This is a genomic window from Olivibacter sp. XZL3 (assembly GCF_004368405.1).
In the GTDB taxonomy this organism is placed as follows: domain Bacteria; phylum Bacteroidota; class Bacteroidia; order Sphingobacteriales; family Sphingobacteriaceae; genus Olivibacter.
Map to the genome: position 1 here is coordinate 173,015 of NZ_SBJH01000010.1, position 57,671 is coordinate 230,685.

Annotated in this window: 44 protein-coding genes and 1 tRNA gene (2 of these 45 running past the window's edge); 32 read left to right on the forward strand and 13 right to left on the reverse strand. The window is 44.3% G+C overall.

Features of this window, described 5'->3' with window-relative positions; all coding sequences use genetic code 11:
• The 4 genes from EPX21_RS04470 to EPX21_RS04485 form a co-directional block, all read left to right on the forward strand.
• Positions 1-746, forward strand: the 3' portion of a protein-coding gene (locus EPX21_RS04470) for a FecR family protein (protein ID WP_134088468.1). Its footprint begins 265 nt before the window's first position; the window shows 746 of its 1,011 coding nt (coding positions 266-1,011); its start codon lies off the left edge, out of view; its stop codon occupies positions 744-746.
• A 216-nt stretch (positions 747-962) separates the two neighbouring features.
• Positions 963-4,232, forward strand: coding sequence for a TonB-dependent receptor (locus EPX21_RS04475; protein WP_240768504.1), 3,270 nt, complete (start codon positions 963-965; stop codon positions 4,230-4,232).
• A gap of 9 nt (positions 4,233-4,241) precedes the next feature.
• Positions 4,242-5,825 (forward strand): RagB/SusD family nutrient uptake outer membrane protein, encoded by a 1,584-nt coding sequence (locus EPX21_RS04480; protein WP_240768508.1) that lies wholly within the window; start codon positions 4,242-4,244, stop codon positions 5,823-5,825.
• The gene (locus tag EPX21_RS04485) at positions 5,826-7,718 is read left to right on the forward strand and encodes a beta-galactosidase family protein (protein ID WP_134088470.1); all 1,893 of its coding nucleotides are present in this window, start codon (positions 5,826-5,828) and stop codon (positions 7,716-7,718) included.
• Positions 7,719-7,807: 89 nt separating this feature from the next.
• On the opposite strand, the gene EPX21_RS04490 is transcribed toward EPX21_RS04485, so the two are convergent.
• Both EPX21_RS04490 and EPX21_RS04495 read right to left on the reverse strand, forming a co-directional pair.
• Complete coding sequence (locus EPX21_RS04490) at positions 7,808-8,674, reverse strand: mechanosensitive ion channel family protein (RefSeq protein ID WP_134088471.1); 867 nt, start codon at positions 8,672-8,674, stop codon at positions 7,808-7,810.
• Between the two features lie 371 nt (positions 8,675-9,045).
• Positions 9,046-9,408 (reverse strand): hypothetical protein, encoded by a 363-nt coding sequence (locus tag EPX21_RS04495; protein WP_134088472.1) that lies wholly within the window; start codon positions 9,406-9,408, stop codon positions 9,046-9,048.
• Positions 9,409-9,650: 242 nt separating this feature from the next.
• On the opposite strand from EPX21_RS04495, the gene EPX21_RS04500 reads away from it, so the two are divergent.
• From EPX21_RS04500 to EPX21_RS04520, 5 genes are all read left to right on the forward strand, one after another.
• Positions 9,651-10,970, forward strand: a complete 1,320-nt coding sequence (locus EPX21_RS04500) for a M23 family metallopeptidase (RefSeq protein WP_134088473.1) — start codon at positions 9,651-9,653, stop codon at positions 10,968-10,970.
• A gap of 109 nt (positions 10,971-11,079) precedes the next feature.
• On the forward strand, positions 11,080-11,268 hold the full coding sequence (locus EPX21_RS04505) for a hypothetical protein (RefSeq protein ID WP_134088474.1): 189 nt from the start codon (positions 11,080-11,082) through the stop codon (positions 11,266-11,268).
• Between the two features lie 6 nt (positions 11,269-11,274).
• Complete coding sequence (locus EPX21_RS04510) at positions 11,275-11,475, forward strand: hypothetical protein (protein WP_134088475.1); 201 nt, start codon at positions 11,275-11,277, stop codon at positions 11,473-11,475.
• Between the two features lie 124 nt (positions 11,476-11,599).
• Positions 11,600-12,316, forward strand: a complete 717-nt coding sequence (locus tag EPX21_RS04515; protein WP_134088476.1) for a 3-ketoacyl-ACP reductase — start codon at positions 11,600-11,602, stop codon at positions 12,314-12,316.
• 190 nt (positions 12,317-12,506) lie between these two features.
• Complete coding sequence (locus EPX21_RS04520; protein WP_134088477.1) at positions 12,507-12,965, forward strand: MaoC family dehydratase; 459 nt, start codon at positions 12,507-12,509, stop codon at positions 12,963-12,965.
• 159 nt (positions 12,966-13,124) lie between these two features.
• Here EPX21_RS04520 and EPX21_RS04525 read toward each other — a convergent pair whose 3' ends face one another.
• Complete coding sequence (locus tag EPX21_RS04525; RefSeq protein WP_134088478.1) at positions 13,125-14,324, reverse strand: GTP-binding protein; 1,200 nt, start codon at positions 14,322-14,324, stop codon at positions 13,125-13,127.
• Entirely contained in the window at positions 14,321-14,530 is a 210-nt protein-coding gene (locus tag EPX21_RS04530; protein WP_134088479.1) for a hypothetical protein, read from the reverse strand. Before EPX21_RS04530 ends, EPX21_RS04525 begins: the two co-directional genes overlap by 4 nt.
• An 86-nt stretch (positions 14,531-14,616) precedes the next feature.
• Between EPX21_RS04530 and EPX21_RS04535 the strand changes: the two genes are divergently transcribed.
• The 6 genes from EPX21_RS04535 (at position 14,617) to EPX21_RS04560 (ending at position 19,963) form a co-directional block, all read left to right on the forward strand.
• Positions 14,617-15,039 carry a MerC domain-containing protein gene (locus EPX21_RS04535; protein ID WP_134088480.1) on the forward strand — a complete coding sequence of 141 codons (423 nt, stop codon included), beginning with the start codon at positions 14,617-14,619 and terminating at the stop codon, positions 15,037-15,039.
• Positions 15,032-15,670 carry an ABC transporter ATP-binding protein gene (locus EPX21_RS04540; RefSeq protein ID WP_134088481.1) on the forward strand — a complete coding sequence of 213 codons (639 nt, stop codon included), beginning with the start codon at positions 15,032-15,034 and terminating at the stop codon, positions 15,668-15,670. Before EPX21_RS04535 ends, EPX21_RS04540 begins: the two co-directional genes overlap by 8 nt.
• Positions 15,671-15,673: 3 nt before the next feature.
• Positions 15,674-16,924, forward strand: a complete 1,251-nt coding sequence (locus tag EPX21_RS04545; protein ID WP_134088482.1) for an FtsX-like permease family protein — start codon at positions 15,674-15,676, stop codon at positions 16,922-16,924.
• Between the two features lie 3 nt (positions 16,925-16,927).
• Positions 16,928-17,392 carry a hypothetical protein gene (locus EPX21_RS04550; RefSeq protein WP_134088483.1) on the forward strand — a complete coding sequence of 155 codons (465 nt, stop codon included), beginning with the start codon at positions 16,928-16,930 and terminating at the stop codon, positions 17,390-17,392.
• 113 nt (positions 17,393-17,505) lie between these two features.
• Positions 17,506-18,387 (forward strand): DUF808 domain-containing protein, encoded by an 882-nt coding sequence (locus tag EPX21_RS04555; protein WP_134088484.1) that lies wholly within the window; start codon positions 17,506-17,508, stop codon positions 18,385-18,387.
• Positions 18,388-18,445: 58 nt separating this feature from the next.
• Positions 18,446-19,963: a glycoside hydrolase family 43 protein gene (locus EPX21_RS04560; protein WP_134088485.1), complete on the forward strand. Its 1,518-nt coding sequence runs from the start codon at positions 18,446-18,448 to the stop codon at positions 19,961-19,963.
• Between the two features lie 24 nt (positions 19,964-19,987).
• Here the strand turns inward: EPX21_RS04560 and EPX21_RS04565 are convergent, their stop codons facing one another.
• Positions 19,988-21,730: an ABC transporter ATP-binding protein gene (locus EPX21_RS04565; protein ID WP_134088486.1), complete on the reverse strand. Its 1,743-nt coding sequence runs from the start codon at positions 21,728-21,730 to the stop codon at positions 19,988-19,990.
• A 164-nt stretch (positions 21,731-21,894) separates the two neighbouring features.
• Here EPX21_RS04565 and EPX21_RS04570 point away from each other — a divergent pair, with 164 nt between their 5' ends.
• A complete protein-coding gene (locus EPX21_RS04570; RefSeq protein ID WP_134088487.1) occupies positions 21,895-22,365 on the forward strand; it encodes a low affinity iron permease family protein in 471 nt (156 codons plus the stop codon).
• A gap of 87 nt (positions 22,366-22,452) precedes the next feature.
• Here the strand turns inward: EPX21_RS04570 and EPX21_RS04575 are convergent, their stop codons facing one another.
• Positions 22,453-24,168 (reverse strand): ABC transporter permease, encoded by a 1,716-nt coding sequence (locus EPX21_RS04575; protein ID WP_206105994.1) that lies wholly within the window; start codon positions 24,166-24,168, stop codon positions 22,453-22,455.
• A gap of 242 nt (positions 24,169-24,410) precedes the next feature.
• Between EPX21_RS04575 and EPX21_RS22590 the strand changes: the two genes are divergently transcribed.
• A tRNA-Cys gene (locus EPX21_RS22590) sits at positions 24,411-24,481 on the forward strand.
• A 113-nt stretch (positions 24,482-24,594) separates the two neighbouring features.
• Here the strand turns inward: EPX21_RS22590 and EPX21_RS04580 are convergent.
• Complete coding sequence (locus EPX21_RS04580) at positions 24,595-26,025, reverse strand: RtcB family protein (protein ID WP_134088489.1); 1,431 nt, start codon at positions 26,023-26,025, stop codon at positions 24,595-24,597.
• 219 nt (positions 26,026-26,244) lie between these two features.
• Between EPX21_RS04580 and EPX21_RS04585 the strand changes: the two genes are divergently transcribed.
• Entirely contained in the window at positions 26,245-27,894 is a 1,650-nt protein-coding gene (locus EPX21_RS04585; protein ID WP_134088490.1) for an alpha/beta hydrolase-fold protein, read from the forward strand.
• Positions 27,895-28,108: 214 nt separating this feature from the next.
• A complete protein-coding gene (locus EPX21_RS04590; RefSeq protein ID WP_134088491.1) occupies positions 28,109-30,502 on the forward strand; it encodes an ABC transporter permease in 2,394 nt (797 codons plus the stop codon).
• Positions 30,503-30,630: 128 nt separating this feature from the next.
• Here the strand turns inward: EPX21_RS04590 and EPX21_RS04595 are convergent, their stop codons facing one another.
• The 3 genes from EPX21_RS04595 to EPX21_RS04605 all read right to left on the reverse strand — a co-directional run bounded on the left by EPX21_RS04595 (position 30,631) and on the right by EPX21_RS04605 (position 33,857).
• Positions 30,631-31,080: an SRPBCC family protein gene (locus EPX21_RS04595; RefSeq protein ID WP_134088492.1), complete on the reverse strand. Its 450-nt coding sequence runs from the start codon at positions 31,078-31,080 to the stop codon at positions 30,631-30,633.
• Positions 31,081-31,291: 211 nt separating this feature from the next.
• On the reverse strand, positions 31,292-32,455 hold the full coding sequence (locus EPX21_RS04600) for an AGE family epimerase/isomerase (RefSeq protein WP_134088493.1): 1,164 nt from the start codon (positions 32,453-32,455) through the stop codon (positions 31,292-31,294).
• Between the two features lie 4 nt (positions 32,456-32,459).
• Entirely contained in the window at positions 32,460-33,857 is a 1,398-nt protein-coding gene (locus tag EPX21_RS04605; protein WP_134088494.1) for an MFS transporter, read from the reverse strand.
• A 413-nt stretch (positions 33,858-34,270) separates the two neighbouring features.
• Between EPX21_RS04605 and EPX21_RS04610 the strand changes: the two genes are divergently transcribed.
• Genes EPX21_RS04610 through EPX21_RS04620 form a run of 3 tightly spaced genes read left to right on the forward strand, consistent with a single transcriptional unit; the run spans position 34,271 to position 40,058 of the window.
• A complete protein-coding gene (locus tag EPX21_RS04610; protein ID WP_134088495.1) occupies positions 34,271-37,501 on the forward strand; it encodes a TonB-dependent receptor in 3,231 nt (1,076 codons plus the stop codon).
• A gap of 11 nt (positions 37,502-37,512) precedes the next feature.
• Positions 37,513-39,204: a RagB/SusD family nutrient uptake outer membrane protein gene (locus EPX21_RS04615; protein WP_134088496.1), complete on the forward strand. Its 1,692-nt coding sequence runs from the start codon at positions 37,513-37,515 to the stop codon at positions 39,202-39,204.
• A gap of 17 nt (positions 39,205-39,221) precedes the next feature.
• Complete coding sequence (locus tag EPX21_RS04620) at positions 39,222-40,058, forward strand: hypothetical protein (RefSeq protein ID WP_134088497.1); 837 nt, start codon at positions 39,222-39,224, stop codon at positions 40,056-40,058.
• Positions 40,059-40,114: 56 nt separating this feature from the next.
• On the opposite strand, the gene EPX21_RS04625 is transcribed toward EPX21_RS04620, so the two are convergent.
• Complete coding sequence (locus EPX21_RS04625) at positions 40,115-40,996, reverse strand: AraC family transcriptional regulator (protein WP_134088498.1); 882 nt, start codon at positions 40,994-40,996, stop codon at positions 40,115-40,117.
• 160 nt (positions 40,997-41,156) lie between these two features.
• On the opposite strand from EPX21_RS04625, the gene EPX21_RS04630 reads away from it, so the two are divergent.
• Together EPX21_RS04630 and EPX21_RS04635 are read left to right on the forward strand one after the other, a co-directional pair.
• Positions 41,157-41,675 (forward strand): DUF6624 domain-containing protein, encoded by a 519-nt coding sequence (locus EPX21_RS04630; RefSeq protein ID WP_134088499.1) that lies wholly within the window; start codon positions 41,157-41,159, stop codon positions 41,673-41,675.
• A gap of 377 nt (positions 41,676-42,052) precedes the next feature.
• Positions 42,053-44,545, forward strand: a complete 2,493-nt coding sequence (locus EPX21_RS04635) for a glutaminase family protein (RefSeq protein WP_134088500.1) — start codon at positions 42,053-42,055, stop codon at positions 44,543-44,545.
• Between the two features lie 613 nt (positions 44,546-45,158).
• Here the strand turns inward: EPX21_RS04635 and EPX21_RS04645 are convergent.
• A complete protein-coding gene (locus EPX21_RS04645; protein ID WP_134088502.1) occupies positions 45,159-45,551 on the reverse strand; it encodes a (deoxy)nucleoside triphosphate pyrophosphohydrolase in 393 nt (130 codons plus the stop codon).
• A gap of 172 nt (positions 45,552-45,723) precedes the next feature.
• Between EPX21_RS04645 and EPX21_RS04650 the strand changes: the two genes are divergently transcribed.
• Together EPX21_RS04650 and EPX21_RS04655 are read left to right on the forward strand one after the other, a co-directional pair.
• On the forward strand, positions 45,724-46,863 hold the full coding sequence (locus EPX21_RS04650; protein ID WP_134088503.1) for an acyltransferase: 1,140 nt from the start codon (positions 45,724-45,726) through the stop codon (positions 46,861-46,863).
• A 70-nt stretch (positions 46,864-46,933) separates the two neighbouring features.
• Positions 46,934-47,185 carry a hypothetical protein gene (locus EPX21_RS04655; RefSeq protein ID WP_134088504.1) on the forward strand — a complete coding sequence of 84 codons (252 nt, stop codon included), beginning with the start codon at positions 46,934-46,936 and terminating at the stop codon, positions 47,183-47,185.
• A 686-nt stretch (positions 47,186-47,871) separates the two neighbouring features.
• On the opposite strand, the gene EPX21_RS23200 is transcribed toward EPX21_RS04655, so the two are convergent.
• Entirely contained in the window at positions 47,872-47,994 is a 123-nt protein-coding gene (locus EPX21_RS23200; RefSeq protein WP_255502003.1) for a hypothetical protein, read from the reverse strand.
• 1,072 nt (positions 47,995-49,066) lie between these two features.
• Here EPX21_RS23200 and EPX21_RS04660 point away from each other — a divergent pair.
• The 6 genes from EPX21_RS04660 to EPX21_RS04685 all read left to right on the forward strand — a co-directional run.
• Positions 49,067-49,651: an RNA polymerase sigma factor gene (locus tag EPX21_RS04660; RefSeq protein ID WP_134088505.1), complete on the forward strand. Its 585-nt coding sequence runs from the start codon at positions 49,067-49,069 to the stop codon at positions 49,649-49,651.
• Positions 49,652-49,738: 87 nt separating this feature from the next.
• On the forward strand, positions 49,739-50,884 hold the full coding sequence (locus EPX21_RS04665; protein WP_134088506.1) for a FecR family protein: 1,146 nt from the start codon (positions 49,739-49,741) through the stop codon (positions 50,882-50,884).
• A gap of 291 nt (positions 50,885-51,175) precedes the next feature.
• Positions 51,176-54,589, forward strand: a complete 3,414-nt coding sequence (locus tag EPX21_RS04670) for a TonB-dependent receptor (protein WP_134088507.1) — start codon at positions 51,176-51,178, stop codon at positions 54,587-54,589.
• A 28-nt stretch (positions 54,590-54,617) separates the two neighbouring features.
• Positions 54,618-56,186 (forward strand): RagB/SusD family nutrient uptake outer membrane protein, encoded by a 1,569-nt coding sequence (locus EPX21_RS04675; RefSeq protein ID WP_134088508.1) that lies wholly within the window; start codon positions 54,618-54,620, stop codon positions 56,184-56,186.
• Between the two features lie 10 nt (positions 56,187-56,196).
• Positions 56,197-56,922: a DUF1080 domain-containing protein gene (locus tag EPX21_RS04680; RefSeq protein ID WP_134088509.1), complete on the forward strand. Its 726-nt coding sequence runs from the start codon at positions 56,197-56,199 to the stop codon at positions 56,920-56,922.
• A 22-nt stretch (positions 56,923-56,944) separates the two neighbouring features.
• Positions 56,945-57,671: the 5' portion of a Gfo/Idh/MocA family protein gene (locus tag EPX21_RS04685; RefSeq protein WP_134088510.1), read on the forward strand. Its footprint extends 641 nt past the window's final position; only the first 727 of its 1,368 coding nucleotides appear in the window; the start codon lies at positions 56,945-56,947; the stop codon falls past the right edge of the window.

Sequence of the window (57,671 nt, forward strand, 5' to 3'; positions counted from 1 at the left end):
CTATCGCCTTGCTGCTAGTTTCCTCGTTATTTTTCTTCTTCTTTTTTGAGCGCCCCTTCAACCAGGAATTGATGACCGAACGCCAAAAGCGTGACATCACTTTGGAAGACGGCACCCAAGTCGTGTTAAACGCAGCGAGTAAGTTGGTTTATCCTGAAACATTTGGCGCTGACAAACGGGAGGTCTCCTTGGTTGGCGAAGCTTTTTTTAATGTTGCAAAAGACAGAAATCGGCCATTTGTCATCCATACCGAACATGCAGACCTGAAAGTGTTAGGCACCTCGTTCAATTTGCGTGCTTATCCAGATGAACACAAAACGGAAACGAGTTTAATAGAAGGCGCTGTAGAAGTGTCTTCGAAGAACAAGCGACACAAAGCAGTCCGGTTGCAGCCGTCGGAGAAGCTTATTATATACACTGAACCGGAGGAGCGAAGGCATAGCACGCAGGTCGCGTCGGTGGAGCGTTCGAAAATCTCTTTTTTTCATCCTAGAGACTCCGTTTCCGTGGAAACGAGTTGGTTGGAAGACAAATTAGCGTTTAAAGATACTCCTTTTGGCGAGCTGGCATTAGCACTGGAAAGAAAGTATGGGGTGGAGGTCGACTTTGAAAGCGATAAAGCCCGGGCGCTGCGCTTCAATGCTGTTTTCGAAAACGAAGATATCCGTCAGGTTATGACGGCACTGAAATTGGCCGCGCCTTTTAAATACCGCATAATAGCCAATAGAATAACGATATATGACTAATTTTAACTAAACGCCTAACCATGTATATAAAGACCCATCCCACTTAAAAAAGTGAAAGCTGCCCAGCAGCCTCCACTTAATGTACAATTGAATCAAAATCCCGCTAGCTTTTTGGCGAAAGCTAGTTTTAACTTAATTCTTAGTAAAATTATGATTTTTTTTCCGCACCCCAGAGGTGTTATTAGAAAACGTAAGCTTTCTCAAGTACTAATAACCATGAAGCTCACCATAATCCTGCTCCTATTATTTCAATTTCAGGCTTTTTCGGAGATGAAAGCACAGAGTAAGGTATCCTTGAAACTTAAGTCGGCCAGCATTGCTGATTTATTGGCCGAACTGGAAACAAAGACCGATTTTCGGTTTGTTTTCAACCAAAATGCTGTTTTTGCCAAAAATGATGTGAATGTAACGGCCGAACAGGAGTCGGTAGTGAAAATATTGGATCGGGTGCTGGCCAAAAAGGGCATTTCTTATACCTTACTGGAGGACAATTTGATTGTGATTAATGATCCAACATTACAAAAAATGGTGACTGGTGTAGTAGTAGACGAAACCGGCGACCCATTGCCTGGGGTAAGCGTGCGGGTTAAAGGGGTGAATCGTGGCGCGGTGACGGATGCTAATGGACGCTACCAAGTAGAAATCGCTAACGGTGAAGTTTTGGTGTTTACTTATATCGGCTACGAAAATGCAGAACTGACCTATACGGGACAGGCGGAGTTGCGAACAGGCCTGAAACTAGCAGCCGAGGGTTTAGATGAGGTGGTAGTAGTGGGCTATGGAACGCAAAAGAAAGTGAACCTGACAGGATCGGTAGCAACCATTAAGCAAGAAGACATCAACAGGCAACCGGTAGGACAAGCTTCGCAAGCTTTGCAGGGATTATCCGCTGGTTTAACGGTCACTACCAACAGCGGGCAGCCAGGCCGGGATCAGGGAGCTTTGCGTATTCGCGGTTTAGGAACTTTAAACGATAACAGTCCACTGGTGCTGATAGATGGTGTGCGTTATGATAACAGTATCAGCTTAAACGATATTGATGCAAATGACATTGAGTCGGTATCGGTGCTAAAAGATGCGGCTGCGGCCTCTATCTATGGTGTGCGTGCAGCAAATGGTGTGATCCTGGTTACCACCAAAAGGGGAGCCGCAAACACACCTCAAATTAATTATGGAAATTATTTTGGTTGGCAGGAGGCCATACGGACACCGGACTTTGTAGGTGCACAAGATTATATGAACTTGGTTAACTTAATGTATACTAATTCAGGAGGTGCGGCACAGTTTACGCAAGAGCGGATCAATGCCTATAATGACCCCAATAGAGATCCAATTGCTTATCCAGATAATAATTGGTATAAAGATGTTCTATCTGGCTCGGGCTTCCAGCAGCAGCATAATATATCATTGAGTGGAGGCTCCGAGAAAACAAAGTACCGCTTTTCGGGCAATTATTTTGATCAGGCCGGTTTGGTAAAGAACATGAATTTTGACCGCCTTACCTTACGCTTGAATACTGACTTCCAGATTTCTGAGAAGCTCGACTTCACGGCGGATCTCTCGGCACGTATTGCCAATAGGAATGAACCACAAGCTCCTAGCGGCGATTCACCTTGGTTTCAGTTTGGTCAGGCTTATCTCGTTACCCCTATCCAATCCAGTAAAGATGCTGATGGAAATTGGAGAGCTTTACGTGGCGAGAACAATATGTTACGCCTACAGGAAGAAGGTGGTCTTTACAGTTTAAAAGATCAGCTGTATTCAAGCAATCTTCGCCTGAATTATCGTCCCGTCGAAGGGATGACCTTAAGCGCCGTTGCTTCGAACAATATGCAAACCATGTATAATAGCCAGCATACGAAGCAGTTTACTTACGTCAATCTGGATGCACCTATCGGTCGGAACGATATCCGTAAAATATATACGGGTTACCGCAACGAAAATTATCAGGCTTTAGCAAACTATGAGAAGACCTTCAATAAGCATTATGTTAAAGTATTGGGCGGAGCTTCCTACCTCAATCAATATACCGATAATTTAAGCGGGATGCGCCTCAATTTACCGAATGGTAATTTAAGCCAGATTGATGCTGGTGCCGCCGATGGGCAGGTAGCTGAAGGAAGTGCAGAACAATATACCTTGATTTCTTATTTTGGACGGATTAACTATACGTTTAACGATAAATATCTTTTTGAAGCCAATATCCGCCGGGATGGTTCTTCCCGCTTTTCAGATGGGCAACGTTGGGGATGGTTTCCTTCGGCTTCAGCGGGTTGGCGCATATCGGAGGAAGATTTCATGAAAAATGTTTCCTTTGTGCAGGATCTGAAGTTGAGGGCCTCTTATGGGGTATTGGGAAATGATGCGCTCGCTGGCGGAGCCTTAGGAGATAACATTGATGGCAATTATCCTTATCAGTCCAATTATTTTTTAAATAGCTACCCCATTGGTGGCGTGCTCTACCAAACTGCGGGCTTGCGGAACTATCCGAATAGTGGCCTGACTTGGGAAACAACCAATATTGCCAACTTTGGATTGGACTTTACACTGGTTAAGAAATTGAATGTGACCTTTGATTATTTCGATAAACGAACAAAGGACATTCTGTTCAATCTCCCGATCCCTTCGTCTGTTGGGCTGGAGCCGACGGTACAAAATGCCGTTTCAGTAAAAAATACCGGATGGGAGTTAGCGCTTAATTATCAGGATCAAATTGGGGATGAATTTAAATATACCGTTGGATTGAACGTCTCTGATGTACGGAATGAAATTACCGACCTGAAAGGTGCCGATCAGGTGACGATCAACAGTAATAATGTCGCTATCGGAAATTTTGTAGGACAACCAATCAATGCTTTCTATGGCTATCAGGTGGCCGGGATCTATCAAACAGCCGAACAAGTTGCGCAAAGTGCGGTGATCTCTTCTGCTGTTGGCCCGGGCGATTTAATGTACCAGGATTTAAATAATGATGGGGTATTTGATAACGTGAATGACTTTGCGTACTTGGGAAGCAATATCCCACGCTATAATTACGGCATCAATTTAGGGGCATCGTATAAAAATTTCGACTTCAGTGCTTTTCTACAAGGGGTAGGAAAGGTGGATGTAAACACCTTGAACATCGAAAAGGCGCGGGAAAACCTCGACGGGAATATACGCAGCAATTGGCTGGATAGCTGGACACCGGAAAATACCGATGCGGCTTTTCCGCGTCTGATTACTTCGGCCGTCAACTACCAACCCTCGTCTTTCTGGATCAAAAGTGGAGCTTATCTCCGTCTTAAAAATGTGTCTGTGGGTTATCGTTTACCGAAATCGCTGTTAGCAAAAACGTTTATTAACAATTTGCGGATTTTTGCTACCGGCCAGAATCTATTGACTTTTTCTTCTTTACCAAAAGATGTTGACCCGGAGGCCCCGAACGATATTCGCTATTATCCGCAGGTACGTACCCTCACTTTTGGTTTAAATGCTAACTTTTAACACCCCGCTATGATCATGATACATAAAAGCTATAAAATATTAACAGCCGCCATTTTATTATGCATGGCCGGTTGTTCCAAAGATTTAGATAGACAGCCCCTGGATAGCCTCGGTAACACTACTTATTGGTCATCCCAACAAGATGCCGAACGTACAGTAACCGAAATTTATCGTTATCTAGGTTCTAACGAACGGTTTTTTATCTCTTGTGCTACCGATGATAGTTATTCTTGGAGTAACTGGCCGGTAGATATTCAATTTGTGGCCAATGGTAGCGCAACACCCGGCACGGGTACTTTTGGCAATTTTTGGAAAAATTTGTATCAGCAGGTGGCGAGAGCCAACGATGTGACGGATAATATCGACCGTGTTCCAGACCTTGATCCTGCTGTGAAGGCCCGTCTTTTGGGAGAAGCTCGATTCTTGAGAGCTTATGCTTATCAACAGCTTACAGGCTTATTTGGCGATGTGCCTCTCATTACACATATCCAAGCGTCTGATGAATTTAACATTGCTAAAACGCCCAGAGAGGAGATTGTGCAATATATATTGGATGAGCTCAGTGCAATTAGTAGTGATCTGCCGGAAACCTACGCCGCAAGCGAGTATGGACGTATTACCAAAGGCGCGGCATTAGCTTTAAAAGCAAGGGTAGAGCTTTATAATGAGCGCTGGCAGGAAGCAGCCGTTACGGCTAAACAAGTGATGGACTTAGGGGTGTATCAAATCGATAATAATTACCTGAGTTTATTTAATGGTGATAATAAGCAAAGTAAAGAGATCATTGTTTCTGCACAGTACTTACCAAATGTCTACCCCAATCCCAATGCAACCTGGATTGGAGCGCCCAGCCTGGCGGGATGGGGGCAGATTGTTCCTTTAAGATCCCTAGTTGACGCGTATGAATGTGTGGATGGATTACCGATTGACGAATCTCCATTATACGATGCGAATAGGCCTTTCGAAAATCGGGACCCCCGTTTAAAATTAAGTATTGTTGTGCCCGGTACGCAGGTAAATAACAGTGTGATTGATATTACCAGAGCCGGATCGCCTGATGCACTGGGACAATCGAATGCTTCTTTTTCTGGCTATTATTACAAAAAATATGTGCCTACCACCATAAGTGGAGGATGGGAAACAAGTTCTGCGGCTGATGTCATGATCTTGCGTTATGCGGAGGTGTTGTTAACGTATGCGGAGGCGAAGGTTGAGAGTGGGCAAATTGACCAGTCGGTATATGACGCGATCAATCAGGTACGGCAGCGCAATGGCGTAAATATGCCTGCTGCTACTACAGCAAATCATCCAGATCAAGGTTCCTTAAGGGAACTCATTAGACGTGAACGCCATGTGGAATTTCCGGTGGAGGATAATCGCTTATTTGATATTCGCAGGTGGCGGATTGCCGAAGAAGTGATGCCTGGACGTGCGCAGGGAATCTTTAATAATTTTGATAGCAGCCGTGACGATTATAATAACTACGTCTTGGTAGAGACGAGAAATTTCAACCCTTCCCGGGATTATTTATGGCCCATACCGGCCAACGAAATTTCGTTGAATAACAGTATTACACAAAACGCGGGCTGGTAAGTGAATAAATTTAAGTTAATATGTTTGACGGGGCTCTTAGTGGGCTCCGTCTGCACGATAAGAGCGCAGGAAAAAAAAGGACATTCGTTTAAGATTGAAAATGGTCATTTTCAATACGACAATAAACCCCTGCAAATCCATGCGGGCGAAATGCACTATGCCCGCATTCCACATCAATATTGGCGGCACCGACTGCAAATGCTGAAAGCATTGGGATTGAATACCGTAGCAACTTACGTTTTTTGGAACTTTCACGAACCGGAAGAGGGTAAATGGAACTTTGAAGGCGACCACGATCTGGCCACTTTTATTCGAACAGCGCAGGAAGAGGGACTGATGGTCATTCTTCGTCCGGGACCTTATGCCTGTGCGGAATGGGAATTTGGAGGATATCCCTGGTGGCTGCAAAACGTACCAAACTTAGAAATCAGAAGGGATAATCCGGCATTTTTAGCTTATACCCAAAAGTACCTCAATCGCCTCGGTCAGGAAGTAGGCAACTTGCAAATAAGCAAAGGCGGACCGATTGTTATGGTACAGGCAGAAAACGAGTTTGGCTCTTACGTCAGCCAAAGGCAAGATATCCCCTTGGAAGAACATAAATCTTACAATGCCAAAATCAAAAAGCAACTCGAAGAGGCCGGTTTTGAAGTGCCTTTATTTACTTCGGACGGTACCTGGCTTTTTGAAGGCGGTGCAACGGCCGGCGCATTGCCAGCAGCAAACGGAGAAAATAATGTCGAGAGCTTAAAAAAAGCAGTTGACCAGTATCACGGCGGTCAAGGCCCTTATATGGTGGCGGAGTTTTATCCGGGTTGGTTAAGCCACTGGGCTGAGCCTTTTCCGAAGGTGGCGGCTTCCAAAGTCGCGCAGCAAACGGAGACCTATCTGAAAGATAAGGTGTCCTTCAATTTTTATATGGTGCATGGTGGTACAAATTTTGGCTTTACCAGTGGAGCCAACTATAACAAGCAACATGATATACAACCCGATCTGACCAGCTATGATTACGATGCGCCAATCAGTGAAGCCGGTTGGGCTACGCCAAAATATGATTCGATCCGCAATGTGATGCTGAAGTATGTAGATTATAAAGTACCTGCGGTGCCTAAGCCCATGCCTGTAATTGAAATTCCTTCCATTACGCTTGATAAGGTAGTCGACGTGTTGGGATTTGCGGAACAACTGGGAGGAAACGAAGATGAACAGCCGCTTACATTTGAACAGCTAGGACATCCATACGGCTATGTGGTCTATAGCCGGCGATTTAATCAGCCAATCAACGGGAAGCTCTCGTTAAAAGGTTTACGCGACTATGCATGTGTATATGTTGATGGCGAGTTTGTGGGTGAGTTAAACCGCTATTTCAAACACTACGACTTAGAGATCGATATTCCTTTTAATTCGACCTTACAAATAGTCGTAGAGAATATGGGAAGGATCAATTACGGAGCTGAAATTGTCCATAATAACAAAGGGATTATCAGTCCCGTCACAATTAACGACATACCAATTACAGGGAACTGGCTAAGTACGCCCTTGCCATTGAGCGAGACAATAGAGCCGACGAAGTTGTTGGGATTGGGGCAAGCCATCGATAATAAGCAGGCACAGCAAAACATGCCGGTATTGTACGAAGGCAGTTTTGAGCTTTCAGAAGTAGGGGATACCTTTCTTGACATGGAAAGCTGGGGTAAAGGAATCGTTTTTGTTAACGGACGGAACATAGGTCGTTACTGGAAGTTGGGGCCGCAACAAACCCTGTACATTCCCGGTGCGTTTTTAAAGAAGGGGAAAAACTCCCTTGTGATATTTGAGCAGCTCAATCAACAGCCACAGAAGAGTGTTCGGACAGTGAAGGTTCCGGTGCTGGATAAATTGGCCTTACAGTAGTTTTTGCTTTTTAGATTCCCAATTGTCTCCATAGACGCTGTTGTAAATAGCGTCTATGGAGATATATCTTGGGGCGATACCTGTCGCGTTTAGGATTCTTTATTATTGGTAATCAAATGAACATCTCGTTGCGGAAAAGGTATCTCTATACCGGCAGTATCCAAAGCCTCCTTACAATCTATAATAAGTTGCTCATGCATCGTCCAAAAATTTTCATTGGAGGTGGTAACCCTTATCGACAAATTAACTGCGCTATCACCGAGTTCCGTCACCACAACTTGAGGAGCTGGTTCTGTAAACGCAAATTCGTTGTTTTTGATTACATTCATCAATATTTCTTTCGCTTGTTTTAAATTACTTCCATAGGCAATACCAATATCAAACCAGGTCCTACGTGTTCCGAGTTGTGTATAATTGGTGATGCTGTTGTTGGACAACTCGCCATTGGGTACAACGATTAATTGATTTTGTGGAGTATTTAGTCGCGTGTTGAAAATATCAATGATCATGACTGTTCCGGAAACCCCGTTTGCTGTCGATATAAAATCCCCTACGCGAAATGGCTTTAGCGTTAATATGAGTACGCCACCCGCAAAATTAGCGAGTGAGCCCTGTAAGGCAAGGCCGATTGCTAAACCGGCTGCACCGATGATGGCCACAAAGGTGGACGTTTGAACGCCGAGCTGGGTTACAACGACAATGAACAACATAATTTTTAATACCCAATTGATCAGGCTACCCAAGAACCGTCTGATAGAAAGGTCGATTTTCTGTTTTTCAAACAGCTTGTCAATAAAACGACTCAGTAATTTTATAATCCATAAGCCAATTAGCAGAATTAAAATGGCCGATACGATGGCCGAAATAAAACGGGGTGCGTAGGCTAATACGGAGTCAATAAATTTGTCCCAGTGTTCTTGGATTTTACCGACATTTTCGACTGATAAATCTTGCATGATTACGATTTTGTATAGTTAAACATCTGTTCGATGCTTTAAAAGTATAGGCATATTCTGTAAAACCCAAATAAAAAGCGAAAAAATTGTGCTGATAAGTAAAAAAGAGGAATAATACATATACTTAAAAACGGTATTTTAAGCAAGGTATTTTACTTTCAAGCAATATAAATGCAGCTGATGCCCTTTGCCTTCGGGATATTACGTCGGTCGTGGTTGGCGATTTGAGAAGACATTACAAATTACCCAATTCTTATCGTACTGCAAAAGATTTACGGTGGCGAAGATTTGAAGACGTGCCTGCGCTTTAAACGCAAAAGAGGCAGCGATTGCTACCTCTTTGTTTGCTATAATATAAAGATCTATATAGCTTATATTACCATTCGATTTTGTTTTATAGACAAAGCCTCATTGTATTGCTCCAATAAAGATATATACTTGTCTTTCCAGAAGGAAAGCTCTTCAATATGATCTGCAGCCGCTGAAAAATGCTGTTTTTTCTTTTCAAATTCTCGTTGAAAATCTTCTGAGGAAAAAAGTTCCGGAAATTCATTGGAAAAATCGTGGCGAAGTGCTACGCCTATTTTAAAAATGATTTCGGGTTTAAACTTTGCTTGGGCAAACCAGTTATAGATCGATCTTCGGTTTACCTTCATCATGCGGCTAAGCTCACTGATGCTGTAGCCATTTCTTCTGATTGCTCTTTCAATAATTTCTCCGTAATGCTTGTTCATGTGTAGTATCTGTTTTTTATTATCCCAAAGATCGAGAAAACAAGGAAGGAATCAACAAGCGTTCTACCTGACTTTATACAGGAAATATCCTGTTTTTGTGATAAGGGGCATTAAATTTCCCATGAGCGCTGTATTGCACTGTTCTTGAACCGTTCGTTAATTGCCCACTGTGAGTGAAAAACGTGAAGCAGCAAACCGGCATAGGGCTTCCAACATTTTAATATCTATGCTGTTTTCTCCATATGACTAAAGTAAAAAAGAGTATTTTTTGGCTATGTTGCTTGCCGGGCTTCCTTTTAATCTTCGACGCCTGTAAAAGCCCAGTAACACTTTTTAAAGGTCAATATGCGCACCAACGTTATGTTCAACAGTTAAAAAACGCGGGTCTGGAAAATACGCTGTTATATCGATCGTGGATTTCGGAAGCTGAAAACAGTTTGAAAAACCCACAGGAGGTCAGTGTACCTTACCAGGAGCACGGTTATTTTCAGGCCGATCGTCCAACAGCGATGGCGTTTGTTTTTGAAGCCAAAGAGGGCGAGCGTCTAGAAGTTTCTGTAACTCCAATTGGGTTAGACAGCTCACAACTTTTTATCGATTTATTTCAGCAAGCGGTGGATAGTCTTCAGGACGCAGAGCATGTCACTTCGGCAGATACAAATGCTTATAGTTTGCTCTACGAAGTAGAGGAAACGGCGAACTACGTATTGCGTATACAGCCAGAACTCTTAACAACCGTTTCTTATGAGTTGAAGCTTACCGCGGAAGGTTCCTTGTCTTTTCCCGTAGCGGCTTCACCCAATATGCACATCGGCAGCTTCTATGGGGCCGACCGTGACGCGGGGGCCCGCAAGCACGAAGGGGTGGATATTTTTGCCCAACGCCTTACACCGGCTATTGCAGCCGCAACCGGGAGGATAACAAGAGTCGGCACGAACAATTTGGGCGGAAATGTGATTTGGCTACGTCCACATGGTAAACCTTATAATCTTTATTATGCGCATCTGGATACGCAGTTGGTTCAGTCGGGCAGCGAGGTGAAGATAGGCGATACCCTCGGTTTAGTCGGAAATACGGGTAACGCGCGCACTACACCTCCCCATCTGCACTTCGGTATATACAGCTCATCAGGCGTGGTGGATCCGCTACCTTTTTTAAGGCCCAATAAGTCTACCCCGCCGCGAATCGCATCCCGTAAGGACCGCATAGGCGACACACTTCGCTTGCGCCAGCCCAAAAATTACGTTTCCATCGGTAAGTTTGCCGACAGGCCGAGCGGAGATGAGCCCGTGATAATAGAAGCCGCTATGCAAAACAATTACCGCGTATTGTTTCCGGATAAACGTAAAGGTCTCATCCCACAGAATGAGCTTAGTTCCTTGTCGAATGCCGTGCGGACGGTTAAACTGAAATCCGATCAGCCGGTATATAAACAACCTGATGTATTGGCTGCGAGGTTGGGCGTCGTCTCGAAAGGAACCTTGGCCAGGGTGCTGGCAACCTATCGGAAGTTTTATTTAATCGAGGCAAAAACGCCCGGATGGATCCTACAGGAAATGTAATACAATTGGGCTCGACTCGTCTGCACAGCATGCGTTCGAAGATGAAAACGCTATAAGAGCGAAAACACTTAACTGACTTATCTGTTAACTCTATAAAAACGAAAGAGAAATGGAAGAGAATAAGCCAAATAGTTCAAAAACCGAAATGGAAACCGATTACAGCGCCCACGAAGAAAATCCAGGACCCCCTAAGGCGGCGATTGAAGAAAAGGATGATAAAAAAGTCGGATTCACAATACATTGGGCTATTATTGTAGCGATAATTGCCTTGGTAATTGCCTATTTTTTCTTTATGTAGTTCGGTTTGAGTCGTATCCATTTGCTGGATCAATTTGACATGGATGGATCACATCGGTTGATCTCCCTTATGAGCAGTCCACATGGGTATGGTTTAGCCATTAAGAACCTTTATGGCGCTTTCATCTCCCGCGGTGACCGTATGTCCGATTATGAAGGTTTTGCTTTTCCGTCCGATCTTGATTTATTCAATGTTCACACTAGCTAATTACCGAAGTTTGCCGTCTATAAAAATCAGAAAGTGCAGCGCGGTGTTGATTGAATAAATCAAGGCTTCGGTTATAGTATAAGAATATTATAAATTTGCACGGAGAAACATTATCAACGATCATATGACTAATTTAAAAGGAAAGACCGCTATCATTACCGGAGGTGGACGAGGGCTCGGAAGAGCCATGGCCTTAACGCTGGCGCATGAAGGCGTCAATATCGGTATTACTGGACGAAATGAGGAAAACTTAAAGAAGACGGTAGAGGAGATTAAGAAAGCTGGCGTTAGTGCTGCTTATAGCGTTTTTTCTGTTGAAGACGAAAATGATGTAAAAGAGGGCCTCGCTTCGCTGGTTCAGCAGCTTGGGGCTGTGCATATTTTGATTAACAATGCAGGAATAGGCGACTTCGGAAGTATAGAAGAGATGCCCTCAAAGGTTTGGGAACAGGTTATTAAAACCAATCTCTTCGGTGTTTACTATGCAGCAAAAGCGATCTATCCTTTTTTGAAGAGTAATGGAGAAGGCGATATCGTCAATGTCGCATCTACAGCCGGTTTAAAAGGAGGGGGCAATATGTCGGCATATGCAGCATCCAAAGCTGCGGTTATTTCCCTTTCGCAATCAATGATGGCCGAATGGAGAAAACACAATATTCGTGTAATTACTTTGACTCCGAGCACGATTGCTTCTGATATGAGTATACAGGGCGGGTTGACCGATGGCAATCCTGAGAAGGTGCTTCAGCCGGAAGATTTCGCAGAATGGGTGCGAGACATTTTGAAGATGAATAGGCGCGCGATGATTGCCAATGGCTCCATTTTTTCGACGAATCCCTAGGCGCTTCGTTCTTTTATAAATCAACGTACAGGTCTGCCTGTATAGGTAGTTGCACGAAGCTCATAAGTAAACGAAATATCGATAAGTCGCCTTCGGGCGATTGGGTTGTATATCGACCTGTTAAACGTCGCTTAATTAACCATTTAGATTTGAATAAGACGCGTATAGCGGCTGATCAATAAAAATATATATGTTAGTAATAAATAATTTTGAGGAATACAAGGCGCATGAAGGAAGCGAACTAGGTGCATCCACTTGGCATAAAATAGACCAGGAACAGATCAACAAATTTGCGGATGCAACCTTAGATCATCAATGGATACATGTAGATCGGGAAAAGGCCGAAAAAGAGGGGCCGTTTAAAGCTACCATCGCACACGGTTATCTAACGCTATCTTTAATCCCCTATTTGTGGAAGCAAATTGCGGATGTGCGGAATATTAAAATGGAAATAAATTACGGGATAGAAAATCTCAGGTTCGGTCAACCTGTTTTGGTAGATAGTGAGGTACAGCTGAAGGCTAAATTAAAATCAGCGGTAAATTTAAGAGGTGTTACCAAAGTTGTTATTGAAGCCACCTTGGTTATCAAAGACCAGCCAAAGCCTGTATATACCGGCGACGTGGTGTTTTTATATCATTTTATATAAGCTTATTACAGGGTAGCCTAACGCTTATCTCATGAGGTCATTGCGCTTGCGAGCCAGCACATCTTTGAGCCGCTGGGGTACTACCCATAAGAAATAGCGCTAAAAACTATTGAAAAGGGCGCCGGAAAAATATCGGCGCCCAATCACCAACCAACTCAACTAAATATTTTCTGGAAAGGCATCTTCCCAGTGCTTATGTTCCCAGTGTTCCGATTCTTCATCAGTTAACAGACAGGTTTCCAGTTCGCGGAGACATTCGTCCTTGTTTAGGTGCTGTCCAATGAATACCAATTCATTTTGCCGGTCGCCCCACTTCCCGCTCCATCTGCTTTCGATTTCTTCCTTAAACTCGTGATAGGAAGGATACCTGATGCGGTCTTTATAAGGCATGCTACACCACCATGAACCGGCAGGTTCGATTCGTAAACTGCCTCCGGCTTGACTGAAGCTTATTGCAAAATCCGGTCGGGAGGGTATCCAAAAGAGCCCTTTTGCCCGTATTATCGAACTCGGGTAGCGGTCGTTCAGGTAGTTGAGCCAACGAACCGGATGAAAAGGACGCTGCGATTTGAATACAAATGAGGAAATTCCGTATTCCTCCGTCTCGGGCACATGTTCATTGGCAAGTTCCTGCTGCCATCCTGCCATAGAAGAAGCCGCATCAAAATCGAACATCCCCGTATTGAGAATGGCCGACGGCGGCACCGTTCCAAAACTGGAACGTAAAATAGATGCTTGCGGATTGAGTTTTCGGATAGCCGCTTCCAAGGTGCCGACAGTCGATTCCGCAACGAGATCCGTTTTATTGAGCACAATGACATTTGCAAATTCCAATTGGTCCGTTAGTAAATTGACAATAGTCCGGTTATCGTGTGCGTCGTCGGTAAGTGCTCGATCAAGAAGTGTTTCATTTGTGCCAAAATCCTTAAAGAAATTGAAGCAGTCTACAACGGTCACCATGGTATCGATGTAGCTAAAGGAGCTTAGATCAATGTCTTGCTGCTCATCGACGTAACTCCAGGTCTGCGCCACGGGAATAGGTTCGGAGATGCCGGTGCTTTCAATCAGTAGGTAATCAAAGCGATTTTCCTTTGCAAGTTTTTCGACTTCAACTATCAGATCTTTCCTGAGCGTGCAACAAATGCAGCCATTGCTCATTTCTACCAACTTTTCCTCCGTTCTCGAGAGCACGTTTTCGCGGCCCACCGTCTGCGCATCAATGTTTATCTCGCTCATGTCGTTAACTATTACAGCCACTTTGAGGTTATCCTTGTTATGCAGAATGTGGTTTAAAAGCGTCGTTTTACCAGCTCCTAAAAAGCCGCTCAGTACCGTTACGGGAAGTTTTCTTAATGTCATATATCATTTGCATTTACAATCCGTTCAAACCATGATCGTATTCTCCTATAATGATCTATTCCGTATAAACGAATAAATTCGATCGTCTCTGGGTGCTGCGCTTGCCGATAGACCGCTAATCTCGACTGCGCGAAATCTTTCGTAAGCGCTAGCTTACACTTCTTTGTAATACAGTCATGCCAGCTTTCAAAATCTTGTGGTATCATTTTGTTGCAATTGAGTTGCAAACATAAATAACTATTTGTTAATTTGCAACTCAATTGCATTTGTATATTAAAATAAAAGACGAGCTATGAAAGTTAGTTTATTAGGAAAAATGGACCGGGTGGGGTTTACCGCATCAGCGCTATGTGCTATTCATTGTGCATTAATGCCTTTTTTGATCACGTTGTTACCCTTAGTGGGCCTTGAGTTTCTTTCCAGTCTATGGGTAGAAATCTGTGTAATCGCCTTGTCGGTGCTAATCGGGATAAGCTCGCTTATACCATCCTATCTGAGGTATCATCGAAAGCTGTCGCCTGTTTTGATGTTTATTGCCGGACTCATCTTGATTTTTGGTGCCCATTTTTTGGGCTTTCATGAACAGGAATTCATCCTAGTGCCTATCGGAGGGTTTACCATTGCAGGAGCGCACTTCTTGAATTGGAAGCTAAACCGGCCTTTTCATGAAGATGCCTGTGTTACGCATCATGAAAAAAATAAGTTAAATGAATAGATCAATCATCTCCCTTGAGGGAATCGAAGTCAATTATAATGATGGCGTCAGGCTTGCCTTTGCTGAATTAAAGGTGGAAGAGGGAGCGCATTGTTTAATTCTTGGTAATTCTGGCAGCGGAAAAACTACTTTACTTCACGTAATGTGTGGTTTGCTCACGCCGTCAAGCGGCAGGGTGCTATTACGCGGCGTTGATATTTATAAGCTTTCAGCAAGAGAAATAGACCATTTCCGTGGGCAGAATATTGGCTTCGTCTTCCAACAAAATCATCTTATAAAGAGTTTAACCGTTCTTGAAAACCTCAAACTGGCTAGATGGCTCGCTGGAGTAAGGGACGATTATGGTGAGCTTCAAGACATCTTGAAGCGATTGAACATGGCCGATAAATCATCCAGCTATCCCTTTCAGTTAAGTCAGGGCCAACTGCAGCGGGTAGCTATTGCGCGGGCACTGGTAAACAGACCTTTGTTTGTAGTGGCCGATGAGCCTACCTCAGCCTTGGATGATCAGCATACAGAAATAGTGACAGAACTGTTGTCAGAGCAAGCGGAGGCCTATGGTGCCACATTGATTATTGCCACACACGATAAACGGATCATGGACAAATTTTCAAGTACCTATCAATTATAGCAGATGAAGATATTATATGTTTCCTACAGGAGTATCGTTTATAATTGTTCATCTTCTGCCTTAGGCATCTTGCTGTCCTCACTCGGAACAGCTATTTTTTGTCTGACATTATTACTGTCTTCACAACTGAATCAGCACCTTTCACTTAATAGCCGGAATATAGACCTTGTCGTCGGCGCAAAAGGAAGTCCGCTGCAGCTGATACTGAATAGTATCTATTATGTTGATTATCCTACAGGAAATATTCTGCTGCAGGACGCGCAGGAAGTTGCCAAGCACCCCTTGGTTAAATTCGCTGTACCACTATTGCTTGGCGACAACTATCAAGGCTTTCGGATTATAGGAACTGATTCCAACTTCCTTCATTTTTATCATGCAAGCTTCTCTTCTGGCAGATGGATCGCGCGCGACTTTGAATCGGTTGTGGGATATCAGGTGGCGCGAGATAAACACTTGAAGTTAGGCGATAAAATAGTTGGGGCACACGGCTTAGCAAGCAACGAGGATCTGCATGCCGATCATCCATATACTGTTGTCGGAATTCTGGAAAAGAATAACAGTGTGACGGACCGGCTCGTCTTAACCAATATGTCAAGTGTTTGGCACATGCATGGGCACGAACATGAAGGTAAGCGGCATCATCATGAAAGCGAGGAGGAAGAACATGAAGCAGGTGAAGACGGGCACAGGCTTCATGATTTATTGACAGTTGCAGGCGGGGGAAAGGAAATCACCAGTATGTTGATCCGATATAAAAATCCGACCGCTGTGGCTATGTTTCCTAGAATGGTCAATCAAACGACGAACATGCAAGCGGCTTCACCTGCTATCGAGAGCGCCCGTTTGTTTTCGATAATGGGGCTGGGGCTCGATGCCCTCCATATTTTGGCTGTGGTGTTGATGCTAATGGCAGCGGTGAGCGTATTCCTCAGTCTGTTTAATTCGTTTAAAAGTCGCAGGTACGAATTGGCAATTATGCGGACAATGGGCGCGTCTAGACGCACATTATTTAAGTTAATGATGATGGAGGGGGTCCTGATAACCATTATAGGTTCGATATTGGGAATCCTGATTGCACATACTACAGCTTTGGTCATCTCTACGAAAGGCGGGGCGGCCTTTATCGAAGCTTGGCATTTTGGTTTAACAGAGGTTACGGTTGTTCTTGTCGGATTATTGCTTGGTTTTACGGCTGCCCTGATACCGGCAATAAAAGCATATGCAACGCCGATTTCCCGTACTTTATCCGAATAAATTATGCTGTTTTACAGAATTTTTGGTGTCATATTGATGGTTTTCGTAAGCCTTACCGCGCGGGCTCAGTTCTTACCCGATCATAAACCGATGATGAACGACGTATGGGAAGCCTTTGATCAGCTTATGTATAAAGTGACCACGGAGGACGATGGCACCACGGTTTACACACCCCATTTTCCGAAGATATTAAAAGATTTAGATAATACGGTGGTCACACTACCGGGTTATATGGTTCCTTTTGAGCTAGGGCGTGATCATCATATGTTCATGCTTTCCGTTCTACCGGTTATGCAATGTATGTTTTGTGGACAGAATGGAATTCCTCCTTTAGTTCAGGTTACTATGAAAAGCGGAAAAGTCAGATTTTCAAACGATCCCTTTAAAATCAGAGGAAAAGTTCATTTGAACACGAATCTGGAGAAGGGAGCGGAAATACAGCTCGTGGATGCGGAAATTATCAAATAAATCGCAATTAAGTCCGTTTATTTAAGCCTTAATAATTTTCTCATTGGCTGAATGTGAATGCGCAAAATTGAATTTAATTTCTATTTTTACGGAGGTGTAAATAAAATGAAAATATGGCTTCAGGTTTTTTTGCAATTCTGGATGATATAGCTTCTTTGATGGATGACGTCGCCGTTACCAGTAAACTGGCGGCGCGTAAAACCGCAGGCATCTTGGGCGACGATTTAGCCGTTAATGCAGAAAAGGCAACGGGCTTTCTCGCAACACGAGAGCTGCCGATATTATGGGCCATCACCAAGGGCTCTTTCGTTAACAAGCTGATTATCGTTCCTATCGCACTGATCCTGAATATCTTCTTTCCGATCGCCATAAAAGTCATCTTGATTTTAGGTGGGCTTTATTTGGCTTATGAAGGAGCTGAAAAAATTGTTGAGTACTTTTTTCATCGAAAAAAGCCGGGCCATCAGGTGATTGAAGAGCGTGAAGAGGAAAACGGCGATATCGAAAAGGATCGGATTAAATCGGCCATTACAACGGATTTCATCCTTTCGATAGAAATTGTAATCATCGCTCTAGGAACTGTTTTAGACCAAAGTTTAACGCTACAGATTATAACAGTTTCAATTGTGGCCATTTTAGCCACGGTGGGAGTTTACGGTATTGTTGCACTCATTGTCAGGATGGACGATATCGGTTATCGACTGATTAAGCGTTCAAATGACAGAGGGTGGCTATCAAAACTTGGTCACGGACTGATTAACGCGCTGCCATTGGTTATTAAGTTTCTCAGTATTATCGGCACCATCGCCCTTATCCTGGTGGCGGGGGGAATCTTTGTTCATAACATCGACTATTTACACCATATATTGCCGCAGTTGCCTGCTATCATTAAGGAGCTTACCGTCGGTTTAGTAGCCGGATTAGTGGTATTGGCAATTTTCTCTGGTGGCAAAAAGCTGTTTTCATCCGCTTCCCATGGCGAAGCAAATCACTAACCAAAGCTGGTCCGTTTCAATATAAAGTTGAAGCCATGCATAGTAATAGACGCTAATTATGATAACGAAAATGAATTTGCATAGTATAAAGCTGTTTTTTCTGGTATACCTCGGGATGTGTCGGGCCCTTTCGGCCCAACAAACAAAAGCCGTTATTGCTGGTGATTTTGCCGATCCTTCTATTATTCGAAAAGAGGATAGCTATTATGCCATTGGTACATCGAGTGAATGGGCTCCTCATTTCCCCATTTTTAAGGCAACGGACCTGAACGACTGGCAGCAAGTAGGCTTTTTATTTGAAGAAACTCCTGCGTGGACAAAGGGGTCATTTTGGGCTCCAGAGTATTATTTTCATAACGGAACCTATTACGTTTATTACACAGCACGCAGAAAAAGCGACGGCGTTTCTTGCATCGGGGTCGCCACTTCAAAATTTCCTGATCATGGATTTAAAGATCACGGCATTTTAATCGAATATGGAAGTGAAGCCATCGACGCCTTTGTTTTTAACGATGACGGTCAGCTCTATATCAGCTGGAAGGCTTACGGTTTAGACAAAAGGCCCATAGAAATCTTAGGAAGTAAACTCGCTGCTGATGGACTTTCCCTAGCGGGCGCGCCCTTTACCATGCTGAGGGATGATCAGGGGATAGGGATCGAGGGACAAAGTATCCTGAAGAAGGATGGTTATTATTATTTGTTCTATTCTGGCGGTGCTTGCTGTGGATTGGAGTGCACTTACCATGTGAGCGTAGCGCGCGCTAGTACGATTACAGGGCCATATGAAAATTTCGATCAAAATCCCATTCTTAGCGAAGCAGGCGGATGGAAGTGCCCGGGGCACGGAACCTTTGTAGAAGACAAAGAGGGAAAGACCTTTTATATGTACCATGCTTACAGCAAAAAGAGCCACGTATTTACAGGACGAGAAGGCCAAATAGCCGAATTAAGATGGAAGGATGGATGGCCGGTTTTTGCGAGTGCTATTCCCGCTAAAGCGGACTATTCAAATATTCATGTAGATTTTGCAAAAAGCGAAGACCAAGCCTATTGGCAGTGGGACTTCCGATACATGCAGCCGCGAGTTCACCGGCAAGCAGGAGAACTGAAACTTTCCGGAAAATATGATGCAGCCTCCAATGCCGGTATTGCCTTAACCTTAAGGCCGTACAGCGCGTCCTATCAGATCAGCACATCCGTTCTAAATAATAATAAAGCCGAAAAAGGCCTGATTATTTATGGAGATGAAAAGTCATCAATCGGCGTTTCCGCTCAAGGTGAAAACGCAGTGTTCTGGGTAATGAAGGATGGAAAGAAGCAGGTACTTGCTCAGCAACACCTGTTACAAAAGGATCTTCCTGTTTACCTTAAGATGCAGATGTTTCCTAATTTTACCTGTAAAGCCTATTGGAAACAAAGCGGTGACTGGAAGGAGTTGGTGGCGGACAGTGCGGGCTATGCGATTAGTTTTTTACCTCCGTGGGATCGCAGTCCGCGACCCGGTTTGCATTTTAAAGGACCGGAAACAAGCAATGCGAGCTTTCAATTCTTTGATCTCACATATTTAAAAGAATAAAGATTAGCGGAAGAAGCTGCCTCTTTACCGACGCTCGCCAACCTGTTGGCGCCACATAGAGTAATAGAGTCCTTTTTTTTCTAATAAATCCTTATGAGATCCGATTTCGACGATCTTGCCTTTTTCCAGCACATAAATCTGGTCGGCATGCATAATCGTCGACAAGCGGTGAGCAATTAAAATTGTCATGCGTTCTTGACTGCCGGAGACATCCCTTATGGTGTTGGTTATTTCTTCTTCGGTCAATGAATCGAGCGCAGAAGTAGCTTCATCAAAAATTAGCAAACGAGGTTGGCGTAGCAAGGCTCTGGCAATCGAGATGCGTTGTTTTTCTCCTCCAGAAAGTTTCATTCCGTTTTCGCCTAAGACCGTATTTATTCCTTGCGGCGCTTTCGCTACAAGTGCCGTTGCCGATGCTTGATGTAAGGCTGTGTGGATTTCTTCCTCCGTTGCGCTGGGCTGCACAAACAGAAGGTTGTCTTTGATCGAGCCGGCATACAACTGCGTATCCTGCGTTACAAAACCGATCTGTCTCCTCAAAGGGTTATATCGTACCTGTGTAGAGGCCGTATCGTTGAAGTAGATGTTTCCGCTTACCGGTATATAAAGCCCCACAAGCAGTTTGACAAGCGTGGACTTGCCTGAGCCGGAAGGGCCGACAAAAGCGATAGTTTGACCGGTTTGAACAGCAAATGATATATGGTCAATGGCATTGTGTTCACTGGTACGGTGTTTAAACACCACATTCTCAAAACGCAGTGTGGTAAGTTCCCGGATTTCGACAGCGTTTTCGGGTCGCTTTTCTATCGGTTTCTTCATCAGCCGGTCGAATGTATTGAGGGAAGCATCTGCTTCGCGGTAGAGTATAATTAAATTCCCTAATTCCTGCAGCGGCGTAAAAATAGCGGTGGAGATGAATTGCATAGCAATCAATTCGCCGGTCGTTAACACTTTGCGGAAAATGAGCCAGAGCAGGATGAACAGCACCGATTGCTTCAGGAGGTTCAGCAAGTTCCCTTGCAAAAAAGAAAGCGAGCTCACCTTTTTTGCTTTCAACATTTCCAGATTGAAAATCCGCAAGGTTTGCTCGTTAAGCCGCCTCACTTCAGAGAAAGTCAGGCCCAAGCTCTTAACCAATTCAATATTACGAAGACTTTCGGTTATCACCCCCGCCTGTTGATCGGTTTGCCGATTGATGGAGCGCTGGATCTTTTTAATTCGCTTCGACACCAGCCCGGTTAATGAGCCTAAAAGCAACACCCCTACAAAAAAGACGGGCACTAGCATCCAATTTTTATTTAGGCTGTACCACAGCAAAAATCCAACCCCAACGAGTGAAGCGAACAGCACATTTATAAACGCGTTAATAAAACGTTCCGCGTCCGTTTTTACTTTTTGCAACACGGAGAGCGTCGTACCGCTCCTGCTCTCTTCAAATTCCTGGAAAGAGAGCCGCAGCGTTTGCTTCAAACCGTCATTGAAAATTTGCATGCCAAATCGGGCAACAGCCTTACGGGTCAGGTATTCCTGAGCAGATTTACAGAGCTTGGCAATAATCGCAATCACCAATGCCAAGGATAGCCAAAGAAGAACTTCTTCAATCAATTCATTTTCACTTAAGTTGTTTTTGTTTGTGGCATACTGGTCTATCACTTTTCCAAATATTACGGGATCTAAGAGGTTGAGCAATTGGGCGAATGCTGCTAACAAGAGTGATATAATAACCAGCTGCCGATGCGGTTTGAGGTATTTCAAAAGTATCTTCATATAAGAGGACCTACCTGGGTTTTTACTAAGCAATACATTTTTTATGAGAATATGTTTTCGGCCGACCTTTGTTCTGTAGGTGAAAGCCTTCTATTCCGTAAAGTCAATCCTAAACACTTTGGCCTGATGCTTGTTATGAGAGAAAGAACGGAATAACTATCCTCATGAGTAATTTTAGCAAAAAATTTGAGCATGTCGCCAACAAGTTCACGCAATGGAGTGGATCTTCGTGGGCTTTTGGAATCGCCTTTGGGCTTATAATCGGATGGGCTATCTCTGGACCGGTATTTGGCTTTTCCGATACATGGCAGCTTGTGATAAATACCGGTACAACCATAGTCACTTTCCTAATGGTTTTTCTTATACAGAAAACGCAAAATAAGGACTCGAAGGCCATCCACCTCAAATTAAACGAACTGGTTGCGGCCAGCTATAAAGCAAGTAACCGCTTGGTTGATGTTGAGGATCTCACTGAAGAAGAGCTCGACACATTGCATAAATATTATCAGCTTATTGCCGACAGAGCGGAGACGGAAAAGGATATCCATAAATCTCATTCCATTGAAGCGGCCGAACGCTTGCATAAATATAAGGCCAGTAAGGAAGCAACAGATCCATCGGAATCTACGTCTTAAATATTGCCTCTAAGGCTTTGACTTCATGATGCCGCACGGTAATTTAAGTTGATCTTTAATTTTTCAGGCGAAGCCAGCTTCGACGCATCATTCACTCCGCAAGCTTTCTATAGGACTGTCCAATGCCGCCTTAACTGCCTGGAAGCTTATGGTAATTAGGGCAATGAATATGGCCAATGCCCCCGCCGAAACAAACATCCACCATGAAAGGTTAATGTGGTATGCGAAATTATTTAGCCAAATACTCATTATCCACCATCCAATCGGAATTGCTAATAATAAGGCAAGGAATACGAGCTTGAGAAAGCCTACAGAAAGCAAATAGGCTACATTGGCTACCGACGCTCCCAAAACTTTTCGAACACCAATTTCCTTTACTCGGGATGTAACCGAAAACACGGTTAAACCAAATAATCCCAAACAGGATATGAAGGTAGCAAGTACAGCAAAACAGGTGGCGATGCGGCTCACCGTTTGCTCGCTCTGGTACAATTTTGAGAACTCCCAGTCAGAAAACTGATAAGTAAAAGGCACCGCCGGATTCATTCGTTGATGTATAGTCTTAAGCCCCTGTAATGCCTTTTCTATTTTTTGGGGAGCTAGGCGAATGAGAACCGTTCCCCAACCCCAATCGTCATCGAGTCGTATAATAAGCGGTTCAATGACTTGATGCATGGAATTAAAATGAAAATCTTTTAACACGCCAATAACATGCCCTTCGCGTCCGTTCCAGTTTAGCATTTGTCCAATGGGCTGTTTAAGTCCCATCGCCTTTACCGCAGTTTCATTGATTAGAAAGGCCGCGGTGTCTGTACCGAAAACAGCGGAAAAGTCACGCCCTTCTTCGAGCTGGAGACGCATAGTCTTGATGAAATCATAGCCCACTATAGCGTCGGTAAACGATAAGGTGGTTTCTTCCGATTTGCCCGGCATAGCCAAGATTGTAAACAAACGAACATACGCTATACGCCCTCCACTGGGGTAGCCATTTTTGAAAACGCTGTACAGGTATTTATCGGTATAAGCCAATAAACCGAGCTCGTGTTCAATTCCGTTTTCGCGACTAATGTACTGATAAAGAAAATCCTGTATTTTGGATTCCAATAGGTATAAATCAGCCCCCTTTTTTAGTAGGATAAAGGTTGCCGGCGAAGCACTTCCCCAAGTTGAGGCCCATTTATTTTTAGCGATGAAAGGTTTCCAAGCTCTTAGAAAATCAAACTGCTGCGACGAGTTGGCCGGAATATCTTCAAAAACCGCTGTAACCTCTAAATCTTCCTCTGCTTCCAATCGTATCGTTTGTCCGATGGCCTCTTCCGGGCTACCGAAAAAATAGGTCGCCATTCGTCGAGAAATCGCTATACCATCTGGAGCAGCAAGTGCAAATGTCTTATTCCCTAATAATAAAGGGTAACTGAACATCGATAAAAAATCGTTCCCTGCAAAAAAGCCGACCATTTTGCCTGTCTTTCCCTTTACCTCCAAATTACTACCCGTACCCGGAGCGGCAATATATTCAAAACCACTAGCCATTTCAATTTCAGGAAATTTGCGCTTAAGTTCATCTGCCAAAAGGCCCTGTGTGGCAAAACCTGCTTCCGACTTTCCCTCATAAGTGTTGCGGCTATATACCTGAAATAAGCGGTCGCTCTGTTTATGGAAATGGTCCATCTGTCTTTCATCCTGCACCCAAAGCAATAAGAAAATACTGCTACAAATGCCCAGGGCTAAACCGGCCACGTTGAGCATCGACGTGAGTCGGTCCTTCATCAGAAAACGCCAAACGCTTTTAACTTGCTGCATTACCATTTTTTATCCGTTTACTAGGAGGCTATCAAAGGAGCTGCCAGATGATAAAATGGCTGTAGGTATGTATTAACAAAGGGAATCGGTTTTTCTATTGTCCGTAAACGGACACTTTTTTGTTCGGTATCGAACAGCGATATACTATTTTCAATTTTCACCCTATAAAATATACATTTTATTGTGCTTGGATTGTGTATACAACACTATCTAATCCTGATTAACTTTGTACTATAACAAAAGGTCGGATGGCCGAGCGGTTAGGCAGAGCTCCGCAAGAGATCCCACAGTGGTTCGAATCCACTTCCGACCTCCTATTGAACTGACTCTTTCCTGATTTTGATTAAGCCTGTATTTCTGCCGAAGCAGAAATACAGGCTTACATTTTAAAAACATCAGTTATTTCCGGAATGCAAAGAAACTGCATCAGTCTTCTCTGCTACCGTCATCCGCCATGCGGACCATCTTTGGCGTGAACGTTGCCACAATATCCACCAGATCTTGCTGTGCCGCCATCACTTCGTGGATGTCTTTATAGGCCATAGGGGCTTCGTCGCGCCCGGCACCTACCAATGTGACTCCATGGGCGTTCAACACTGCTTGCATGTCTGCGCGACTGATTGTTTTGATTGCTTGCGTGCGGCTCATTTGCCGACCGGCGCCATGTGCCGCCGAGTTGATAGAGTCAGCCTCACCCTTGCCGCGTACCAGAAAGCCCGGGGCTGTCATCGAACCTGGAATGATGCCCATTACGCCTTCTCCAGCCGGTGTAGCGCCCTTTCGGTGTACCACCACTTCACGGCCATTCCATGTTTCTTTCCAAGCAAAATTATGGTGATTTTCTACGCGGGCCAGTACCGTTGAACCGAGGGCCGTGGCCATCTTATGATGGATGACTTCGTGATTAGCCGAGGCATAGTCGCCGGCTAAATTCATCGCTTGCCAGTAGGCTTGGCCTGCCTCGGTGTCCAGACCGAGGTACGCCAAATTACTTGCCTCCTGCGGCAGTCGGCACAACTCTTTTGCCAGTTTCGTAAAGTGACCAGCTATGGTCGCGCCGAAGCCCCGTGAACCGGAGTGGGAGAGGAGTGCCAAATATTTTCCGGCCGGAACACCTAATGCTTTATCAGCTTGTAGAAATTCGATGATGCCAAATTCGGCAAAGTGATTGCCGCCTCCAGATGTGCCGAGCTGCGCCCATGCTTTATCTTTCAGGCCTGAAATAAAAGGCGATAAGTCAAATGCAGGGTCGCTTAATACAGCGTGGTCGGCACGTTCGGATTGCTTAAAGCCCTGTCCCGCTCCAAAGCGAGTCTGCGCAATTAACTCTCTTTTAAATTTTGCCTGATGTTCCGTAAAGAAAGCTTCCGGGATATCGTAAATGGATAACGCCATCCGGCAGCCAATATCTACCCCTACACCGTAAGGAATCACGGCGTTTTCCACGGCAAGCACGCCGCCAATCGGCAAACCATAGCCTTGGTGGGCATCGGGCATCAGTGCGCCGGCAACCGTCACGGGCAATTGCATGGCGATGTCCATTTGCTTACGCGCACCTTCCTCAATTTGTTCAGCGCCGTAAATAGCGTAGCTGTCCGTTTGTTGTCGCAAAGGAATAGAGACATCGCCCTGCATATTCGCCTCTTCTATTAATGCCCCGGCAAGCTTACCATATACAGTATGCCCAATATACTCCTTCGGCGTTGCCAGCACATCCGTTAATTGCGCTAGTAGTGTCTTTTTCTCTATTTGCATATTCTGGTCGGCCGTTCGTAATGCGATGCCAAAAGCACGTCCGGGCATATAACCGATGGCGAGCAGTTCTTCGCTGCTGATGCGTTCGTTTGTTGTACTCATCTGTAATCAGTTTAACACTTCTCTTTTTACTATTCACCATGTTCCTTGTCATCTTAACCGTTTTCTTCAGGTTATTGTTTCTTTAGCGTTAGGGTGCTTGCTTGGCGAATAACCGATAACCACACTTAATATCGTGTAAGCGAAGTAGGCCATGGCGATCAAGTCGTTAAAAGCTGTTAAATTTTTATAAAGTTGCTGCAGAATAAGCAATTTTATAGAATGAAACGTATTTCCTTGTTCTGCTTGCTTTTAGCTGTCGGCTTTCCATTCGGTTTATGGTCGCAAGTCCGGTTTACCGGCCGTGTGATCGATTCACAGCATAAGAAACCATTGGCCTATGTCAATGTCGGTATTCGAGATAAAAATATAGGCACGCTTGCGGACCAGACGGGTGTCTTTTTACTGCTTATCCCGCCAGGACATGAAGCCGATACGCTTAGTTTTTCGTTGGTGGGCTATAAAAACAGCAATATTCCAATCAAGAATTTAGAATCAGGGGGCCAACAAATCATTGCATTAGAAAAGAAGAGTATAGAATTGGATGAGGTGGAAGTGGCTGCGCGCCAGTCGGAAGAGCGGCGATTCGGTATAAAGCGGCGGGGGCTGCTGATGCACTTTGCAGACGGCATGTTCAATAAAGACGATAGCTTTGAGATTGGGCAGCTTATCAAACTCGGAGCTCATCCCGTAAAAATCAATACCGTGAATCTTTATTTGCTCGAATCCCGACCAGACAGCGCTATCTTTCGGATAAATTTTTATGGATACCGAGATGGTAAGCCGGCTGAACGCATCGTCGAAAAAAGCATCGTGCAGCGCAAAGCAATTAAAAAAGGTTGGTTGTCCTTCGATTTGTCCAAAGAACATATTCAGCTGTCTGGTGACGTCGTAGTAACCTTGGAGTTTTTACCCGATCAGCCCGCGAAATTCCAACCGATCAGTTATGAGGTAAAGCTGGGAGGCAGTTCAAAAAGTTTCTATCGTCGCAGCAGCCTGGGTTCCTGGAGCACACCGCCTCATCATTATTGTCTTAACCTAAGTGGAGTAATAGACAGAGCAGCGCCTGTACAGGCCGAGGAAGATGTTGCGTCCGAACCCACCTTTATATTACCGTCGGCCGTGACGAATACGGCGTATAGTATCTTTTTGCATCTACCTGAAGGTTACACCAGAGACACCAGCAGTCGGTACCCCCTGCTATTGCTTCTTGATGGAAATGCCTATTTCGACGCCATGAAAGAGGCAGTTATTAAACGCAAAAACAAAGTTCCGAATTCAATACAGCCAATCCTAGTAGGTATTGGCTATGAAAATGCATACGTGATGGATTCGCTTCGCGTACGCGATTATACCTTTCCGAACGCACTTCCTGCTGATAGTTTCGCCACTAGTGGTGGTGCGGCACGATTCTATCGCTTTATAAATGATGAACTGCTGCCGCATATAGACAGCGGCTATCGAACACAACGTAATGCGGGCACCATAATGGGGCATTCATTCGGGGGGTATTTTGTGTTATACGCCTTTGCCCGTCAGCTCGAGGAGGAAGCCGATCGGCTCTCGGAGTTGACCAACTATGTGGCAGCCAGCCCATCCATTAGCTATCGGGACGGATATATTGTGAGGCAATTGAGGCAGCAAATGGAAAAAACGCCGCCGAAAAAAAAACTTTATAAAAAGTTGTATTTAACTATGGGTGAAGAAGAATTGGCGGATGATACAACCGGCCTTTTCAATCAATTAAAAGTGATGCCGACTAAAGGTGGCGGGATGGAAATCAAGACCAAAGAATACAAGCATACCGATCATATGGGCACCGCGATCCCTTCTTTCGAGGATGCTCTTAAAGAAGATCACCGATTTCGATGAAGAAAGCTACACGTCGGCATAACAATAAGGAAGGTGTACGAGTACGGACAAACCGGTGTTCGAATACGAACACCGGTTGAAAAGATCAAAGTGTCAGTTCTTTGATTATCAGTGTTTTGTTTCTTTGGCAACTTTTTTGGAATCCGTCATTGACAATAATAGACCAAAGTATTTAGACGGTCTTTAACAGTTTTCGAAGACACCCACGATACCCATGATAAAAAACTACTTCAAAACCGCATGGCGCAATTTATGGAACAGTAAAATGTTCAGCGCATTGAATATTTTCGGATTGGCTGTCGGCCTTGGCGTAGCCTTGTTACTTTCGCTCTTTATCATTCAGGAGCGCTCGTATGACGCTTTTCCTAATCGGGAAAAAATCTTCCGCTTCCTTGCACATATAAAATATGAAGGAAGCAATATGGTATGGGCCGGTGTGCCCAACGCTGTCGGACCGACAGTGCAGCGCAACAGACCAGAGGTAGTTTTAGCTGCCCGTACGTTGTTAAATGGCTTCGGTGATAACGCAAATATTACCGTTGGACATGACGCTTATATTGAAAGCCGCTTATATTGGGCCGATCCGGGCATTCTGGATATATTTGATTTCCAATTTATCCATGGCAGTCGGAAAACAGCACTGAACGAACCCAATACCATTGTGCTGTCCCAAACCAAAGCGAAACAGTATTTTGGCGATAAAAATCCTGTCAATAAAACCGTAGAATTAGATAGAAACACCACATTGAAAGTAACGGGAGTCTATGCAGATTTGTCGGCTACCAGTACCTTTGATGCGGAACTGATTGCCTCTTTCAGTACCTCGCATTTTTCGAAAAAAATGACTTGGGACAATGCCAGCTTCGAAACCTGGGTGATGTTGAAAGATGCCGACGATCGCCTTAAACTGGAGGCTTACCTTCCTAAGATGATCGAGGAGCACGTCGGCGCCGAGGGCACTTATTATGATCTGTCACTTCAGCCGTTGAGTGAAGTGCATTTAAATTCCACCGGAATTAATAGTTATAGCGACCGGAAGGGTGATGCCGCACAACTTCGGCAATTGACGTATTTAGCCATTGCCTTGCTGTTGATGGCGGCTATCAATTATATGAATCTCGCGACTGCACGTGCACAGCAGCGCAGTAAAGAAGTAGGAGTAAGTAAGACCCTCGGCGCTAGCAGGAAAGTTTTGTTGGGGAAGTTTTACGTCGAAACAGCCGTATTGACGCTTATCGCCATTAGCTTCGGCTTGGCGCTGACCGTTTTGGGTATACCCATATTCAACGCGCTATCCGGCAAGAATTTGGTTTACGGTACACTATCACATCCTGTGTTTTGGGTAGGTTTGCCGATATTGTGGCTTTCGCTCACGCTGTTTTCGGGCCTTTACCCAGCAATTATTCTCTCCTCTTATACGCCGCTGGAAGCCCTCCAGAAAGGGAAGACGGTGCGTACCGGATCGGCGCTTTTCCGTCGCTCGCTCGTTGTATTGCAGTTTACCGCCAGTATTGTCCTCATTGTAGGTGTTGTTATCATGCACCGGCAGATGGACTTTCTAAGCCACCGTAAACTCGGTTATAATCCGGAGAATGTCATTGCAATCGGTCTGAGTTCGCTGAAAAATGAGCAGGAAATAGATGCCCTGCGAAACCAGATAGGTGCATTAGCCTCCACCCAGAGCATGGTGTTGTCTCAAGCGTTTCCGGGAAAAGGTGAGAGTGGTCATTTCATTCGTAAAGACGAAGCAGATAAGCAGGGTGCTAATTTGTACACGAGTCGAGTGGATGGCGACATTGAAAACGTACTGCAGCTGAAGCTGCTGGCCGGAAGGATGGTTAAGGAGCGTGTAAACAGCGATACGACAGAAAATGGCGGATGGATTTTCGAGGTGGTACTTAACAAATACGCGGTTGACTATCTTGGTTTAACACCAGAAGAAGCCATCGGGAAAAAGCCCTTGATAGGGATGGGAGACCATACCTATGTCGTTGGCGTTGTGGATAACTTCAATTATTCCTCGCTGCACAATCCCATGGGCGCATACGCTTTTACAAACGTGCCCGAAGCACTTCGGTACCTAATGGTGCGTTTCTCTACGGGCGATCTGCGGAACACGCTTATCCAATATGAAGAGGCATTTAAGCAGGTAGTGCCAAATGCACCTTTCGACTATACCTTCTTAGATAGCCATCTGAAAAGTCTCTATTTGGCCGATCGGCAAACGGCATCGGTGCTCCTGGCTTTTTCGGCGCTCGCAGTATTGGTAGGTTGTTTGGGATTGTTTGGCTTGGCAGCATTTACGGCAGAAAAGCGGACCAAAGAAATAGGTGTGCGCAAGGTGCTCGGTGCCACGGTACCATCCCTGGTTCGTTTACTAAGTATCGACTTTGTCAAATTAGTATTGGTCGCATTCCTCATTGCCTGTCCTTTGGCATACTGGGCTTTCAGCAAATGGCTGGAAAATTTTGCCTACCGTATTGATATGGAGTGGTGGATGTTCGGGCTGGCGGGCTTGACAGCTAGCTTCATCGCACTGGCAACCGTAAGCTGGCAGGCGATACGGGCGGCCGTGGCCGACCCAGTGAACAGTCTGAGGGACGAGTGATACTATGTCATGCCTTAGCTCATGTAAGGGTATGCTTAATCCGGTCTTTTTCCCAGCGATAGGTGCGGGAGGCAAGGGCCAGATATAAAACATTTTACCTGTTCGGAATCCAATGGAATGGAGAGCAACTAGGCATCCGGAATTTCAGGCTCTACTAATTTGATCAGCTTATCCAGTGATTCCTGCCAGCCTAGGTAACACATTTCTACAGGTATGACGGCCGGTATTCCGTCCTGCAATATGTTCAATTCCGTACCTACCGATGTTTGAGTAAGCCTTACGGTTGTTGTCATAACGCCGGGCAGATTGGGATCGTCAAACTTGTCCGAGTATTTCAGGGATTCGTTTGGCTTCACCTCTAAATACTCTCCTCCGAACGAGTGACTATTTCCGGTGGTAAAATTCTGGAATGACATTTTAAAGGTGCCGCCGACCTGTACATTCATATCATGTACGGTACAAAGGAAACCATAAGGTGGCAACCACGATGCGATCGCTAAAGCATCAGTAAAAGCGCGGTAGACTTTTTCAGGAGACGCTTTAACAACTCGGTGCAATGAAACTTTATTCGACATAATCTGCTGTTTTTTTGTTGTTCCTACTCATCTGGCTTTTCGGTCCGCCCGTTTTTTAGGTGCTTGCTGCTCCACCTCTTGCATATCGATATCAATTTCGATTTAACAAAGGTCATAACAAAATTTCATCTCGAAGAGGGGTGGATGCGACAGTTTAAGGGGGCAGAACGTTTTTACAGCTGCACGAAAATAAGTATTGAAGAGGCGGTATACATTATTCAAATTCGAAGTTGTTGATCATTTCCAGGCACATACGTCCGTTATGATAAGGGCACTTCCAGAAGCCAGCCTTATCGTCGTCTCTATTGGGTTGTCCCTTATAGTTCACACTCCAAAACCACTCGCCCGACGCATAATCGATTAAATGGCTTTGAATATAAGCCCATAAATTTTCAGCAAAGCCAAGGTAACGGGCATCATGGGTAGTCCAATAAATATACATAAAACCCACTACCGCTTCCGCTTGAACCCACCAATGTCTGTCCGTATCAATCTCCGTGTAAGTTTTCTCATAGATCATACTCCCGTCGTTCTGTAGGCCCTCTTGAGCAGCAGCGGCCACGTTCAGGGCTAAAACCCGTATTTGCTCTTTCAAAGCAGGTTCATCCAATGCTGCTGCCGCTTCAAGCAGCAGCCAGGCGCTTTCGACGTCGTGTCCATAAGAAATGCTGGTAGATTTTACCGCCCAGGTTTCATCAAAAAACAAATTAAGATGAGAAGAGGTTGGGTTAACTATTTTATTTTCGAAAATAACGAGGAGGTCTCGCAATGCCCTTTGTAGCCGTTCATCTTTCCATATACGATAAAGATTTGTATAAGCCTCCAAAACATGCAAGTGCGTGTTCATTGATTTTTTTTCGTTGGCATCTTTAGGGCTTAAACGCATATCGGACAAAGGCTGCCAATCTCGACGAAAAGCTTCAAAATAACCTCCATGATGGGCATCCTTATAGTTTTCAAGTAAACGGAAAAGATCGATGGCCAGTTTCAGCGCCTTCGCATTGGAAGTTGCCAAGTAAAATTCCGTCAGTCCGTAGATCGCAAAAGCCTGGGCATAAATCTGTTTTTTTGTTTCTGAGACCTCGCCTTTTGCATCCAGTTCCCAATACAAGCCGCCATAAGTTTTATCGACAAAATAATTCAGCATATAATGAAAGGCGCGTTCGGCAACCTGTAAGTAAGTCGGACTTCCGAAAGTCCGATACGCCGCTGCAAAAGTCCATAAAATCCGGCAATTCAGTACTGCGCCTTTATTAGCATCCGGATGCAGCTCATTCTCCCCATCTATTCTGCCATAAAAGCCGCCATACTGATGATCTATCATCCGTTCGCTCCAAAAAGCGAGTATACGGCTTGCTTCCGCTTTAAACCCTTCCATTCATTTATTGATTTCGTTTGATTTCCAATTCGGCCGTAATCTGTAGCAGCTTGCCTTTCGTCAGCGGGTAATAGTATATCAAGAAGATAGATAGAAAGGCACCCGCGGCAGGTAGAAAGCTTAAAAATAGCTTTATGCCGCGGATGGTTTCTGCATTTTGCACTTGATTGGCCTGGAAGCCGAAATAAGTCAGCAACCATCCCGTTAAAGCACTTCCAATGGCCCAGCCGATCTTTTGGCTCATAGAAGAAGAGCTAAAAATCAAACCCGTTGCCCGATGCCCCGTTTTCCATTCGGAATAATCTGCGCAGTCGGCGTACATCGACCATAACAAAGGAAATACACACCCTGCACAAATGCTTATCACTATCTGTAAGAAGAAGATCACCCATAAATCACCCCGTTCTAGCCAAAAAAACAGCACACTGAACACGGTTGCAATAGCCATCACCAACATATAGGTATTCTTTTTTCCTATACGGTTACTTACTGGAGCCGCCAGCATAACCCCTATTATATTAGATAATTGTCCTACCGCCAAATATAATCCACTTAGAATAAAAGGGATGTTAAAAACGTGAACAGCACCCAATTGCTCTTCATTGACATAATATTTAAAATAATAAACGGTGGCACCATCCCTTATGGAATTAAAAATCAAAGTGCAAATGCCTGCACCCAATAAAATCCACCAAGGCTTATTATGACTCAAGTCGCGCAGGTCTTTTTTGAGCGAAGAATGATCATTTCCTTTGGGCTTAACCCGCTCGCGTGTGAGTTTAAAACATCCCAAAAAAAGCATACTGCTAAGTACAGCAATAACGGCAACGGCCGCCACCCAACCGTATTGTTGATCGATAATTAGTTTGCTGTTCTTGCTGAAATAATTAACCAAAGGAATAAAAAGCAGCAATGCCAAGAAGCTGCCCAGATAGGCGAAGGCCATGCGATAGGTAGATAAGTTGTTGCGGTCGGCCGGATAAGGGCTCATTACGCCTAAAAGAGAGGCATAAGGCACGTTAATTGCCGAATATACCATCATCATTAATGAATAGGTAATATAAGCATAAAGGAGTTTCGCTGGTGGACTTAACGGAGGTGTATAGAAAGTGAATATGCCGATAATCGCTATAGGAATCGCTAAAAAAAGAAGGTAAGGCCTAAATTTTCCCCATTGCGTCCGGGTTCTGTCGGCCACAATCCCTACGATCGGGTCGAAAAAAGAATCCCATATCCGGGTAACCAAAAACATCGTCCCTACTGCGGCGGCTTCCAGTCCGAAAATGTCCGTATAAAAGATCAAGAGGTAAGAGCCGAATAATTTCCAAAACATAGAAGAGGCGGCGTCTCCCAAACCGTAGCCGATGCATTCTTTTAGGTTTATACTTGATTTTCTGTTCATCGTTTATGCGTCTCTAACAGCGAACTGTTTTTGTCGACAATAGCGTTTAAGTGTTGTTTAAATCGGTTAAATATACAGAAAGTATAGCAGGTAAACTAACGCGACATTTGGTGTGGGCGCCTGCTGATAAAACTTGTTGCGCCAATATTATTTTTGCTATTTATGATATATATAAACGGATCTTAATCAAATGTCCGGAGCGGTTAATTTTTAGCCATTTCCTCCGATAACGTGCTCGTAGGTGGGAAGGGAGCTGTTTAAGCTCCTATTAAATCTCCTTGTTTTAAGATGAAAGGACATGTTAAATAAGTATCGGTTATTGTTAAGATTATACATACTAGAAGAAAAACAAAGCCTTACATTTGCTTGCAGAATTATAAGCAATTATCCTTTTATCCTAATCTTAAATCTAAATGGAATCTAAAATTTACAAAAAAGGGGGGAGAGCTTCGCTATGCTTTGCTTTGAAGTGGGCTGTAACGTCGCTTGCACTGTTTCCGATTGCGCCTCATTCCCATGCAGCGATGCCAATGAAGCTGCATGATGAACGTGGAATAAGTGTGCAAAGAACCATTAACGGTAGAGTTACCAACAACAAAGGCGAGCCTTTGCCCGGCGTGAGTGTAAAAGAGTCCGGATCGTCCAGAGGTACAACCACCGATACGAACGGCAGGTACAGCATGGAGGTTGGCGATGCGAATGCGACCTTAATTTTTTCTTATCTCGGTTACCTCAGTCAAAGCGTCAGCGTTGGCGGTCAAGTCACTTTAGACGTTACTTTGGAAGATGCCGTTAACAGTTTGGATGAACTGGTGATTATCGGATACGGTACCCAAAAGAAGAAGTTAACAACCGGAGCTTCGGTGCAGGTAAAGGGAGAAGATCTACAAAAACTCAGTACTTCCAATGTAATGACCGCGCTGCAGAGCCAATCGCCCGGCGTTCAAATCACGCAGGGATCCGGCATGCCGGGGGAGGGCTTTAAAGTGACGGTGCGCGGTTTAGGGACGATAGGAGACTCGTCTCCGCTTTACGTCATTGATGGCATCCCGGGAGGCGATATCAATACACTTAACCCCTCGGATATTGAATCGGTCGACATTTTGAAAGATGCTGCCTCAGCGGCGATCTACGGTTCGCGTGCCGCCAACGGCGTGGTGCTCGTTACTACCAAGCAAGGCAAGGCCGGAAAGTTGGCCCTGAGTTATGACGCTTTTGTGGGCTGGCAAAATCCATATAAAATACCGTCGCTGCTGAATGCGCAGGAATATATGACCATCCAGAACGAGATCCGCTTCAATGAAGGGCAAGCTCCATACGATTGGGCAAATCTCATTCCCAAACAATATCAACAAATTGTGGATGGCACCTGGAACGGAACAAACTGGCTCAAAGAAATCCGCAATGAGCATGCTTTAACACAGAATCATGCCATCAACCTCAATGGCGGCAATGAGCAGTCTAAATTCACCTTAGGCTATTCTTTTTCCGATCAGGATGGTATTCTCGGTAAACCGGTTCAACCGAATTTTACGCGGCATAACTTCCGGATTAATTCCGAGCATATCTTATTAAAGAACGACGATTTCAATATCATTACACTGGGCGAAAACCTAACCTACTCCTATAATGAAAAATCAGGGATTGGCATCGGCGATATTTACTGGAATGATATTCACAACATGTTAGTAGGAAACCCTTTAATGCCTGTTTACAACGATGCAGGAGCGTTTTACGACCAAGCGAGCAAAACGGCCGATGGCTGGGCCTTAGATGGCGCGACAGCCAACCCGATTGCAGACATGGTGTACAGACGTGGACAAAATATCAGCCACAATCATTCGCTCTTTGCCAATGCCTCTTTAGAGATACAGCCCATCCAAAACCTACGTTTTAGAAGCACTTTCGGTTATAAGATGACAGCCTCCTCTTACCGCCAATATACCCCGGCTTTTACATTGTCGACAACAAACACCAACCCGCAAGACGATGTACAACAAAGCCAAGGTAGCGGTAATAACATCACCTTGCAGAACACCCTTTCTTATCTTTGGGAGTTGGGTGAAGGACATAATTTTGATGCGGTACTTGGCCAGTCTATTGAAAAATGGGGTATGGGTTCCGATCTAAGCGCTACTAATTCCAACTCCATATTTCCGGGATCTTGGAAAAATGCCTGGATTACGAATACCAAGGGAGTTGCCGAGGGAGTCACTATTTTGTCCGGCGCACCGTGGGGAGAGGGCTCGCTCGCCTCTTTCTTTGGCCGATTAAACTATAACTACAACGAGACCTATATGGCTACCCTGATCTTAAGGGCCGATGGTTCGTCCAACTTTGCCAGCAATAACCGCTGGGGATATTTTCCTTCTGTGGCGGCAGGATGGGTAATAAGCAACGAGTCCTTTATGCAGGGCAGCAAAGGTTGGTTAGACTTTTTAAAACTACGGGCGAGCTGGGGGCAGAATGGTAATCAGAATATAGACGGCTGGCAGTACCTGGCAACGGTGGCCTTTGATACCCAAAACGGTTATTACTTTGGTAACAATAAAGGCTCTTTGCAAACCGGCGCCTATCCAAATATCCTACCCAATCCCGATATTACCTGGGAGACCTCCGAACAGCTCGACATCGGTTTTGACGCTCAATTTGCAGGCGGTCGCCTCGGCTGGACCTTCGATTGGTATAAAAAGACCACTAAAGATTGGCTGGTTGCCGCGCCAACGCTTGCCATTTACGGAACAAATGCGCCCTTTATCAATGGGGGAGATGTTGAAAATAGTGGTATTGAATTAGGTCTAACCTGGAACGAAACGATCAACGATTTTCGCTATGGCATCAGCCTGAATGGTGCCTACAATAAAAATAAGGTGTTGCGTATAGCAAATGCCGAAGGCATTATCCATGGCGCAGAAAACGTGCTTAGCCAAGGAACAACCGAAATGTATCGCGCACAGGTTGGTTATCCAATCGGCTATTTTTACGGTTACAAAACGGACGGTATTTTTCAGAACGTGCAGCAGATAGAAGACTATAGGAACCGCGGTTTAGGGGTGCTGTCAACCGCGCAGCCGGGCGATGTGATTTTTGTTGACACGAACGGCGACGGAGCGATTACCAATGCAGACAGAACCATGATCGGTAACCCACATCCCGATTTTACCGGTGGTTTAAATCTGAATGTCGGCTACAAAGGTTTCGATCTTTCCGTCACTGCAACCGCGGCATTTGGACACCAGATCGCAAAATCATATCGTTCCTTTGCCGACAGTCCTTTGCAAAACTATACAACCGAAGTTTTTCAGCGCTGGCATGGGGAAGGCACATCGAATCGATACCCACGCTTAACTATGGGTAGTCACACCAACAGCCAATACATTTCAGATATATACATAGAAGACGGTGATTACGTAAAAATTCAGAACATCACGTTCGGTTACGACCTAAAATCCTGGTTCCCTAAAATGCCCTTTGCGCAGGCCAGACTGTATGTTACCGCGCAAAACCTATACACCTTCACGGGATACTCAGGCATGGATCCTGAGATCGGTTATGGATTTGATCAGTCTTGGGTGTCAGGTATTGATCTGGGCTTTTACCCAAGTCCGCGAACTTACCTGATTGGTTTAAACCTTAAATTCTAACACGAACGACCATGAAAAAGCTATTATATATTGCAGCGATGATGATTTCACTTACAGGCTGCGAGAAATTTTTAGATTCTGAAGATTATACCAAGAAAAACACGGGAAACTTTCCACAGACGGTAGCCGATGCCAACCAGATGATCACGGGGATTTACTCCACCTTAAGTCAGGCAATTTCTAATCCGCAAAACACCCACTTTTATGCGGCAGAGCTCGCTTCCGACGATCGCTTTGGAGGAGGGGGCGAGAATGACAAAGATATGCAAGGACTTGATCATTTGATGAACACCAAGCCTAGTCGCTTCGAAACCTATTGGACCGCCCGCTATCAGGGAATTTATAGAGCAAATACGGCGCTGGCCAATTTTGATAATATCGAAGGTTGGGAGAGCGAAGCTCAGAAAAATCAGCTAAAGGGCGAGGCCTATTTTCTTCGGGCCCTATTCTATTTCGAGCTGTCGCAAATGTTCGGCGAAGTCCCCTTGGTCATTAGCCTCGAAGCACAAAATTTACCCAAGGCACCGGCGGATGAAACCTATGCGCAAATCGCTTTTGATCTACAAGAGGCGATAAATCTGATGCCTAACACAGCCTACACCAATACCGTGGCCGGCCACGCCACAAGGTGGGCGGCCGAAGCCTTAATGGCCCGCGTATTTTTATTCTATACCGGTTATTACCAAAAAACCTCTCTGCCAGTGGCTAATGGGAATGCCATTGAAAAAAGTCAAGTGATAAGCTGGTTGGAAGATTGTATCAATAACAGTGGGCACGATTTAGTGAGCGATTTCCGCAATCTATGGCCCTATACCAATGAGTATACTGCGTTGGATTATGATTATGCAAAAAATAACAACCTCAAATGGGAAGGCGACGGCAATAAAGAAACCGTCTTCGCTGTTAAGTTTGGCATTTCGGTGGATTGGGGTACCGACTACCAATTAGGATATTCCAATCAATATGTATTGCATTTCGGCCTCCGATCTAATAACGGCGGTGCAGCCACTTTTCCTTTTGGTGCGGGCTGGGGGGCAGGTCCTGTAAACACCGGTTTATGGAATGCCTGGCGACAGGCTGAGCCTAACGACATCCGGCGTACCGGCTCCATTTTAAATGTAGAAACTGGTGTAGCCGATTACATATACGGCGCTGATGCCCAAATGGAAGAAACCGGCTTTTGGCAAAAAAAATACATCCCCATCCGGGCTTACAGCAACGGCACCTTAATTAATTCCTATGCGGTATTAAAAGACAACGCTATTGACGATATGCAGCGGAGCCATATGCAAGATCTCATACTTATTCGCTTTGCGGATGTGCTGTTAATGCATGCCGAGCTGAAGGAAGATGCAACCAATCTCAATCGTGTACGCGCGCGGGTCAATCTCCCTACGGTTTCCTATTCCCTGGACGCCCTAAAAAGAGAGCGCCGTTGGGAGCTGGCTTTCGAAGGACTTCGCTATTTCGATTTGATGCGCTGGGGTGATGCAGCGAATGCTTTGGCCGCCCAAGAAGGCGTTGACATCAAAAACAAAGGCGTCGATACAAGAATGAGAGCCTTCGGAGGCGGTTATCGGGCGAGGTATGAAGCCACCGGCGGATTCTGGCCGCTGCCCGAGTCTCAAATACAATTGTCGGAAGGTGTGATGACCCAAAATAGAGGTTGGGGTACACCAGAGGCGGAATTTCCAGGATGGTAACCACAAAATTTAACATTATGAAACGTTTTATTGCATATATAATCGTATTAATTGCAGGCCTCCCATTCATCGGATGCGATCCCATGGAAGATCGACTCGGTATAGGCGGTGCTATTACGGCCGAACAGCTTGATATCAGCGCAACACCCATCGTAATTGATGGAAAAAACACCAATAAAGTGGTGCTTGACAACAGGAGCCCGGTATTATCGTCGTGGGATTTCGGCGTAGGAACCTCTTCAAAAAAGACCGATACCGCCTTATTAGTGGTTACCGGGCAGAACGAAATTACCTTCACCGGCCGAAATCCGGACGGAACAGAGGTCGTTAAAACGCTCAACGTAAATGTCGATGAGCTATATTTTGACGTACCCTTGGAGTGGGGTTACTTAACCGGTGGCTCGGAAAAAGAATGGGTATGGGATGATACTCAACCCGCGGTATGGGGCAATGGTGGGTATATAACAAATGCATCGCCCGCTTGGTGGACACTGCAGATCGCCGATATCGATGACCAAGCGCCCAACGAGGGGGCAGGAGCGAAGATGATTTTTTCCATCCGCGGGGCAACGTTTACCAAAGTCAAATCGGACGGTTCTACTGAAACCGGTACTTTCACCTTTGATATGACCAAGACGATCACGCAGGATGACGGCACGGTATGGGCTAAAGGCAAGCTCACGCTCAAAGGGGCGACTGTTCTTTGCGGCAAATCACCCAATGAGGGAGGTGCCCCCGTATATGAATATGACATCCTGCTGCTTGACGACGGAAGTATGGCCCTCAGCTACCCCGAACCGGGCGCCGGCGCGGGAGGAACTGCTTGGTTTTGGATGTTTAGAGCAAGCGAATAGCATGCACGTGTTGTGAAGCTTTAATAACAGGAGGCGATTTGCATTACCTCCTGTTATTAAACTAAAACTTTCTTCTTTAGGTAATTATCCCGAAATTCGGAAGGCGTATATTTTTTACTTTTCTTGAAAAGTCGGTTAAAGTTTGAGACATTATTAAAACCACATTCGTAGCAAATTTCCGCCACGGTCATTCTGGATTCGATCAATAGCCGGGTGGCATGCCCCAACCGGATTTCAATGATGTAATCCGTAAGTGAGCGCCCTGTTCGCAATTTAAAGAAGCGACTAAAAGCAACCGGAGACATCCCAGTTAAATCCGCCATTTGATGCAAGCGTATATCCTTCTTATAGTTTTCATGCACATAATGTTGAACCTTCTTTATCCTACGACTGCTGTTATCAATGGTTACCTGCGCAAAGGAAGTGCTCGACAAGCGTTTGGCGGTGTCGGTAAAAGCCGATAATTCATGCAGAATGGTGAGAAATCTTATTACCGTATAAAAGCCTTGTTCGCCATGGGCAATTGTATCTAATAAATGGTATACTTTCATAATCGCTTTCAGCGGAAAAGAAATGCCGTTCTGCGCTTTTTCGAGCATATCTTTAATACGGTTAAATTGATTTTTCTGAAGAAAGTTACTGAAAAATAGATCTGGTGAAAATTGGATCGTAATCTCCCGTACATTCGTCAGCTCACAATTATTCTGCAGCCAGGCGTGTTCCAGGTCTTTTCCCGTGATAAGAACCAAATCGTAATTCCCTATAATTTCGATGGAGTCGCCAACAATACGTTTAATCCCCGCGGCGCGTTCTATAAAGTTAAGTTCGTATTCTTGGTGACTATGTATAGGATAAGTAAACTCACTTTTCACCCGATCGGCTATATAAAGACAATCTTTCGGTGAAAGCGGTGTAATCTCGCGTAATATAGAAGACATAAGTGTAGGTTTGTTGCTAAATTAAGTATAAAGTTCCGATACAGCAACGGTTTTAAGGCAGGAAACTGAATCGCCGGTTCAGCATCGCTGTAACCTTCAAACTCGAGATAAGGTGTAAATCGGGACAAATCGTTAACTTAGCTACATAAAACGGCTCGCTATGCTATTAGGGTCACCTACTTTTTATGTTATTACGACCATTATCTGTCTGACTACCGGCTCTTGCGCTGAACGTTCAAAACACTACGAAGCAGCTCTGGCCGATACCTTAACGGCAATTTATCATAGCGATCAAGGCATACGAACCCGATTTTTCGATACGGCGGATGAATTTGGCTGGCAAGCAGATACAACGATTAAGATCGGCCAGATGATGTGGTATCAAGACTCCTTAAACCTACTTTTTGTAGACAGTCTGTTAAATGCACGGGGCTGGCTGGGCGCGGAAGTGATTGGCGAACGGGGTAACCAAACACTTTTTCTGGTTATCCAACATGCCAATAACAGTATCAGAGCGCGTTATCTACCGCTTATGCGCGAGGCAGTAACAGAAGGGAAGGCTCAAATGAGTGATTTAGCGCTCCTGGAAGATCGCGTCGCTTTAGCCAAGGTAGAAAGCAAATCTATGGAAGTCAGATCGAATCCGATGGAAAGGGGCACACTTTTGTCGCTCCTATGATAGCCCCCGACCAAGTGGATCAACGGCGGAAGGCCGCGGGACTAAACTCCATGAGCGAAAACCTTAAACGCTTTAATATGGAGTGGGACGTCGAAACCTATAAACGAATGTTGCCTCAATATGAAAGCTGGATGCAGAATATGAGACAAATCGACTAAAACTTGACACGACTATGCTAAATCGGATTAGCTAGGAGCATTAATTTTACCCGCAGCATATATTAACTCATTGTAACACCAATTATCGAATGAAACCTGCATACATTGCCATAAACAAAATGATAAAAATAATTTATGCAAGCTTCATCGCCATTAAAACCGCCGAAGGCAGCATGAATGCCTTAAAAGTAAAAAAGTATGAATAAACAATTTATTCTGATGAAAAAATTCAAAAAACTGAAGGTTTGGGGCTTGCTGGCTTGTTTTTTTACCATAGGCCAAGCCCAAGCGCAGGATAGAAAAGCCCCCGCTTACCCACTTATTACACACAATCCGAATTTTAGTATCTGGTCGACTACCGATCAGCTGAACGCTTCTACCACCAAACACTGGACAGAAGCCGACCATTCCCTGTTAGGGTTGATCAACGTAGATGGTACGATCTATCGTTTTCTGGGCAAAGAAGAACCTCGCTACGAAACCGTCCTTAACACATCCGACGAAGAAACCTATACCGTACAGTATACGGAAACCGAGCCGGAAGGCGAGTGGACTTCCCCCGGTTATGCTGCAAGCAACTGGGAATCAGGTTCAGCACCTATTGGTGATGACGAAAAGAACGTAAAGACCCTTTGGAAATCAAATGATATCTGGGTAAGGCGTACTTTCCAGATCAGCAATCCGGCTAACATCGACGAGCTTTTATTAAAATTGAACCACGACGATAATGTTCAGGTGTTCTTAAATGGCAAACAGGTGTACGAGAAAACCGGGTGGACTAACAACTTTCAATATTTGCCTATTAACAAAGCGGATTTGAAGAAAGGCGAAAACCTGATCGCTATTCACCTGGCAAATACCGCCGGAGGCCGCTTCCTGGATTTTGGTTTAGTAGATAAACGCAAAGAAACCGGTCCGAAAATTCAAACGGCCCTGCAAAAAAAGGTAGAGGTTACGGCCACACAAACAATATACAAGTTTGAAGCCGGCAAGGTAAATTTGAAGCTGACTTTTACCTCGCCACTGTTATTGGACGATCTCAGTTTGTTGTCGCGGCCCGTATCTTACATCACGTACAGTGTAAGCGCCAATGATGATAAAGATCACGCGGTGAAAGTATTCTTGGGCGCATCGTCAAACATTGCGGTCTATCGGCCCTCGCAGGAGGTGACCGCCCAAAAGTATACGACCGATCAATTATCCATCCTCAAAACCGGTACCGTTGAGCAGCCTATTCTGCAAAAAGCCGCCGATGACATGCGTATCGACTGGGGATACTTCTACGTCGCTGCGCCAAAAGAGAATGGTGTAGAACAGTTTATAAGTCCGGCCACAGCGGCTGTTGACGCCTTCAGAAAAGGCACTGCCTCTTCTATCACGTCGAAAGGCAAATCACTATCGTTGAATACCGTGATCCCTTTTGGTAAGGTTGGTAAGACCGAAGTAGCGCGTTTTATGGAGCTGGGCTATGATGAGATCTATGCGATCCAATATTTTGAAAACAATCTCAGACCCTGGTGGAACAACTCGGGCAAGGAAACCATCGAGAAGCAACTCGATGATGCCGCAGCTGATTACCAATCTGTTATGAGTAAATGTGCCGCATTTGACAAAGAGGTGTATGCCGAAGCTCTTAAATCGGGCGGTAAAGACTATGCACATCTGTGCGTGCTGGCCTATCGTCAAAGCATTGCTGCACACACCTTGGTTCAGAGTCCGCAAGGCGAACTCTTATGGCTGTCTAAAGAGAATAACAGTGGCGGATTCATTAATACCGTGGACGTAACGTATCCATCAGCGCCCTTATATCTGATCTATAATCCCGAGCTACTACAAGGCATGTTAAACGGTATTTTCTACTTCAGCGAAAGCGGTAAATACCCCCATCCATGGGCCGCACATGACTTAGGTACCTATCCATTGGCCAACGGCCAAACCTATGGTGAGCCCATGCCGGTAGAAGAGTCGGGCAACATGATCATTTTAACGGCGGCCATCACGAAAGTACAGAACAATGGCAATTATGCTAAAAAGCACTGGGAAACCCTTTCCAAATGGGTCGATTACCTCACGAAAGAAGGCTTTGATCCTAAAACCCAGTTATGTACCGACGATTTTGCCGGTCACCTCGCCCGCAACGCCAATTTATCGGTAAAAGCCATTGTAGGCATTGCCTGCTACGCACAAATAGCCGAGATCTTGGGAGAAACAGAAACCGCTAAGAAATACCGTGCCATTGCCGAGAATATGGTGCCAAAATGGATGGAGATGGCCAATGCCGGCGACCATTATGCGCTCACGTTCGACGATAAAAACACCTGGAGCCAGAAATACAATTTGGTTTGGGATAAGGTATTAGGGCTCGACCTGTTTCCGCAAAAAGTATACGATACCGAAACGAAGTATTACCTCACCAAGCAAAACAAATTCGGCATCCCATTGGATAGCAGAAAAGCCTATACAAAGAACGACTGGATTTTGTGGACAGCAAGCTTTGCACCTAGTCGGGAGGAATTCGAAGCGTTAGTGAAACCCGTTTACCAACATGCAATTGAGACTGCATCGCGTGTTCCCTTGAACGACTTTTATGATACAAATACCGGTATCCGCGAGAATTTCAAAGCGCGCAGCGTAGTAGGTGGTTTCTACATGAAACTCTTAGCCGATAAGCTCCACGGCAAATCATCCTTCGAAGTAGTGGAGAAGCGATAAAAAGGTGATAACAATAGGGTAAAAGTAAAGGCTTAATTCCGTGCCTTTACTTTTATCTTTAAGCTTACATCGCCCTGCATTCAGCGGCACATTGTTTACACATATCCGCGCATTCTTTGCAGTGCTCGGTATCGTGCTTAGCGCATTCGTTGCTGCATTCTTCACATATATCCGCGCAAATACGGCATATATCTTTTGCTTTATCGCTGCCCAAGCTCATAAGTTGGGCTGCGGCGTAACAGATAGCTGCACATTGCATGTCCAGTTCAATACATCGTGCCATCATTTTAATATGCTCTTCCTTGGTGCAGGAAGACGCACAATGATTACAGATTGCAGCACACCTGAGGCACGCTTCAATACATTTCTGATACTCATGGTAACCGTTCATAATTAGCTGTTTTGAAGGTTAGAAATGAAAATTAGTGTTAATTCAGCCGCTTTTTGCAGTAATAAACGGCATTGTTTTTTTATACGTTACAACTTCCGAGTGACGTTATTTTGTTATTTTCTGGGTTTAACAGCGTGGTTCTAAATCTGTTTAGAATTTTTGCAAATTGGTTAATTGCTGACAGGTAAAAAATACATGTTTAACCATGTTTAACCGCAAACGCTAAACAGCACGGTATTTAGCTAATAACTCCTTTACAATGGGGATGTCCGCATCAGCCCAGTCGTATTGGAGCAAATCATCAATCGCTACCCAAATGGCTTGCGCATGTTCTGTCGGCCGAAGATCACCTCCTATAAAAAGACAAACAAAAGGGTACAAGGTGAGGGTGCCGTCCGGATAGCTATGTGTCACGGGTGTATAGGCTTCCAGTACCCTTATATCAATCAGCAATTCCTCCTTAATTTCCCGCACAATACAATGTGCTAAAGATTCTCCCGACTCCACCTTCCCACCGGGAAATTCCCACTTCAGCGGCAGGCGCATCTTTTCTGAACGTTGGCAGATCAAGACCTGATTGTTTTTTATAATGATGGCACAGGTAACATGTAACATAGCGATGAGCGAATATAAGACTAATTAGGGTAAATAATACATGGTGTACATGGATATGCACGTACTTTCATTCCGAAGCGAGCTAAATAAATGCATTTATTTAAATTAGGTAGCCGTTTTTCTTACTTCATTTCCTAAATTGCGCGCCGAGAAAAAAGACAATTTACATTTTATGCAAAAAATCTCTTCTGCTGCGTTTGCAGACACTAAACCGCATTATGTTCTTCTTGACGGATTGAGAGGCGTGGCGGCTCTGATGGTGATTTGGTATCATATATTCGAAGGCTTTGCCACGAGCCCCATAGACCAAGGATTCAATCACGGATATTTGGCGGTCGATTTCTTCTTTATTCTCTCGGGCTTCGTTATAGGCTACGCTTATGACGACCGTTGGAAAACGATGACGACCAAAGACTTTTTTAAACGCAGACTAATCCGATTACATCCCATGGTGGTTATGGGCGCCGTTTTGGGTGCCGTTACCTTTTATATACAAGGTTGTGAAAAATGGGATGGATCTAAAGTTTCCTTATCCATGTTGATGGTGGCTTTGCTCATCAATCTTTTCTTGATTCCCGCTGCACCTGGCTCCGGCGCTGAAGTCCGCGGAAATGGCGAGATGTATCCGCTGAATGGCCCCAGTTGGTCCCTATTCTTCGAATACATTGGAAACATTCTTTATGCTTTGTTTATTCGTCGACTGTCTACAAAAGCACTGATGGTGTTGGTTCTGGTAGCAGGAATCGGATTGGCTTCTTTCGCTATATTCAATTTTTCCGATTATGGCCATTTAGGGGTAGGCTGGACACTGGCAGATCATAACCTAATCGGTGGTTTTCTGCGTTTGTTGTTTTCATTTTCGGTCGGAATATTAATGTCGCGCACCTTTAAACCAGTTCGGGTCAGAGGCGCTTTTTGGATATGTAGTTTATCCATTGTTGTTTTGCTTTCTATACCCCATATTGGCGGAGAGGAAGCTCTCTGGATGAACGGTATCTATGATTCGCTATGTACCATTGTTATTTTTCCCATACTTGTCTATCTCGGCGCTTCGGGAAGTACTTCCGACAAAAAGCCTTCTAAAATCTGCAAATTCTTAGGGGATATCTCTTATCCGCTGTACATGGTACATTACCCTTTTATGTACTTGTTTTACGCCTGGTTATGGAGCGAAGAACTCACATTCTCCCAAACATGGCCAATAACCTTGGTTCTGTTTTTCGGAAATATATTGTTAGCCTACCTCTGCCTCAAATTATATGATGAGCCGCTAAGAAAATGGCTGAGTAAGCTTTTTTTGATGAAGAGGTAGGAATTGTTTTGGTACAGGGATTGTAAATGGGCCTTGTGCTAAGTTTGTTTTAGGCAAATTATGAAGTCAAATGGGAACGATTGAAGAATTAAAGACAGTAAGTAATTCTGTTGTCAGAAGATTGAGAAGACAAAAGCTTGAAAAAGGAAAGCCTTTTTTAATTTGGTCTAACAAATTGCCAAAAAACCAAAGCTATTTGGAATACCCTGATAACTCTATTAAAATTGTGATGGTTTCGCCAGACTTAAAGTCTTCTACGGTCGTTCGCGAGCTGACAAAGCTACAAGAACAAGCCATCCGTAACGAATTAGACTTGTTTTAGTGCCGAGTCTGTACATTATCACTGGCTCAAATGGAGCGGGAAAATCTACAGTAGGGCCTGAATATCTTCCCGTAGCTATCCATAAGATTATCCTGTTTTTGATGGGGACTTGCTCTACACCAAAAGATTAAAAGAGTTAATCCTGCTATTGTAAAATCTACTAAATATGCGCGACATGAGGCGTTAGACTATGTTGTAGATCTATTTGAACACCAAACTTCGGCAGCATTGGCCAATAATTATCATTTTGTTTACGAAGGCATTTTACCAATAACGAAACTTGGAATAAACCTAAACATTTTAAAGCAGCTGGATACAAAATACATCTTCTCTTTTTTGACTTGGATAATCCAGAACTTTCGCAATTTAGGGTTACGGAAAGGTGACGGAAGGCGGGCATTATGTTGATCCTGATACACTGCGTAATAATTTCTTTGGAAACCTGGAAAAATTAAACACTTACCACAAGCTGGTTGATGATATGACAATTGTTGATACCTCTCAAATTAATAATAAGATTTTATTCAGAAGTGTTGATCAGCGAGTAGAATTTGCTGCACCACGTCACGAACTACCGGAGTGGTTTACTCAATATCTTCTAGATATAGTGGCGTTAATTCCTTAATGAAGTGTGTTGGACGTTTTAGGAAGTGAATGTTTTCACCGCCGGGCCGTAAACCGAACTTTTATCTCTCTTGACTATATTGGTTATATAAGTGTACATACTTGGTGATGGTTTCTTCATTAAAAGAGCCGTCGTTATTGATACGGGCTATTAAATCAGTGGCTTCAGGCATCAGGCTAATCAATGTCGAACGTTTTTTTTAATTCTGATCAACGGGCCACCATCTTTCCGTACATATAAAAGATTTGATTTTCCACCATAACCACCAACCATTCTAGTAGGGCCGAATCCGCCTGTAAGAAACATTGCGTCTCCGGAATTTTGCTCATAGACAAATAAGTCTATTCGTCCTCGTTCTTTTAACCGGAGGAAAGTAGGTTGGTCCCCTGTTTTTATGATTACAGGAATGTTTGCTGCTTGTCTTTTATTTACATAGTAGCATTTAAGGTCGTGTACAGTATAAGTTTTAAACGATGTATCACCTGTTTGTTGGAACCGGATGCGTCGTTCCTTCTCGGATTTAACTCGCCCTTTTAAAGTGTCTCCCTGTGAGGTTACAATGTAATCGTCAGTTCTTGAAGGTTTTTGACCATAGACTAGTGGTGCCCAGCTTAGGCTTAATACAGCTAGAAAAAGATAGAGTAGCAAGTTAAACTGCATAATAAACTTAAAGTAAAAATATCTTTTTTTGAGAACATGCCTTGGCCGCTGTTCTTAAGGATGGCGTGGCGGGCCTATTAATACAAAAATAATAGATTATAAAAGACTTTAAAAATTATTCAGCATAATTTAACCCATATTTGCTTTTCCTTTTTCACAGCGGCCTTTCTATGTACTTGGTCTGTCCACGGCAAGGTGACAGTGCTGCTTGCAGTTTCTATACTGTACTTACTCGTATTTTACATCTTTACAGTAAATTCCTCAAGCATTTTGCCATGTCTAATGAACGAACAGAATAATGAAATGACTCATAATTTACCAACGAAAGCCATTCAACATTATTTTAAGGAGTTAACGGATATTTCCGAAAGCGATTCGCTGCGATTGAAAAACTTCTGTAAATAGGTTAAGCGTGCTAGGTTCGGCGCCCACCGTATATTCTCGTTTACTCAAAAAGCAAAGTATAGCAGTGGAAGCAAGCCTACTTTAATAATCATCGCTAAAAAGCCTTTTTTTCTTTATATAGAAATGATTTAGTAGATTCGTGTCGACGAACCAATAAAAAACTATTCAATCCAGTTAATGTCACCTAGCGTATGTCATCCTATAAGCTATATACGGATAGTGAACTAATTCATTTGTTAAAAGCGGATGATACAACCGCTTTTTCCGAAATTTACCTGCGCTATGGTGAGCGCTTATATAAGCAGGCCTATCATGTATTAAGGAACCGGGAAGATGCAAAAGATATTGTGCAAGACATTTTTACCGCCCTATGGAATAAAAGAACCGAGCTGTATATCAATAACCTGGCGGGGTACTTGTACATTGCTAACCGTAACCAAGTGATTAAGTTGATGGCACATAGGAAAACTAGCGCTGTTTATTTCGACTGGCTCCAAACCGTGACGAAGGAGGTGCCTGATGTAGCCAATCACGGTTTCCTTGAAAAACAGCTTCAGGAGTTGGTGGAAGATGAAGTCGGCAAATTACCGTCAAAAATGCGATTGGTGTTCAACCTCAGTAGAAAAGCACATCTTTCACATAAAGAAATTGCTGTCAAATTGCATTTATCAGAAGCAACGGTTAAAACACAGGTGAAGAATGCTTTACGGATCTTAAGGAGCAAATTGGAAGCCTATCTATACGCCGTCCTGCTCTTTCTTTACTGCCTGTTTTGAGTCACTAATAAAAAAATATTTTTTTTTCTACCCCCAAGTAGCTCTTTACCGTACTTTACTTTTAACGGTCCTTATTTATCCGAGCTTATGGAGAAAGAAAGAATAAAAGAGTTACTTCATAAATACAGAAACGGTCAGTGTACCGATGCTGAAAAAGCTTGGGTAGAATCCTTATATGATAAATTAGCTAATTCATCATCTTCCGATCTGACGGATGAAATGATACAAGTAGATTTAGCGGATATCTATCAGCGCCTACCTGCACTATCAAAAAGCAAAGCTTTTACCATATGGCCCAGAATTGTCGCGGCGGCGGTATTCTTAGTTTTTGTTTCCATTGGTTTTTATTTTTTCAAAGGAGAAGATACGAGCCAACCACTTGTTCAAGTCGTTGACAGGTCGGAGATCAATCCGAATGATTTTGCACCCGGCACCAATAAGGCCCTGTTGACTTTGGCCGATGGATCGGAAATAGCCTTGGATCATACCATAGACGAAAAGATACTGGACAAAGAAGGAATAAGAATCACCAAGAATGAAGATGGTTTAATTACTTATCAAATCAATCCGGGTATTAAAGAAGCAAAATCAAATACATTGAGTACACCAAAAGGGGGGCAATATCAGGTCATTTTATCAGATGGTACGAAGGTTTGGTTAAATGCAGCTTCCTCCCTCAGCTATCCTACCGTATTTACGGGAAATGAGCGGAAGGTTCTATTAAAAGGGGAGGCTTACTTTGAAGTAGCCAAAAATGAAAAACAGCCCTTTAAGGTGCTGACTGATCGGCAGGAACTGGTGGTACTCGGCACCCATTTTAATATCAATAGCTATGAAGACGAACCCGACATTAAGACAACTTTATTAGAAGGAAGCGTTAAAGTTTCAGCACTTCAGACCAAGCAGACCATACTTCTTAAACCGGGAGAGCAATCCGCCTTAAAGAAAAGTGGGAAATTAAAGGTCGATCAGATAAATGCCGAAAATGCAGTCGCCTGGAAAAGCGGCCTTTTTCAGTTCCAAGGTTCAAGCATTCAGGAAGCGCTACGGCAGATGGCGCGCTGGTATGATATAACGATTGATTTTGAAGGAGATGTGCCTGATATTCAGCTTTGGGGAGAGGTGCATAGAAATGCCAATGCCATAGAGGCTTTGGATATTTTAAGCTATTTCGATGTCAAGTATAAAGTTTTAGCAGCCGGGAACGCCAAGAAAATCATTATTATCCAATAATAAACTTAAATCAATAAATTATGAGAAAATCAAAAACGAACAGCACTTAAGTAAGCATGGGGTTAACAAAAAACCGTTTCCTAACGCCATTAGGAAACGGAATACATTGAGTTAACTCTTCCCGGATAAAATCCGGAACGCCAATTTGTTAAAACCTTTATTAACTCAAGCTCTACAAAAATAATGAAAATTAGACCTAAGACAATGGCCTGGGGTAGGCCATTATCCAATTTTTTTGGAAAATCAAGCCCAGTTCAATACCGAACAGCCAATAGTAAAAGGGAAATTATAATGCACTTAAATCTTACATTTTTCTTTTTGTTCACTGCTTTGATGCAGCTGCATGCAGCAACATACGCACAAAAAATCTCTGTAAATAAACAAAATGCAACCTTAGAAGAAATTTTTCGGTCCATTAAACAGCAGAGCGACTATGTCTTCGTTTACAACAGCAAAGAAATCAAAAGCTTAAAGGTGAGCGTAAATGCGCAACATGCCACGGTAGAAGAAGTCATGCGTGAATGTCTCAGAAATCAACCTTTTACCTATAAGATTACGGGGCACAATGTAATGATCAAAAGGAAAAGTGATTCCTTTCAGGCTAGTGCGCCTTCACAACAGCGGGAAGTGAAAGGAAAAATAGTCGACGCGCAAGGTTTACCTGTACCTGGCGTAAGTGTTAAAATCAAGGGCACAACAGCAGGCACCACCAGCAATGCAGAGGGTTTATATACATTGCAGGTGCCGGGAGCTGATGCAACCTTAGTATTTAGCATTTTAGGCTATTCACTGCAGGAAATCAATGTAGGTACCAATACCGTGGTCAATGTAACGCTAACGGAAGAATCCTCTGCGCTGGATGAAGTCGTCGTTATTGGTTATGGAACCCAAAGGCGAGCCGACGTTACAACAGCCGTTGCTTCCGTATCGGCAGAAAACATCCAAAATCGTCCTGTTCAAAACTTCGGTGAAGCCATAGCCGGCCAAATGGCCGGTGTTCAGGTACAGCAAACCAATGGTGCGCCCGGAGGGGAAGGGTTATCCATCCGGATAAGAGGTACCGGCTCCATCACCCAATCAAGCGATCCCCTGTATGTGGTAGACGGCTATCCCATGGAAGGAAATGCATTCCGCCTCATCAATCCGTCTGATGTTGAAAGTATACAGGTGCTAAAAGATGCCTCGTCAACAGCTATCTACGGTTCGAGAGGCGCAAATGGAGTCGTCGTAATCACCACTAAAAAAGGTAAAAAAGGACCTCCTGTCATTAATGTCAATTCGTTTGTTGGTTTTCAGCAACGCGGAAAAGAGATCAAAATGATGAACCGCGATCAATATGTCGATTGGTTTGTTGATGGCAGAAATCAAGCTTGGTTAGATGCGGCCATTATCCCGAATGATCCGGATCAATCGCCGCATACGATCAACGATCCCAACTCACGGAGAAATCTCTATCCCGGAGCGACCGGTCAGTACATCATTCCAGACGGTACAGGCGGTTATCTCTATAACTTTTTAGATCCCGCATCGGTTGCCACCATGCCCGATAATAACTGGCAAGATTTATTATACCGGAACGCCTTAACACAGCAAAGTGAACTTTCCGTTAATGGTGGATCCGAAAACACGCAGTACAACTTTTCGGGAAGTTATATGAAACAGGATGGGATTGTGATCAATACCAATTATGATCGCTTCAATTTCCGTTCGAGTGTAAATTCCAAAATAAGTAAAACCATCAATCTGGGTGCTAATCTCATGGCTTATTCAGCCCGTGGTCGCGAACAAGATCAGGGTAAATATTCAGCCGTTATGTATGCGCTGCAATTACCGCCTATTTATCCCGTTAGAAACGCCGATGGCACCTATGGATCAATGGTTCGAAATCCTGAAATCCTGGTAGGCGATGTAGCCAGTCCGATCGGTGTGGCAGACTTGGTAAACATCAACAGACGACGTTATGGTTGGTTAGGAACACTTTCGGGCGATTGGCAGATATTCGAAGACCTGAGCTATCGTTTAAGTATCAACGGCGGCATTGAGGACGATCATTTAAAGCGGTTCGAACCTTCAACGGTGGATTTGGACGCCTCGAAGGCTCCTCGTCCGGCGAGAGGCGTGGATACGCGGTATACGGATTATGATTGGGTGATTGAAAACACTTTAAATTACACCAAACGTTTTGGGGCTAAGCACCAGTTTTCTGCCTTAATTGGTTATACAACCCAAAAGCATACCGAACATTATATGAACGGCGAAGCCCGGGGTTTTGCGAACGATAATATTGAAACCTTAAATGCCGGCAATATGTATGCGCTTTCGAGCACCGAATCGGCGTACTCCATGATTTCTTATTTAAGTAGGGTTAATTACTCGTACGACGACCGTTACCTTTTTACCGCTACTTTACGGAGTGACGGCTCTTCGCGCTTTGGCCAAAACCGAAAGTGGGGTACCTTTCCTTCCGTTTCGGTAGGATGGAGAATTTCGGAAGAAGCCTTCATGAAAAATGTCAATCAGATCAGCGATTTAAAAATCAGGGCCGGATTTGGTATTTCCGGCAATAACCGGATTGGGGATTACGCTTCCATCGGTTTATTGAACCCGGGCTACTATCCAACAGGAGGTACCTTGCAAAACACCGTAGATGTAGATGAAGAATCCATGGCCAATACGAATTTAGGTTGGGAAAAAACCCGGCAATATAATTTGGGTTTCGAATTTGGTTTGGCCAATGATCGGGTACGGATAGAGGGCGATTTCTATGATAGTCAATCCCTTGATTTATTGCTGAATGTGCCGGTGCCTACTATTACCGGTTATATGTCTCAGTTTCAGAATATTGGTAAAGTGCAGAACCGAGGGATGGAGTTCTCGGTCACTACCAGAAACTTTATCAATGCATTTCAGTGGAGTACCAATTTTAACATCTCCTTCAACAAAAATAAGGTGCTGGAAGTGGGCCCAGATCAACGGCCTATCTATGGAAGTGCTCCAAATGCCAATAATGCGTTCATCACCACCATTGGGTTGCCTATCGCAAGCTTTTACGGCTACAAACAAGAGGGCGTTTTTATGTCGCAGGAAGAATTGGACCGCTACCCCCATTTAGCTGCAGATAAAGTAGGTGATGGCCGTTATGCTGATATCAATGGCGATGGTAAATTGGACCAAAACGATAAAACCATTTTAGGTAATAACATGCCCGATTTTACCGGTGGGATTACCAATAACTTCTCCTACAAGAACTTCTCCTTGAGTGTGCAGTTTACCGGATCTTACGGAGCAGAAGTGTTTAGCTTTTTTAAACGCATGGTGGGCATTTACCATGGCGACCGGAATGGTATGATCGAACAGATCGATCGCTGGCGATCGCCGGAAGAACCGGGCGACGGCATTCACTTCCGCGCTACCCGGAATCCTACCGGTTGGCAACGCGATCCTTCATCGGCATGGGTACAAAATGCGTCCTTCCTTCGTTTACGTAATGTAAACTTCTCTTATAACTTCGGACAATCCGTACTGGATAAGCTAAAAATTAAAGGATTGCGCCTATATGTAACCGGTAGTAATTTATTTACCATTACCGATTACTCAGGCTATGATCCGGAAACCAGCAGTGAAAGCGGGCTTCAAAAAGGAGGCGATTACCTGGGTTATCCGACGGCCCGCTCCTTTATTTTCGGCGTTAATCTCACATTTTAACTCATTGTTTATGCTATATATAACAGCTATGAAAAAGATTCTTTTATTATGCTTAGGCGTTTTGGTGCTATCCTCTTGCAGCAAGGATTTTATTGCGCTGACACCGCCTTCTAACCTAAACAGTACGGACTTTTATAAAACTCAACAGGATATTAACCAGGCTACTTTATCGGCCTATGCCAGTCTTCGTGAACTATATAACGGTACTTACTATCGGTTAGGCGAAATTCGTTCCGATAACACCACGTATTCCTGGTTAGCCGGTAATCCGGCGAATGAAAAAGGAGTAGACGAGTTTGCTTCTCCTCTTCTTCCTGAGAACAATTTTTTAATGGACTGCTGGGATGACAGTTACAATACCATTTTAAGGTGTAACCTGGTTTTGGGGCGGAGTGACGGCGCTACCTTTACGGACGAAAACCTAAGAAGCCAATATAAGGCAGAAGCCAGTTTCATAAGAGCATCCACCTATTTTTGGCTAAATAGGGTGTTTGGCGGTTATGCACTGAACGGTGAGCTCTTAGGCGTCATCAAAGTAGATAAAGAACTGACGCCTGAAGAATCCTATCAATTACGCCGCGCACCATTGGAAGAGATTTATGAATTGATTATCGGTGATCTCCAATTCGCTGAAACCAACCTGCCGGAAAGTTATGGCGGTAGTGATAAAGGACGCGTTGCCAAAGCGGCCGCCAGCGCTTTGTTAGGAAAGGTTTATATGACGATGGCAGGGTATCCGCTAAACAAAGGAAATGAGTACTACACAAAAGCTATTGAAAAATTCCAGGAGGTGATTAATAACGGACAGTACGCGTTGGTGGCAAACTATGCAGATCTGTTTGATGTGAACAATAAAAATAGTGTGGAATCACTCTTTGAAATTCAGTACATGAAAGGCTCGCCAAATGGTGCTACGGGAAGCCCGTGGAATAATAATTTTGCTCCCCGTTTCTCGGATAAGGAGGTGGTACTGGTGGGAGATAAAAGCGGGCAAAATGCCCCGACGCAGGACATGTCCAATGCTTACGAAATAGGCGATCCGAGAAAATATGTATCCATGCGCGATGGTTGGGTGAACGCTTCTACCGGTGTTTTCGAGCCGGATAAATATGTACGTAAATATTATGACGTAGCCACAAGTGGTTCCGACAACGGGAATAACTGGATTGAACTGCGTTTAGCCGATATTTATTTGCTTTATGCCGAGGCCTTAGTGCGTACCGGGACCGACCGTGGAACCGCGTTGATCTATCTAAATAAGATCCGTGAACGGGCTAGAAACACACCCGGTGATCCAACTGTGCCTGCACCAGCTAATTTGTTAGCCGACTACCAATTAGCCGATTTTGTGAATGACGAGGCCTTCCTATTGGCCATCGAAAAGGAGCGCCGTGTAGAGCTTGCTTTTGAAAACCACCGATGGTTTGACCTCGTTAGAACGGGAAGGGCAAAGGATGTGATGATCGCCGAGCAGAAAGCAGATGGTTTCAGTAATTTTACCTGGAGTGATGATGCACTTGCCTATCCGATCCCTATGACCGTCATGCAAGCCAATGCACAACAGATTATCCAAAATAAAGGTTATACACAATTATAAATTTTAGATCATGACAATTCGCGTAAATTTCTTTCTTTCATTCCTATTAATCAGTGTTTTCGGTTTAAGTAGTCAGCGTGCTTATGCCCAAGATAATAGCTTAACGGCAAAAGAAAAGGCAGCTGGCTGGCAATTGCTTTTTAACGGAAAAGATCTGACAGGCTGGACGTCCACCAAAGGTGTATCACCCGATGCAAGCTGGAAAGTTGAAAACGGCCAACTCTCGCTAAAGGAAGCCGGAGGTAAACAACATCTGGATATTATCAGTGCGGACGAATATAGTGATTTTGATCTGCGCGTAGCGTTTAAATTAACCGAAGGAGCCAATAGTGGTATCAAATATTTCTTCACCCCTTATGATGAGGGGGGATGGCTCGGTATGGAATACCAGCTTATTGACAATGACCGTCACCCCGATGCTAAACTTGGTCGGGACGGTAATCGCCAGCTCAGCGCCTTGTATGATATGTTGGCGGTCGAGAAAAAAGTGCCAGTTAAAGTAGGCGAATGGAATGAGGCCCGCGTGGTATCAAAAGGCAGTGAAGTAAGCCATTATTTGAACGGTCAGGAAGTACTGCGTTATGACCGGAAGAGCGCGGCCTTTGAGAAAGCGCGGCAGCTGAGCAAATTTAAAGAAGCAAAACCCGCTTTTGGTTCAGTCAGTAAAGGCCATATTTTGTTGCAGGACCATGGCGACATCGTCTATTTTAAAAACGTGAAAATAAAAGCTTTGTAAAATTCTATAAAAAAAAGACATTATGAGTGCTAAATCAAGAAGAGAGTTTATAAAACAAATGGGAATAGGCACTGCTGCCTTAACCGTGGGCACCAGCGTATTCAATTATCATCCGGCAATGGCCTTTAGTGCCAAAAGTTACCGAAACATCGTGGGTGCAAATGAGCGCGTTCAGCTTGCCATGATAGGCGTAAACAGTCGCGGCAGTAGCATGAGTGGCACCTTTGCCAGGCAAAAAAATGCAGCGGTAGCCTGTATTTGTGATGTAGATGAAAGAGCCATTCCAAAGGCTATGAAACGCGTTACAGATGCCGGACAAAGCAATACACCGCGTTCCGAGAAAGATCTACGAAAAGTGTTGGAAGACAAAAGCATTGATGCCATCTATACAGCAACACCCGATCATTGGCATGCGCCATTAACCATCATGGCTTGTCAGGCAGGCAAGCATGTGTACGTTGAAAAACCAATGGCACATAATCCAGCAGAGGGAGAAATGGCGGTAGCAGCGGCCCAGAAGTATAATCGTGTCGTGCAAATGGGTGCACAACGTCGTTCTGCGCCCACACTCACCAAAGGTATTGAACTCTTGCACGATGGAATCATTGGTAAGGTCTATATGGCTAAAACTTGGTATACCAACACCCGTAAGGAAACTTATTTGAAACCCGGCGCTGTTCCTTCATGGCTCGACTATGATCTGTGGCAAGGTCCTGCACCGCGGATGCCTTATCAGGAGGGCTTAATCC

Bases quoted from the DNA above. Each gene is read 5' to 3' on its own strand.
- EPX21_RS04475 (WP_240768504.1), top strand. From the start codon at position 963: ATGAAGCTCACCATAATCCTGCTCCTATTATTTCAATTTCAGGCTTTT.
- EPX21_RS04480 (WP_240768508.1), top strand. From the start codon at position 4,242: ATGATCATGATACATAAAAGCTATAAAATATTAACAGCCGCCATTTTA.
- EPX21_RS04490 (WP_134088471.1), bottom strand. From the start codon at position 8,674: ATGCAAGATTTATCAGTCGAAAATGTCGGTAAAATCCAAGAACACTGG.
- EPX21_RS04495 (WP_134088472.1), bottom strand. From the start codon at position 9,408: ATGAACAAGCATTACGGAGAAATTATTGAAAGAGCAATCAGAAGAAAT.
- EPX21_RS04500 (WP_134088473.1), top strand. From the start codon at position 9,651: ATGACTAAAGTAAAAAAGAGTATTTTTTGGCTATGTTGCTTGCCGGGC.
- EPX21_RS04505 (WP_134088474.1), top strand. From the start codon at position 11,080: ATGGAAGAGAATAAGCCAAATAGTTCAAAAACCGAAATGGAAACCGAT.
- EPX21_RS04515 (WP_134088476.1), top strand. From the start codon at position 11,600: ATGACTAATTTAAAAGGAAAGACCGCTATCATTACCGGAGGTGGACGA.
- EPX21_RS04520 (WP_134088477.1), top strand. From the start codon at position 12,507: ATGTTAGTAATAAATAATTTTGAGGAATACAAGGCGCATGAAGGAAGC.
- EPX21_RS04525 (WP_134088478.1), bottom strand. From the start codon at position 14,324: ATGACATTAAGAAAACTTCCCGTAACGGTACTGAGCGGCTTTTTAGGA.
- EPX21_RS04530 (WP_134088479.1), bottom strand. From the start codon at position 14,530: ATGATACCACAAGATTTTGAAAGCTGGCATGACTGTATTACAAAGAAG.
- EPX21_RS04535 (WP_134088480.1), top strand. From the start codon at position 14,617: ATGAAAGTTAGTTTATTAGGAAAAATGGACCGGGTGGGGTTTACCGCA.
- EPX21_RS04540 (WP_134088481.1), top strand. From the start codon at position 15,032: ATGAATAGATCAATCATCTCCCTTGAGGGAATCGAAGTCAATTATAAT.
- EPX21_RS04545 (WP_134088482.1), top strand. From the start codon at position 15,674: ATGAAGATATTATATGTTTCCTACAGGAGTATCGTTTATAATTGTTCA.
- EPX21_RS04550 (WP_134088483.1), top strand. From the start codon at position 16,928: ATGCTGTTTTACAGAATTTTTGGTGTCATATTGATGGTTTTCGTAAGC.
- EPX21_RS04555 (WP_134088484.1), top strand. From the start codon at position 17,506: ATGGCTTCAGGTTTTTTTGCAATTCTGGATGATATAGCTTCTTTGATG.
- EPX21_RS04560 (WP_134088485.1), top strand. From the start codon at position 18,446: ATGATAACGAAAATGAATTTGCATAGTATAAAGCTGTTTTTTCTGGTA.
- EPX21_RS04565 (WP_134088486.1), bottom strand. From the start codon at position 21,730: ATGAAGATACTTTTGAAATACCTCAAACCGCATCGGCAGCTGGTTATT.
- EPX21_RS04570 (WP_134088487.1), top strand. From the start codon at position 21,895: ATGAGTAATTTTAGCAAAAAATTTGAGCATGTCGCCAACAAGTTCACG.
- EPX21_RS04575 (WP_206105994.1), bottom strand. From the start codon at position 24,168: ATGCAGCAAGTTAAAAGCGTTTGGCGTTTTCTGATGAAGGACCGACTC.
- EPX21_RS04580 (WP_134088489.1), bottom strand. From the start codon at position 26,025: ATGAGTACAACAAACGAACGCATCAGCAGCGAAGAACTGCTCGCCATC.
- EPX21_RS04585 (WP_134088490.1), top strand. From the start codon at position 26,245: ATGAAACGTATTTCCTTGTTCTGCTTGCTTTTAGCTGTCGGCTTTCCA.
- EPX21_RS04590 (WP_134088491.1), top strand. From the start codon at position 28,109: ATGATAAAAAACTACTTCAAAACCGCATGGCGCAATTTATGGAACAGT.
- EPX21_RS04600 (WP_134088493.1), bottom strand. From the start codon at position 32,455: ATGGAAGGGTTTAAAGCGGAAGCAAGCCGTATACTCGCTTTTTGGAGC.
- EPX21_RS04605 (WP_134088494.1), bottom strand. From the start codon at position 33,857: ATGAACAGAAAATCAAGTATAAACCTAAAAGAATGCATCGGCTACGGT.
- EPX21_RS04610 (WP_134088495.1), top strand. From the start codon at position 34,271: ATGGAATCTAAAATTTACAAAAAAGGGGGGAGAGCTTCGCTATGCTTT.
- EPX21_RS04615 (WP_134088496.1), top strand. From the start codon at position 37,513: ATGAAAAAGCTATTATATATTGCAGCGATGATGATTTCACTTACAGGC.
- EPX21_RS04620 (WP_134088497.1), top strand. From the start codon at position 39,222: ATGAAACGTTTTATTGCATATATAATCGTATTAATTGCAGGCCTCCCA.
- EPX21_RS04625 (WP_134088498.1), bottom strand. From the start codon at position 40,996: ATGTCTTCTATATTACGCGAGATTACACCGCTTTCACCGAAAGATTGT.
- EPX21_RS04630 (WP_134088499.1), top strand. From the start codon at position 41,157: ATGCTATTAGGGTCACCTACTTTTTATGTTATTACGACCATTATCTGT.
- EPX21_RS04635 (WP_134088500.1), top strand. From the start codon at position 42,053: ATGAAAAAATTCAAAAAACTGAAGGTTTGGGGCTTGCTGGCTTGTTTT.
- EPX21_RS04645 (WP_134088502.1), bottom strand. From the start codon at position 45,551: ATGTTACATGTTACCTGTGCCATCATTATAAAAAACAATCAGGTCTTG.
- EPX21_RS04650 (WP_134088503.1), top strand. From the start codon at position 45,724: ATGCAAAAAATCTCTTCTGCTGCGTTTGCAGACACTAAACCGCATTAT.
- EPX21_RS04655 (WP_134088504.1), top strand. From the start codon at position 46,934: ATGGGAACGATTGAAGAATTAAAGACAGTAAGTAATTCTGTTGTCAGA.
- EPX21_RS04660 (WP_134088505.1), top strand. From the start codon at position 49,067: ATGTCATCCTATAAGCTATATACGGATAGTGAACTAATTCATTTGTTA.
- EPX21_RS04665 (WP_134088506.1), top strand. From the start codon at position 49,739: ATGGAGAAAGAAAGAATAAAAGAGTTACTTCATAAATACAGAAACGGT.
- EPX21_RS04670 (WP_134088507.1), top strand. From the start codon at position 51,176: ATGCACTTAAATCTTACATTTTTCTTTTTGTTCACTGCTTTGATGCAG.
- EPX21_RS04675 (WP_134088508.1), top strand. From the start codon at position 54,618: ATGAAAAAGATTCTTTTATTATGCTTAGGCGTTTTGGTGCTATCCTCT.
- EPX21_RS04680 (WP_134088509.1), top strand. From the start codon at position 56,197: ATGACAATTCGCGTAAATTTCTTTCTTTCATTCCTATTAATCAGTGTT.